This window comes from Nocardia donostiensis (genome assembly GCF_002081715.1).
Taxonomy (GTDB): domain Bacteria; phylum Actinomycetota; class Actinomycetes; order Mycobacteriales; family Mycobacteriaceae; genus Nocardia; species Nocardia donostiensis.
In genome coordinates this window covers 1-56,192 of the sequence record NZ_MUKP01000006.1, presented here as the reverse complement: position 1 = coordinate 56,192, position 56,192 = coordinate 1, and the positions used below count along the sequence as shown (strand labels likewise).

Sequence of the window (56,192 nt, the reverse complement as noted above, 5' to 3'; positions counted from 1 at the left end):
CGGACATCACACGCCGTGGGCCCGTCCGGTCCAGTACCCGGCCGACCGGGATGCCGGTGAGTGCGGTGGCGAGCTGTCCCACCGAGAACGCGGCGGTGATCGTCGGCGCCGACCACCCCGTCTCGGCGGTGATCGACACCGACAGCACCGGGAACGCGTAGTAGAGAATGCCCCAGCTGGTGATCTGTGTCAGGCACAACACCGCCAGCACCCGCCGCCGACCGGCCCGCGACAACACCTGGGGGGTGGGTGCGGGAGCGAGGTCGATCTCGGTCATCGGCTACCGGTTACCGGGCGCCGAACCGAGGGCGATCAGCTGCCGTGTCGGCGCCGCACCGCACCCGCCCTCGTCCGTGGTCTCGGGCTCGTCGGACACGCCTGCACCACTACATACTCCGGTCTCGGGAAGCGTGAGTTCGACGCGGGTGGCGGATTCGTGGTCTCCGGCCAGGGCGGCGGCAATAGAACGCACCTGTTCATAGCCGGTCATCGCCAAAAATGTCGGTGCTCGACCGTAGCTTTTCATCCCGGCCAGAAATACACCCGGCTCCGGGTGCGACAGCTCCTTCACCCCGTGCGGGTAGACGGTCCCGCACGAGTGCACGTTCGGGTCGATCAGCGGCGCCAGCTTCACCGGTGCCTGCAACACCGGATCCAACCCGAGCCGAATCTCCGACAACCACGACAACTGCGGTCGGAACCCGGTCACCGCGAGGATCCGGTCGACCCTGGTAATGCTATCGCCGGTCTCCGGCACCAACGTCCAACGGCCCTGCTCGTCGGGTTCGACGGTGGCGGTGCGGAACCCGGTCACCACCTGCAGCAGCCCGTCTTCGACCGCCTGTTTCGCCCGCAACCCGAGCGCGCCTCGCGCGGGCAGCTGATCGGCCTCGCCGCCGCCGAAGGTGTCACCGACCTGCCCGCGGCGCAGCACCCAGGTCAACCGGGTCCCCGGGGTCTGCTTCGCCAGACCGGCCAGCGCTACGATCGCGGTCAACGCCGAATGTCCACTACCCGCGATCACGGTGTGCGCGCCGGCGAACCGCGCCCGCACGGCCTCATCGTCCAGATCCGGCACCCGATACTCGATCACCGACGCCGCAGCGGCCTCCCCGAGAGCGGGCAGCCCGTCACCACCCAGCGGGTTCGGGGAGCCCCAGGTGCCGGAGGCATCGATCACCGCGCGGGCGAGTACCCGCTCCTCACCACCATCGGCCCGCCGCAGACGCACCGTCAGCGGTTCACTGTCCCGCCCGGCATCGACCACCCGGTCGCGGCCCCGCCGCGTCACCCCGATCACCTCGGTCTCGAACCGCACCTGTTCACCGAGGGCGGAGGCCAAGGGAGCCAGGTAACCGGTCACCCACTCTCGGCCGGTCGGATAGGTGTCCTCGTCCGGCGCCACCCAACCGGTCTCGCCCAATAGCTGGCGCGCCGCCGGGGCGATCAGCTCACCCCATCGCGAGAACAGCCGCACATGGTTCCACTCCGACACCGCCGCCCCGGCGGCAGCACCGCGTTCGAACACCCACGGCTCGAGACCCCGCTCACGCAGTTCGGCGGCAGCGGCCAACCCGATAGGGCCCGCCCCGACCACGACAATTGGCAGCTCGGTCATCGCAGTTCTCCTTCCATCGACGGTCATCGATCAATGGAACCGAACTATATCGACAGACGTCGATGAATGCAATCATCGACGTAGATCGATATAGTGGAGGTATGACTTCGCTGGAGACACCAGTCGTCCGCGGCGCCGACAGCCGGTGGGTCGACGCGCTGCCGGTGACCGATGCAACCACCTATGCGAACTGGTTCTCCTGCCTGGCCGACCCGACCCGGGTGCGGCTGTTGCACCAGGTCGCCGCCCGTCCAGCCGGGATAACCGTCGGCGAACTGTCCGACGCGCTCGGGATCGGACAACCGACCGTCTCCCACCATGTCCGCAAACTCGCCGACGTCGGATTCGTCACCGTGCACAAGAACGGCACTGCCACTGTCGTCATGGTCAACCCCGCCTGCTGCACCGGCCTGCCACACGCAGCCGACGCCGTCATGGGTGTGCTCGCCCCTCGACCCTGCTGCCCCGAAGACCTCCCCGACGACGTCACCGTCCGCGCCATGACCGATGCCGATTGGGACGACGTGCGCGCCATCTACGCTGACGGTATCGCCACCGGCACAGCCACCTTCGACACCGACGTTCCCGCCCGCTCCGCCCTCGAGCGGCGCTGGTCACCGGAGCATCGCTGGGTCGCCGAGATCGAGCACCACGTCGTCGGCTGGGCCGTCCTGACACCGACCGCCGAGCACGGCATCGCCGACAGTCAGGTCTTCGTCGCCGATGGCATGCGCGGCCGCGGCGTCGGCAAAGCCCTGATCCGCCACCAGGTCATCGCCGCCGACGAAGCGGGACTGTGGACCCTGCAGGCTTCGGTCTTCCCCGAAAACCGCGCCGCGCTGGCCCTGCACCATTCCGCCGGCTACCGCACCGTCGGCGTCCGCGAGCGTATCGGTCAGCTCAACGGCGCCTGGCACGACACCGTCTTCCTCGAACGCCGCAGCCCCCTCAACTGACCAACCCTCGACATGGGTCCGGTGCGGGTCCAGGGGTTCGCACCTGCCGGTCGGAATGAGAGGGACGTCGGTGGCGAACGGTGAGTCGTTCGGCGCGATGCCTGCTCATCCGGAGTGCGGTTGCCGCATGGTGGCCCGAGTGCGTCCTTTTCTGTCCGCACTCGTCTGTCCAGGTGCCCATCCCCACGAATCAAGGAGGTCACCATGACCAACTCGAAACGATTCGAGCCCCCGGCGACACATCGGACCGACGCACCCCTGCAGCCTGCAGCACCCACCTGTTGCAGCGCCGAACGGCAGACCACATGCTGTGATCACAGCGAAAAGGTGGCGTGCTGCGCCCCGGCGGCGACGGTCGGCGGCGGGTGCGGCTGCCAGTAGCCCCTCACCCGGCATGATGCGGTGCGAGCCTCGAGCGGCTCGTACCGCATCTTTGTCCGGCCGTGGGAACGTGGAGGTGACGGTGGCCGTTGTCGAGCCGGTATGCCGGTCTACTGGTCCGACTGGGATATGGCGCCACAGGCGCAGGTCCGTCCACCACAGCCTCCGTCGCGGGGTTGGTAGTCGTGCACGTGGCCGGTGCGGTCCTGGCTGATCAGACAACAGGCGTGCAGTTGAGCCTGCAGGGCGGCGCGGCCGCGTTGCACGCGGGATTTCATACCGGACACCGAGATACCCGCCTCATCGGCAGCGGCGGCGTGCGTGCGAGCCTCGAAGTCGACCATCTGCACCGCCACGGCCTGCTCTGCGGGCAGCGCGGAGAGCATCGGCACCAGGCACGAGGCGAGTTCTTTCTCCGCCGTTTCGTCGGTGTCGGACTCCCCATCGCCTGCGTACGGGTTGTCCGGGACGGCGTCGACGGGTAGTTCGCGGCGATGGGACGCGGACCGGTAGTAGTCGGTGATGGCGTTGCGGGTGATGGCATACATCCAGCCCAGCAGACGGTCCTGATCGCGCACCTTGTCCAGGCTTTTGGCCATTCGCAGGAAGACGATCGACAGGATGTCGTCGGCGTCTTCCTGGCGCGAGACCCGGCGGGCGATGAAGGCCCGCAGGTCGCTGGAGAAGCGACGCCAGAGCTGGTCGAGATCACCGTGTTGCGGCTGTGGGGTAGTGGCCGTTGTCTCGCTCATGATCCTGACCTCCTCTCCGTTTCCAGCATCCTCGCCCGCCGCCGCGGTGGCGAGCCTTGGTCCGTCCTCATCGGTACCGACGACGGGGACCGTGATCGGACGCATCCTGCGTCCGGATCCGGGGGTGTCACGTCTGTATGGGTGTCGATGTCGGGTTCTCCGATTCGACGGATCAGCGAAGCGCGATGAGGAGGTGAGAGCGATGCTGACGACACATCTGTTGTCGGATCTGACCAGTGAAGAGGTTGATCTGATCGTGGCGGAGGAACTGCATCTGCTCGACGCCGCCACGTGAGCGCCGTCGACGCCCACACCGGGCGTATCCGCTGGAACAGCACCCCTATGGCCTCTACTTCTCGCTGGTAGAGGCCATAGGGGTGCGCGGTTCCGGCGCACGGCGAACCCACAGAACTTGCCCGTCCGTCCCCGTCTGGAAGGGACGGACGGGCGCGTCGTCGTTCAGCGAGCGCGTGTCGGTCGAATCAGGCGGGTGAGGACGGGGACCGCGATGACCGCGGCCCACAGTCCGGTCGCCGAACCCAAGGCGGTGGCGGTGTCGCCGGTGGTGGCGGTGCCGAGTACGTGCCCGCGCAGGGCGTCGGTGGCGTGTGCGACCGGATTCACCGTGGCCAGAGCCTGCATCCAGCCAGGCATGGTCTCGATCGGTGCGAACGCACTCGAGATGAACATCAACGGCATCATCACCATCATCCCGGCGAACTGGACCACGTCCGGCCGGCCTAGCCGGTCCCCGAGCAGCCCGAACAAGGCGCTCATCGCCCCCGCCAGCACCACCAGGATCACGACCGCGGCGCAGGCATCGACGACGCTGCCGTGGAAGTCGAAACCCAGCAGCACTGCGGCGATTCCGAGCAGTGCGGCCCGGGCGAGGGTGAAGACGGCTTCGTTGATGGTGCGAGCCGCTCCGGGCAACGTCGCCCGCATCGGCAGGGCCGCGAAGCGGTCGTGCAGGCCGTTGGTGTGATCGATCGCGGCCGAGACTCCGGCGTTGGTGCCGGCCATCACCGTGGATACGGCGAGCATGGCCGGGGTGAGGAAGTCGATGTAGCCGACCCCGGCCGGGAAGCCGGGGCCGGCGGCGACGCTGCGGAACACATGACTGAACAGTATGAGCATCGCCATCGGCATGGTCAGTGAGAACATCAGCAGCTGCGGGACGCGGGCGCTGGTGCGCAGGTTCCGGACGGTCAGGGCGGCGAGCCGGCTCCCGATCGGGGAACGTTCGATCGTGGTCGTGGTGGTCATCGGGGGACTCCGGTGGTGTGGGCGAGGTGTGTGAAGACGTCATCGAGGCTCGGGGAGGTGACATCCAGATCGGTGACCTCGATGCGGCCGCGATGCAGGTCGGCGACCAACGCGGTCGCGGTGGGGGCGTCGTCGACGGTGACCGATACCCGAACCCTGGTGCCGTCGACCCGGTCGGTGTCCGGGGTGAACGGCAGGTCCGCGATTCGGTGGATGGGCAGGGTGGCGTGCACGACCTTGCCGCCGACGATCCGTTTCAGCTCGGCGGGGGTACCGCGGGCAGCGACCCGGCCGCGGCTCAGGACCACGATGTGGTCGGCGAGCCGGTCGGCTTCCTCGAGATACTGGGTCGTGAGTACAACGGTGGTGCCCGCCGTGGTGAGCTCGTCGACGACGTCCCACACTCCGGCGCGGGCGAGGGGATCCAGACCGGTGGTCGGCTCGTCGAGGAACAACACCGACGGGTCGCCGATGAGACTGGCGGCCAGATCGACGCGGCGGCGGGAACCGCCGGACAGTTCCCCCACCCGTCGGGACGCGTACTCGCCCATCCCGAGCCGGTCGATCAGCGCGTCGGCTCGTATGCGGGCGGTACGGCGCAGCCCGGTCAGGCGGCCGATCAGCTCCACATTCTCCCGGGCGGTGAGGAATTCGTCGAGCCCGGCGTATTGCCCGGTCACCCCGATCCGGCGGCGAACCTCGGTGGCGTCGGCAACCACGTCGAGACCTCCGATCTGCACGCGGCCGACAGTGGGACGCACCAGGGTGGTCAGGGCGCGGATCAGGGTGGTCTTACCCGCACCGTTGTGACCGAGCACCCCGAGTGTCGTCCCCGCAGCAGCTTCCAGATCGATACCGTCGAGGGCCCAGATTTTGCCGTAGGCGACGTGTAGGTCCTCGACCACGACGGCCGGGGCGGTCATCGCGTACTCGCGACGTGGTCGAAGAGGTGGTTTGACAGACGGATGGTCATCGGAGGATTCCTCTCGGAAGAAGGTGTGCCCACATCCGGTGTGGATGAGAGTCCGCTTCCTCAGACGAACCAGCCGCGCGTTGGACGCACCGATTTTCGGTGACGGCCGGTGATCAGTTCGGGCGATGAAATACCGTGCTCGAACCCAGCGGCCGAGAGCGGACCTCGACCGCATTGTCGGGTAGGTGAACCCGCCGGCAGTGGCACCGGTGCGATGCACGGTGCCGATCGACGGACCGATACCTGTCGGTGGGGTCGCCTAAGTTATCGGTGTGATGAGAGACGGGAGGGGATCCCATGAGCTCCGATGATCAAGAGCAGCAACGCTCTTCGGTGGTACAGATGCTGCCGGTGGTGGCGCCGCGAAAGCTCGGCAAGGTGCCGTTCGTGGAGATGGCCGATGGGCGATTGCAGGGAGTGGTGTCGAGCGGATCGGATATCGCACGCGTCTACGTGTCGTCGATCTCCGCGCGCGAGCACGGGCTCAGCTGCAGTACCAACAACAACAGGCCGTGCGGTGGGCACTCCGGTGGCTACGCGTGTAAGCATATTCGGTCACTGTTGGCCGAAGCGGTTCTGCAATACGGCATGGATCGTGTTGCGCGCTTCCTCGGTGTGGACGTACCCGAGGACGGCGATATCTTCGCCCGATTGCACCCAACCCACGCATCAACCCCAGCGGCTGTCGTGTTCAGCAGGTTCCTGCGGCATCTGAGCTATCTGGAAAAACCCGGCTCCACCGCACCGATTCCCGAATTGCACTGGTTCCCGGCGGTGGGAGCACCGGCCTGATGCTCGGAATGCAACTGGCGGCGCTGACCGCCGCCCCGGATACCGGTATCGCCGAGGCACTGGATGTGATCGACGAATTCGATACCGCCCTCCTCGACGGCTTCGGCCGGATCGGTGCGGAAGCCGCGGAAGCGCTTGCGGGCCTGAGCGCCGCCGTGACCGGATCGCCGCTGGCCGCGGCGGTCGCCGCGGCCGTCGACGCACTCGCCGCGGGTTCGGTCGGACCCGAGCAGCTCGGCGCGCTGGCCGCCGGTCGCGCTGCCCTGCTGGGCGCTGTCCACGACGGGTTGCTCTGCCGATTCGATACGGCGGTCGGGCGGGAGCGGGCATCCGGTGGAGCGGCCGCGCCACCGGCGGTGCCGGGCGGTGTGGTCGAGGGTTGCCGGGCCTGGCTGCAGGAACTGGCGATCAACGGCTGGCGCGGGGTCGATCACGACTTGGTTTCCGCCGCCGATCGAACCATCGAAGCGCTGTGGGCCGCGCCCGAACTGCGTCGGCTTGCCGTACTGCTCGACGGATTCACCGCCGAACTGCGCGCCGGTGCGCCGATCGCGACGCTGGACCGGATACCGGTCCGGCGCTGGGCCGACCTGTGGTCGCAGGCATTACTGCTGACCTGGCGCGGCGCGCCGGTTATCGATGCCGAGACGGTATCGGGACGGCTGCTGCCGGTCGGTGTCGATATGCACGAGCACGGAACAGCGGTGCAGGCTCAGGTCCACGCGATCCTGGAAGCCGGAACCGAACCCGCGCGGCTGGTGCGGGTGAGCATCGGTGCGGCCAAGGTCGAGACGATCGTCGGACCGGCCGTCTGGCAGATACTCGGGGAAAACCCGCGCCTGCTGCAGGCCCTGGCCGAACGCCGTACCGTCACGGTGACGAATATGTCGCTCACCATGAGCGGCGATCTGATCTGGGAAGATGCGAACGCCGAACTCGGCGAACCGGCCGACCCGTTCACCACCGCGCGCATCCAGCTTCCGAAGGCCGTCGCGGCCGCGGCAGCGCCGCTGGACCGACATCCAGTGCACCTGGGTGAACCGGTGCTGGTGGAGAACCATCGCTTCGAGGACGGCGCTTTCGTCATCGACGGTCATCGCCTGCCGATCGAACTCGACCGGTTGCCCCGGAGCGGTCCGCTCACCGCGGCCCTCGTCGCCAAATCCACGGCATGCCTGGGCCTGGTGCGCTGGGACGGCGGACAGTGGCGCCTGCGCCCTCTCGCGATCGAATACGTGTTCAAGAAGGCGACCACGTCGGCGCATACCGGCGACTGGGCGCAGGGCCCAACCGATCCGAAGACCGCCAAAGCCCTGGCCCGGTCCGGTGACGCGGTCGTGGTACTGCGCGAGCGGGCGGGACGGTTGCTGCGCTGATGACCACAGCTCACGAACAGGCCGGCCCTGCGCAACCCGATATCCGCGAAACCCAGCGGCAGATCCTGTACTGGCGTCTGCTCGCCGGAATCTTCGACCCCGAACCGCAGCCCACTCTGGACTCGGCCGGCGTCTCGATCCTCGACGACCTCGGATTACCACCTGCATTGCTGGACGCCGGTATCGCCGTCGATACGGTTATTCAGCGATTCCCTGAACTCAGCAATGAATTCGGCAGGCTCGGCATGGAGTTCGGCGAAGCGACGCCGCAGCTTCCGGAATCCGTGGGCGCCGGTACCGAAGCCGGTCCACCGGATCCGGATTCCGAATCCGGTGGAGTGGGCTCCCGATCCGAAACAGACGTACCCGGGACCGGTGACCCGACGCCGGGCCCGGCATCGGCCCGAGACCTCGAAGTCCGCAATGCCGCATTGATATCGAAACTCTTGCTCAACGTGTTCGCCACCGGCTCCGGCACCGTCAGCGCCACTCAGCTCGCGAACTGGCAGGCCGACGCGGGCCACCTGCGTGCTCTGCTGGGCGGTTCGGGCAACAGGGACGGCGATACCCAGGCTGCGCTCGGCAAGATCGAGGGCGAGTTGGTCGCGCGGATGCATCTGCGTGAAGTCCTGGCCGACCCAGTGCTCTCGGCGCGGCTCACCCCTAGCATGTCGCTGATCGAACAGTTGTTGCGCGACAAGGCGAACCTGTCCGGTGTCGCACTCGCCAACGCCAAACGGCTGATCCGCCGTTACGTCGACGAGGTGGCCGAGGTACTGCGCACTCAGGTCCAGCAGAGTTCGGCCGGTACCGTCGACCGGTCGGTGCCGCCGAAACGAATCCTGCGCAATCTCGATGTGGACCGTACGATCTGGAAGAATCTGACCAACTGGAACCCAGAAGACGAACGCCTCTACGTCGACCGGTTGTTCTATCGCCAGACCGCGAAACGAACCGTGCCCGCACGCATGATCGTGGTGGTCGACCAGTCGGGTTCGATGGTCGATTCGATGGTCAACTGCACCATCCTGGCCTCCATTTTCGCCGGGCTCCCGAAGGTCGATGTGCACCTCATCGCCTTCGATACCCGCGCTCTGGACCTCACGCCGTGGATCCACGACCCCTTCGAGGTACTGCTGCGCACAAAACTCGGCGGGGGCAACGACGGGCCGGTCGCCATGGCGATGGCGCAACCCAAGATCGCCGATCCCGCCAACACCGTGATGGTGTGGATCTCGGACTTCTACGAGTTCGACCGTTCCCAGCCGTTGTTCGAGGGCATTCAGGCGGTGCACCGCAGCGGGGTGAAATTCATCCCCGTCGGTTCCGTCAACAGTTCCGGGCACCAGAGCGTGAACCCCTGGTTCCGCGAACGGTTCAAGGCGATGGGCACCCCCGTGATCTCCGGCCGCATCCAGAAACTCGTCAACGAACTCAAGAACTTTCTCGACTAGGAGACCTCCACATCGTGACCGACACCACCCTGCGCGCACCCGCCGAAATCAAATACGCCGAGGAGCTGGACTGGCTGGAATCCATCGATAGCGGCCCGAAACCGTTCGCTTGGCGGCTGAGCCCGAAGATGGTGCGGCTGTTCATCCTCGGCTCCGAACGCTCCGACGGCCTCGACCGCACGATCGATCAGAAATGGTTCGGTGACCGCAGTTTCGTCGAACGCAGCATCGTCACCCTGGCCTCCGATCGTGGCCTGCTGCTGATCGGCGATCCCGGCACCGGAAAGAGTTGGCTGGCCGAACTGCTCTCGGCGGCCATCAGCCGCAACTCCACCCTGGTCGTACAGGGCACCGCGGGCACCACCGAGGACCACATCAAGTACTCATGGAATATCTCGATGGTCATCGCCAAGGGACAGTCACGCGAATCGATGATTCCCTCACCCATCATGACCGCGATGGAGCAGGGCGTTATCGGCCGCTTCGAGGAGCTCACCCGCTCTACCAGCGATGTACAGGATGCGCTCATCTCGATCCTGTCCGAGAAGTACGTGTCCATCCCCGAACTCGATTCCGACAATATCGTGTTCGCCAAACCAGGTTTCTCCATCATCGCCACAGCCAACAGCCGCGACCGCGGCGTGAACGATCTGTCCTCGGCGTTGAAGCGGCGCTTCAACTTCGTGCGGATCCCGGTGGTCACCAATAAACGCAGCGAAGCGGAAATCGTGCGCTTCCGCACCGCGGAATTGTTGCGCCGCCACCAGATCGAGCTGGAATTGCCACCTACCCTGCTCGACATCCTGCTCGACAGTTTCGCCGATCTGCGGGCCGCGGCCGATGCGGCCGGCAGCGACGACGAGAAGCTGGAATCGGCGCTGTCGACCGCCGAGCAGATCGGCGTACTCGAGGACGCCATCCTGCACAGTCAGTTCTTCGGCGAAGCCGTGCTGCGCCCAGAAATCCTGGCCGGTTCGCTGGTGGGTTCGCTGGCACGGCGGGCACCGGAGGATCTGGCCATCCTCAACAAGTTCTGGCACGGAGTGGTCGAGCCGCGCAGCAAAGACCTCGGCGGCGACTGGGAACCCTTCCTGGAGGGCGGCCGTGCAGCCATCGCGAGGCTTTCGTGACTCTGTTCGCGCCGCTGCGTGAGCAGCTGAGGACCGCGGCAGCGGAGTTCGCCGGTGAGCCAGGGGTGGTCGCGGAGATCCTGACCGGAATGGTCGACGATGTGGATCGGGCACTGCGCGAGAAGCTGGAGATTTTCCCGGTCTGTCATCATTCGCCCGCATCCGGTCTGGCGATGGTGCGCCGCCTGCGCGAGAAACAGCCGAAGGTGATCTACCTCGAGCTCTGCGAGGATATGCGTCCGATGCTCGACGAGCTGCGCAACTGCACTCTCCCCGTGGCGGTGCAGGCGTGGGCCGGCGTGGTCGAGAGTTTTCCCGCCGCCTGGGCGCCGCTTTCGGTGGTCGCACCGATCACCGAGGCGTCGGCCGAATACCAGGCCATCTCGTACGCGCTGACCACGCCAGGCGTGGAGTTGGTGTGCGTGGATCGCTCCACCGATCACATCTTCCAATGGATGCCCCGCAACGATGAGCCGGCGTCGGCGGAACCAGGGCCGATGGCGGCGGAACCAGAGTCCGTCGAGCCCACGGTTGGGGAAACGAAGCTGCACGGTGACGCCGTCGGTATCGAGATCGGCGATCTACGCCCGCATTTCGCGGAACTCGAAGCCCACCTGCTACACCACGGCAAGGTGCGGCACTGGTCGGAGTGGTGGGACCAGTACGTGGAACAACCGCTCTCGACTGCCGACTACGACACCTACCGGCAGGTCATGGTGCTCATCGGCAGCCTGTTCCGGCGGCTGCGGACCACCGGAACCGACCGCGACGAGGATCGCGAACGCTATATGTGGACGCGGATGCGCGAACACCTGAACAAGTCCGGCGCGGATCCGGCGTCCTGCCTGTATGTGTGCGGGGCCTTCCACGCCGCGAGCCGGGTCGAGCAGTTCGGCCTGGAATCGCAGGCCACGTTCGAGATCGACCCGCCGACCGGGACCACCTGGCAATACGGCCTGATCCCGTCCAGTCATTCGGCCATCGAAGCCCAGTTCGGGCTGGCCGCCGGATCAGTTTCCATCGCCGCCGCGACCTGGTCCAAAGGAGTGAAACGCAGCCGCGTTCGCCCGTTCGCCCTCGCCGCAGGGTCCGCTTCGGGGATGAAAGCAGCCGCGAAGAAAGCAGTAGCGAAAGCCGCGCCGCCCGATCCGAGCGCCGGGCCCGTGGATGTGGCCGATCAACTGTCGGGCTTCCTGTCCACACCGCCTCGGCTGGACACGGTGGACGAGGCGGAGCTGCTGGAGTGGTCGGTCGATATCGTGCGGTTGGCGCGCCGCAACGGGTACCTTGCCAGTACCGCCGACGCCATCGCGATCTACGAGACTTCGATATTGCTGGCGGGCATGCGTGAGCGGGCCCGGCCCACACCGTACGACTTCCAGGATGCGGCGATCACCTGTATCGAGAAGGATCGGGTGCCGGGTCGCCGGGATGTGCGCCGGCTCTGCGAGATCCTGCTCGGTGGCGACCGTATCGGCCGAGTCGGTTACGACGCCCTGCCGCCGCTCGCGCGGGACGTCTACGACCGGCTGGCCACGCTCGGTATCGACCCGGCCAACACCCGCATCCAGCGCACGCTGCTCGATCTGGATGCCGCCCCGCAGCTGCGCCCCGGTTCGGACCTGCTGTGGATGCTGCGCAGACTGCTGCCGGGTGCCGCGGTGCGCCCGATCATGGGTTCGCGCGGGCTCGGTGAGCGCTCCATTCAGGAAAGCTGGGATGTCGCGATCGGTAAATACCAGCGTGACCTGGTGGAGCTGGGCTATGAGGGTGTCACTGTCGAGCAGGTGCTCGAACAGCGCCTGCGGTCGGAGGTCAACTGTGCGGAGGCCACGGCGGCAAGTGCGCTGGCCGCGGTCGAGGACGCGCTGGTCTACCTGGGTTCGGTGCGGCTGGCCGATGAACTCGGCGGCCGCGCGGTGGAACTGCTCACCGCCGAACGTACCGTCGACGGCGCCCCCGAGGTGCTGCGCCGGATCAGGGCACTGATCGACTACTACCGTGCCACTGATACCGGCCTGCCGGGCTGGTGCGGTCGTTTCGTCACCGCCGGCTACGCCCACTACTGCACCCTGCTGCCCACCGCGTTCATCGACGACGCCACCGGCGTCCGGTCTGTCGCGGCCATGCTTGGTTTCTTATTCGGTATGGAGAACCTGGCGCTATCACTGGGCTGCGATCACAGCCAGCTCGAGCTGGCCGTACAGCAATCGCATCCGGAGCCGGCGGCCAAGGTCGCGCTGCTCTGGGCCACCCGGCTGCAGCTGGGCATGCTGACCCTGCCGGACCTGCGCGAACGCTGCGACGATATGCTCGCCAACCCGCTGGTGGTCCCGGCCTTCCCGCAGTATCTGAGCGGTTTCATCCAGGCCATGGATCCAGTGCCGTCGATCAAATCGTTCGTGGTCGAACAGCTGTCCAAGGCGTTCGGCCGGTTGCCCGACGCGATCCTGCTGCCGTGGCTGCCGAGCCTGATCACCACCCTGCGCAGTCAGGCGGGTGAACTGATTCCGGCGCTGACCAGAGAGGCCGGTCGGACCTTCCCCGGCGACCGGGCAGGTATCGAAGCCTTCATCCCGCCGTGGTCACGTCCGCAGCGTCGGCCTGCCGGTACCGGACCGGCTGCCGCCCCGGGTGGGCCGGCGGCCGAACTGCTGCGCGCGCACCCCGCAGCCTGCGACGCGTACGCGATGTTGCTGGGTCACGAGGGTGAATGGCAGGAGATCCGGACCGGATCGACCCCGGCAGCGAGCGCATTGCTCGCGGCCCACCCGGAAACAGCGTCGGCCCTGGCAGAGCTGTTGTCGGCTCAGCGCTGATTCCTGCCGGGGCAGTTCGGAGTCCATCGGCGAGTCGGCGGTTGGCTTCCGGCAGGGGTCGCGTCTGTCCACGTCTCCCGGCCGACAGGTGAAGATAGCCGCTACAGCTTCCTCATGAACCACGGACCGGTCTGTGCGCGTGACCCCGGTCGCGCCGGCTCGTCAGCGGGCGATCGTATCGTCGTGCCGATCGTTTTCGGGTCGGGAAAGCGGTATTTAGGGCCGGTGGACGGGCAGCATCTACTCGAAACCCCGATACCGTCGTCCAGGGCGACCGGGTGCTGCAATCTGCGGTATCGCGAATCTGCGGTATCGCGTTCGTCGCTGACCGCGGCGGGGCCGCGGCAACCCGGGTCCGGGTTCGGTGCCGCTGTTCGCCGGTACAGCGTGCCGTGCCGAGTAGCGTCGTCTGCTCGCACCACGCACCGATGACCAGCCGAGCCGCAACGGCCGGCCCACGGATCAATGCACGCAGAATTCGTTGCCCTCGACATCGGTCATGGTCACGAAGTACTGACCGCGCTCCCGGCCGGTACGCCGCGCAGTACCCCCGAGGCCGCGCAGTTCGGCCACCAGCGTGTCGACCCGCTCGATCTTGCGGGCCAGCGAGTCGTCCGGAAGGGTCGCCTGAATGTCCAGGTGCAGGCGGTTCTTGACGGTTTTGGATTCCGGCACCCCGAGGAAACACAGCCGCTCCGGCCCTCGCGGGTTGTATACCGCAGCGAAGCGGACCCTTTCGTTCTCCGCGAACCCCTGACCGATCTGATAGTCCATCCAATTGTCATAGCCGCCGGGAACCGGGTCGATCTGGTAGCCCAGGGCCGCCGACCAGAAGGCGGCCATCCGATCTGGATCGTGGCAGTCGATGACAACCTGAAACTGTCGAGACATGATCGAGAGAATGCCCGTCTCACTACCGGCCGTAAACTCGGTCTTCCCAGGCGGATCACCTCACCGCTAGGGGCGTGGATGTAAGCCGAAACCGTTCGCCGGCCCCCTTTTCCGATGCGGGGTGGGCATCGAAAGCTGACGGCATGGTCACGACCCTTGCTGGTAGACGTCGGGAGTACCGTCGTTGTCGTCGTCCCGGGCCTCTTTTTCGGCGATGCGGCGATAGACACTGTTACGCCGCCGCAACAGAATGCTCGCCAGGAACGCCGCTGTGAGGGTGCCGACGAGAACGCCGATCCGGACATGGTCTTCCCACAGTGGCTGGTCGGCGAATGCCAGTTCCCCGATCAGCAGCGAAACCGTGAACCCGATACCGCCGAGCAGGGCTACTCCGATGACATCCATCCAGCTCAGGTCGGTGTCCAATTCGGCACGAGTGAGCTTGGCGGTGATGAAGGTCGTGGCCACAATTCCGAGGGCCTTGCCGGCTACCAGGCCCACGACGATCCCGAGCGTCACCCGATCGGTGAGGGAGTCGACCATCCCGTCGAGCCCGCCGATGGTGACCCCGGCGGCGAAGAACGCGAAAATCGGTACCGCGACCCCGGCCGACAGCGGCCGGATGCGGTGTTCGAACCACTCGGCGAGGCCGGGGTCCCGTTTGGACGGGGTGCTGCGGCCCGATCGGGTGGTGAGCACGGGCACGGTGAAGCCCAGCAATACACCGGCGACCGTGGCGTGCACGCCGGATTCGTGCACCAGCCACCAGGTCGTCAACGCCAGCGGTACCAGTATCCACACCGACCGGATCCCGCGCTGGACGGCGACGGCGAAGGCGGCCAGCGGTATCAGTGCCAAACCGAGGTAGGGCAGCTGGAGTTCGTCGGTGTAGAAGATCGCGATCACCGTCACCGCGAGTAGGTCGTCGACCACGGCGAGTGTGAGCAAGAAGGTACGTAGGGCGGTGGGCAGGTGCGAGCTCACCACCGCCAGTACCGCCAGCGCGAACGCGATATCGGTGGCCGTGGGAATCGCCCACCCCCGTACGGCGTCGCCGTTGCCGGCGTTGAAAGCCAGGAAGATCAATGCCGGTCCGATCATTCCGCCGACCGCGGCCACCACCGGCAGCGCGGCCCGGCGTGGATCATGCAGATCGCCCGCGACGAATTCGCGTTTGAGTTCGAGCCCGACGACGAAGAAGAACACCGCCAACAGCCCGTCAGCGGCCCAGGTCTCCAGTGAAAGGTCCAGATGCAGGCCCGACGGCCCCAACTGGAAGTTGCGAAGCGCCTCGTAGGCGCCCGACCATGGGGTGTTTGCCCAGATCAAACCTGCAGTCGCGGCGATGATCAGCAGCACGCCACCCGCGGTCTCGGTGCGCAGAAGGGCGGTGATCCGCCGTGCTTCGGGCCAGGAACCGCGAGCGAACAGTGCGGGGCGAGGGCGGGGAGAACTCATCAATGTGGGTCGTCTTTCATCGTCGGCGACCCCGGCCCACATCCGGGCCAGGTGTGCCGACCAGACTTCCCGGCTCTCCTGCAGTAAAGATGCCGTATAGACCACGGCGAACGCAAACCGCTGTCCCGCGGCCAGCCGCGCTGCGCCCCTGCTTGCCAGGATGGTTGCCCGCCGCTTTCTCGCGCGGAGGGGCTACGAGCTCAGGTCGGGGATGGGTGGTCGGCGGTGTATTGCTCGCGCCAGCGGTCGATCAGGGGACGAGTTCGTTGAGCATGAAGGTGTAGAAGTCCTGCATCTCGTGCAGGCGCCGCGCGGTGACGGTGTCCGGGCCGGTGGCGTCGATGCCTTCCTGCGCCGAGTCGCGCATGGTGGCCAGCATCGTGTTCTGCTGGGACATCAGCGCCGCCCAGGCTCCGGCTCGGAAACGGTAGTGGTCGCGGCGGCTGCCCGGTGCGGGTACCCGTTCGATAGCCCGACCGGCATCAGATGTTTGATCGCGGTCGATACCGCACCGGAGCTGATCGACAACTCCGCGCACAGGTCGGCGGCGGTCATCGTGGCCTGCTCGGTGTAGAGCAGTGCTGTCAGCGTAGGCGATCATCTGCCGTGACCAGATGCGCCACCCTTTCACCCATATCGTGCTCGGGTAGCACCACGTGATGGGCGCCGACACGCTCGAGGATCTGCCGGTGGCGGCGGCTGGCCGTGCTGCCTATGCCCACGACCGGCTATCCCAGCCACCTGGTGGGCCCAGAAGCGACTTCGCGACCGGACTTGTCCGCGTCGGCCTGGCCTGCCATCTGCCGGGGTGGCGTGCGGTGTGCCGGGAAGTCTCGCCGGTGCCGTTCGGTCAGGGGCTGGCCGTTCCATCCTGGAGGGCGTCTTCGAGCCACCGGGTGAGCCGCTTCGGGTCGGTGCCGCGCCAGGCCAGGTGAGCATCCGGGCGGATGAGTTGTATGTCTCGTCGTCCGGTGGTGTGTTCGGCGACCAGCGTAACGGCGTTGCGGCCCAAATGGCTTCCTGGTGCGGTGAAGGCGGCGGCATCGCCGTGGGAGGGCACCAGCAGTACCCAGTGTCGGCCCAGGTGGTCGTAGAGATGGGTGGGTGTTTCGTCGAGGTGTCGGCAGGGCATGTTCGGGATGCGGTCGCCGGGACGGGGTGAGCGTCCGATGCGAGAGCGTATGCCGCGGTTCAGGGGCCCGCGACGGTAAGTCACCCACAGTTGGGACGCTATCTGGCTGGCTCGGCGCTGTACTGCGGGTATGGCGGCGATCGGTACGAGTAGCCGGCGTCGTAGGAACCGGAAGAACGGGCTGTCACCGACTTGCAGGCGTGTCGCGGTGGTGGTGTTGCGCAACACGTCGGTGGCCAGTGGCCGGCGTTCGGCTTCATAGGTGTCCAATAGGGCGGCCGTGGCATGCCTTTGGACGACGAGCGCGAGCTTCCAAGCGAGGTTTTCCGCGTCGCCGATTCCGGTGACGATCCCTTGCCCGCCCAATGGGCTGTGGATGTGGGCCGCGTCGCCGGCGAGGAAGATCCTGTGGTGCCGGTAGCTGCCTGCCAGTCGTCGGTGAACGTGGAACACCGAGGTCCACGCCGTATCCGTGATGCGGATGTCGGTACGTCCGGTGCGCTCGGGTATCAACTGTCGGAAGCGGTCGACGATCTGTTCTGCGCTCTGCTCGTCGTCGTTGCCGGTGGGGTCGTAGGCCATCAGCCGCCACAGGTTGTCCGGGCGGCCGACTTCGCGCATCGGCACGGCGAACAACGGCCCATCGCGGTGGGGCCAGCCGTGCCCGCCGGAGCGGTCGACCGGCCACTCGGCGTACACGTCGGCCAGAAGGAACCGTTCGGTGAGCCGCACGCCGGGGAACGCGATCCCGGCCAGTTTCCGCACGGTACTGTGCGCCCCGTCGCAGCCGACCAGCCATCGGCACCGCACGGAAGTGCCGTTGCCGAAGGTCGCGGAGACACCGCTGTCGTCCTGCTCGGCGCCGGTTATCGCGGAGTTCCATTCGATATCGGTACCGAGCTCGCGAAGGCGCCGCCGCAATTGTTGTTCGACATCGGCTTGTGACGCATACAGGGCCGGGTGCGGGGTTCCTGCGCCGAGGTCACCGAATCGCACTGTGACGGCTGGCTGTCCGTCGAGGTACTGGGTGATGGTGAGTGCGGTCAGCGAGCGTTGCGGAAGATCACCGAGGGCGCCGATGCGTTCCAGGACTTCGGTACCCCGAGCATGCAGGATGTTCGCCCGAGAGGTGGTCGCCGGTCCTGGTGCGGCATCGACCACCCGGACCGCGATTCCCTGTAATCGAAGCGCGCAGGCCAGCACCAGTCCAGTGGGGCCGCCGCCGACGACCAGTACATCGGTCTCTGCTTCATTCATGACAACCCCGTGAGTCCGGCGGTGAATGCGTCGGAACGGTCCCGTTCCGTATCGATAGCCTAACTGTCGGCGATAATGGAACGCAACCGTATCGTTCCGTTCTATTAGACTGGCTGCGATGACCGACTCGAACCGATCCCGGCCCGTTGCCGGTGCGGCCCTGCTGCGCGGGCATGTCACCGATGCGATTACTGCGGCGGCGTGGGACGAGATCGCCGAATCCGGTTATTCCCGGATGTCGATGGAAGCGGTCGCGCGTCGCGCCGGGGTCGGCAAGGCAGCGATCTACCGGCGATGGGCATCCAAGCAGGCCATGATCGAGCAGATCGTGGCGGACCTGGCGTGGAACGCCGTACCGGTGCCCGATACGGGGTCGCTGCGTGGCGATGTCGCCCGTTATGTCGCGGACGCCACCGACGCCCGAAACGATGAGCGCATGACCCGGATCGTTGCCGACCTGGGGGCCGAAGCCACCCGGAATCCGCGACTGGCCCAAGCCTTCTACTCCGCGCTGCGGCAACCCCGCAGGGACGCCGGCGCGGCCATGCTGCGCAGGGCGATCGAACGCGGCGAGCTCCCGGCCGACCTGGACACCGATCTCGCCTTGGACTGCCTGGTCGGGCTCGCTCACGCGCGACCCCAGACGCTCTCGGTCGCCGGCGATCTCGTCGATCCCTACCCGCAGCAGCGGCTGGTCGACGTCATCCTCACCGCCCTGACTGCTTGCCGGGCAGCGCTTGAACCTTGACGGCCTGCGGGCCACCGCCTCGCATCGACCGAAGGTCGTATCGGCGCCGGCGGCCGGGATTTCTGGGAATCGGTGAACTGGGCCTGGGTAGCCGCTCTGATGAAGGCCAAGGCGATTGTGCGCGATGAGCCGTGGTCAGCGAAGCTGCGGGACTCCGACCTCAAAGCAGAACTGTTGCGCAGGATCGAGCGGGATCATCAGGCCCGCTACGGCAGCGACTTCGATACCTGGTACCTGGGCACGCGCTTACGCGGCTGCATGGACAACGACGTGCAGGCCGAACGGGAACAGTGCTGGTCCGGATTCGATGCGCCGGAGATCGAGCATGCCCTGCTGGCCACGGTTGGTCTGTACCGCAGGCTCGACGAGCGCACAGCCGCGTGCCTCGATTTCGCGGTGTTCGATCACCAGCGCGTCGCAGAGGAATTACACACCATTCTCCGTTCTGGCCCGAATTAGACGGCAAAAGGTTCGCAATCGGTCGCATCTCAGAAGTCAGGCCCAGTCCTCGCACCAGTCGGCATCTACGTCAGCCGTTCTGCGTGTCCTGGCGCGTAGAGACCGAGTTCGTAGCCTGCGGAGTTTGTGGTGCGAGTGATGTTCGCGAGAAAAGCCACGCTAGGTACGGGCTCCAGGCCCCTCCGTGACAGTCGAATTCGGTGGCGTTCCTGCACACAACGAAACAGAGGGTATCCGGGAACAGATCAGGGTTGGTCCTGATGTGGAGACGAGCGACCTTCCATAGCGTCGAGGCATGTTCGATCTACTGCGCGGGAACCGGCTCGGAACAAGCCTGGCAGGCCTGCTGCTGACGGCTTCGGTAGCGACCGGGTGCGGAACGGAAGCTGGTCACGATCCACCGGCTCCCGCTCCCGGCCCGGCGGGTGTAGAGGTGACGGAGCAGCAGCGGGCCGACGATCGGGTGGTCGACCTCACCGTCGCTTCACCGGCGCTCGGCGGCTCCGCGGCGGTCCGTCTGATCACCCCGGACGGCTGGGCGGAGCGTGCGCCAGGCCGCACCTGGCCCGTGCTCTATTTGCTGCCCGGTGGCGACGGGGATCATCTGAGCTGGACGAACGACAGCGACATCGAGGTACTGCCGGAACTGCGGGACGTGTTGGTTGTGGTCCCTGGTATGCCCATGTTCGGCTTCTACAGTGACCGGTACAACGACGGCCGCGGTGGACCGCCCGCGGTGCGCTCCTTCCATCTCGACGAGCTGATTCCGCTGCTCGAACGCGACTACGGGGCGGGTCCGGACCGGGTGATCGCCGGCTTGTCGCAGGGTGGATACGGCGCGCTGATATATGCGGCGCAGCGGCCCGGAATGTTCCGGGCGGCGGCGAGCTACAGCGGGTGGTTGTCCCCGTTGCAGCGTGCCGAGGTGTTGCTGGCGGCAGCCCGGTTCGTCGGCGTCGACGGCCAGGGCTTGTGGGGGGATCCGGTGCGCGACCGAGCGGTCTGGGAAGCGAACGACCTCTACCATCTGGCCGATGCGCTGACCGGGTTACCGGTGTATCTGTCCAGCGGTGACGGCACTATCGGCGACCTGGACCCGCCCGGCACTTCCCGGGAACCGTTGTTTCCCGAAATCGACCGGCTGGCCGCGGAATTCCCACCGGATGTGGTGGACCTGACCGAGGCGGTGATGCACGAGAGCAGCCGTACCGTAGCAGATCGGCTGCGGGCACTGGGCGCCGACCCGGTCACCCATTTCACCGCCGGAACGCACAGCCCGCCGTACTGGGAACGTGAACTGCACCGCTCGCTGCCGATGCTGCTGGAAGCGTTGCGTTCGGACGGCTGACCCGCAGCGAACGCGGATGCGTTCCACCGGGGCTATTGCGTGGGGCTCACGTCATCGAAGATGCGGACCCGGGATTGGACGCACAAGCATTCGACACAAATCATTGCGAGAACCAAGCGGTGTACGTCGAGGACTTGTGCGTCACAGGATTAGCGCGCACCCGTTGGCGAAATCCGTCCACGACGCGGGCTGGGGGGTGTTCACCTGCATGCTGGAGGAGAAAGCCCACCGGTACGGCCGCACCTTCGGCAAGGTGGACCGCTGGTTCTCCTCCACTCAACTGTGTTCGGTGTGCGGGGTGCTGGGTGGGAAGAATCCCTTGCATATCCGGGAATGGGCATGCACCTGTGGCGCCCGGCAGGATAAACAGGTATTTCGAGTCCGGCTTTCGCTGGACCATGGGCGAGAGGCCCAGGCTCCATTGGGATCTCGGTCCGTGCCTGCGCCGGTGGTCATGCGGCCCAGACTGTTCCGCGTGCTTCGTACTCCAGCATCTCCTCGAGTCCGGTCACCACGTCGGCGCCGAGTTCGCGTCGGGCCAGCCATATGGCCAGTTCCAGCCCGGAGGTGATGCCGCCCGCTGTCACCAGGTCGCCGTCGTCGACCACCCGTGCGTTCTTGACGAGGCCACCGTGTTGTTCGAGCGTGTCAAGGGCACGGTGATGGGTGGTGCAGGGGCGTCCCTTTACCAGTCCGGCCGCGCCCAGCAGAATGGCCCCGGTGCACACCGATGTGATGGTGAGACCTTCGCGCGGACATTCCGTCAAGGCTAGAGGCAGGACACCACGGTCGATTTCTGCCCAGATCCCTGGCTTGTCACGTTGTGTGTAGCCACCGCCGGGTACGACCAGGATGTCCGCAGAGTGCGGCGACCACGGTTGGGTGACCTGGATCCCGGTGCCATACGCGGCACGCACCAGACCCGTCGGGCCTGTTGTCACGAAGTCGACGTCGACACCGTGTCCGGCGAGCATGCCCGCAGCCGAGAACACCTCGAAGGGCGCGATGAAATCCAACTCTTCGACACCGTCATACATCACGATATGGACTCGCAATCGCTCCTTTCGAGCGTTCGCGTGGGGTGCTTGGGGGGTCGTGGCTTCTTTCCCGGAGCTCGGTGCGCAGGCCGCCACGAGGGCAGTACTTCCCGCTGCGATCGCCTGCAACACACGCCTTCTTCTCAACTCTGCTCCCTCGCTTCTTACTCGCCCTCGATGGGTTTGCCGCGTGGCGTGTGGCGCGTTCGGTCATGCCCGCCGCGAAGCGGTGAAGCGCACAGACACGGCTCGAAACCGGTGTCGCGGTCTCGCACGGTATCGGCGACACAGCCGAGGGCTCGATGGTTCATGTCGTGTGGGACGTCGTAGGCCCGTCAGAGGTATTCCGCGACTACCTCGTAGAGCCCGGGGTGGGCGGTTGCCGCTTTTCGGGCCTCGTCGACAGAGGACACGACGGTCGGGTTCATTCCGGCTGCCTCACACGCTTCGGCGCTGTCCCAGTGCGCGACGTTGACCAACTGGAAGCGTGCATCGGGCAGCAGAGCACGGTGGAGGCGAACATCCCGGAAACCTGGTGCTGCGCGCATGAGCTCGGCGCGAGCGCGCCATTGTTCGACGAATTCGTCGATCCACTCGGCGGGGATCTCGATGACGTCGATGAACGTGACACCACGATCGGTCATGGGTGGTTGTTCCTTTCCAGGTTGTGATGTCACCGGCGGTGCGGTCGGCACGTAATCGGCTCGGGTCTGGCCGTCGTAGCGTCGATGGCGCCGTTGCTGTGGTCGTTCCGCTCTGCGGAACGCCAGATCGTGCCCCGGCGCTCGTATTCGAGAACCTCTTCGGCGAACAGAGCTGCTGCACTGCCGAAGAACCGATCGACCAGCCACAGCCCTAGATCGATCCCTGCTGTGACACCCCCGGAGGTCACCAGGTCACCATCGTCGACGACTCGGGCGGTGACGACAGTTGCGCCTTGGTGTCGGAGGTCTTCGTGCGCGATGTGATGCGTGGTGCACGGGCGTCCGGTCGTGATGCCGGCCGCGGACAGCAGCAGCGTTCCGGTGCAGGTCGCTGTGATGGTCAACCCGGGGCGCCGGGCCGCGGCCAGCGCCTGGGGCAGCGCTCCCCGGCGAACTTGCGCGTCCACTGCGGATTCGCTGCCGTAGCCTCCGCCGGGGACCATGAGGAGGTCGGCCGACTCCGGTGCCCAGGGGGAGCGCACAGTGACCTCGAGGCCCGAGAAGGTAGTGACGACCCCGGGACCGTCGACCGTAACGTAGGTCAGCCGAACGTCATCCATCAGACCGAGGACCGTCACCGGGCCGACGAAGTCCTGGTCCTCCACGCCGTCGTAGAGCACCGTGTGTACGTGAAGCATGTTCGGCTCCTCCGAAAAATGTTGTGGGCGAACCGAGTATTTCGACAACCGACGCCGGCGAACAGTGGCTCGAATGACAGCCTTACTTAAGATCTGGCCATGCATCGTGTCGCCGTGCTGGCCATTGACGGAGTCGTGGGTTTCGACCTGAGCATCCCGTGTCAGGTCTTTTCCACCGCACCCGGATACGAGGTCCGCGTCTGCGCCGAACGACGTGTGACCGCGACCGCCGCCGGACAGCAGATCTTCCGAATCTCCGCGCAATACGGCCTGGACGACGCTCGTGACGCCGATACGGTGATCGTCCCCGGCGTCGACCCCGACCAGCCGTTGCCCCCGCGGGCCGTACGAGTGGTGCGGCAGGCTGCAGAACGTGGCGCACGGGTTGCCTCGATCTGCACAGGGGCGTTCCTTTTGGCTGCCGCGGGTGTGCTGGACGGCCGCACAGCAACGACCCACTGGGTTCTCGCCGATCGCCTGGCCGCCGAATACCCGGCCGTCACAGTGAATCCGTCGATCTTGTTCGTCGACGATGGAAAGGTACTGACGTCAGCCGGTGTCGCGGCGGGACTCGACCTGTGTCTACACATGGTGCGACGTGACCAGGGCGCAGCTGTGGCGGCTGACACCGCACGGATGATCGTGATGCCGCCGCAACGGGCAGGCGGCCAAGCCCAATTCATCGAACGCTATGAACCCATCGACGACACTGATGCCCTGGGGCCGATTCTGCAGTGGATGCAAGACAACCTCGATACGCCGTTAACCCTCTCCGATATCGCAGCGCAGACCTCGATGAGCACCCGCACCCTGACGCGGCGGTTCCGCGCCTACACAGGTACGACACCGGCACAATGGCTGGTCCACCGCCGACTGCAACGTGCGAGAGAACTACTCGAGACCACCGACCTTCCGGTGGAACGCATAGCCCGGACATCAGGATTCGGATCGATCGAAACCATGCGGCATCACTTCGCCCGACATGTCGGCACCACACCGACCGCCTACCGCGCCGCATTCCAGCAAGAACAGGGCCTGGGGCATGGCACTCGGCTCGAACAAGGGCACAAGGCCGCTGGTCGGCCGCCGAGCTGGACGGCAACAGCCCCGCTCGTCTGAACCACTGTACTGAGGGCAACGGAGCGGCTTCGGGCGTGCAATCGGAAGTCGTTCGATCATGGCGAAACTCGAAGCTGCCCCGTATGGGCCGGCCGGTCAGCTCCTGACCTGGTGGATTGATCGCTCATGCCGCAGAGCACGCGGTCCGAATCTGCCGCCAGGGATGGAGAGCGGGCGATGACCGCTGTGGTCGGCGGGCGAGGACAGCAGGTTTTCGGAAGCGAACTGCTGACCCGCCGGGGGAGGATCGTTGGTGACTTCGACATCGAGGAGAACCATGCGAAGACGCTGCTGGGGTCGGCTGTTGCTGGTCGGCGCTGCGGTAGTGAACCTGTTGCCGACCGTCGCCGTCTTCTCTGTCGACCGGGCGTGCGCCGTGTATGGGCTCGAACCTGCCGAGGGGGATCTGCGGCTCCTATTGCGTCACCGGGGAATGCTGTTCGCGATCCTGGGTGCGGGTTTGTTGCTGGCTGTGTTCCGTCCGCGGTTGCGAACCGCCGCCATCACTGTCAATGCGGTGAGCATGGCCGGGTTCCTTGTGCTGGTTCCATTCGAACAGCCGGTGGGACCGGCGTTGCTACGCGTGGCGAAGGTGGATGCAGTCGGGTTGATCTTGCTGGCCGGTTCAGCGGTCGCATTCTGGAAGCGGAGAGACGGTGATGTCGGATGAGGACGGTCATTCTGGCCTTGGTGGCCTTGTTCTTCGGCGGGATGGGGCTCTATGCGCTTGCTGCTCCCGCTCTGCTGGCTGGACCGTTCCGGCTGACGGTGGCCACACCGGTGAGCCGATACGAGATCCGGGCGGTCTACGGTGGTTTCGGGCTGGCGATGGCAATGGTGCTGGTCTGGTCGGCCGTCGGCGACGGGGCGATGCACAGTGGCGCGGCGCTGACAGTGGGCGTGGCGTTGGCCGGTATGGCGGGCGGGCGCGTGCTATCCCGGTTGTGGGATAGTCCGACAGCATTCTACCCGATCTGGTTCTACTGCCTGGTCGAGGCAGTAGGGGCGGCTGTTGTCTTCGCAGTGGCCTGAGCGGGGTCACACGATCATGACAACAACGGCCAGCCAAGCCATGACAACAACAACCGGAACAGCCGCCGTACAGCGCCGTGTGGTGTGGCTGTGGCCGGGGCAGGTCGCCTATTTCGGTCCATCATTCCACCTCGATACTCATTCGGCCGCGGTCCATACTTTGGCCTTCGGTATCGATACCGCGTTCACCATCACGATGTCGGGTGGATCTGTTCGGCGACTACGCAGCGTGTTGATACCGGCGCGGACACCGCACCGGATCGAAGGCACGGGGCGCATGCTGTTCTTCTACCTGGATGCGCAGAGCGGCTGTATCGAAAGCGTACGCGGCAGGATGCGGGATCGATCGACATCGGCACCCGCCGACCACCGCGCCACGGCGGAGCTGCTCAGCTATCTGTCCGGCCCGGGTCGCCCCGATCCCGCCGAAATCCGCCGAATCGTTCTCGGCGGCAATGCTTTTACCCCCATCGACCATCGGATACGGCGGACGATGGAAACGCTTCTCGCCGATCCCGGGCGAGCGCCCGCCGCGACCGTCGCCGCCGCGGTGGCCGGATTGTCGGAGTCCCGGTTCCTGCACCTGTTCACAGCTCAGGCCGGGACCAGCTATCGCCGCTACCGGTTGTGGGCCCGACTTTTGTATGTCGGGGCCGCCGTCGCCGAGGGCGGGGATCTGACCGCTGCGGCCGCTGACGCCGGGTTTGCCTCCGCAAGCCATTTCAGTGACACCTTCCGGGCCTTGTTCGGGCTCACCGCGACAGCCGTCCTGTCGCAAGGTACCGAGATCATCATCATGGCGCGGTGATGCGAGGAATGAACGGCCGCTCGGCGAATCGGTGGTCCGAGGTGCGCGACTGGCGCCTTCCTGCATCTGGGGTTTGTGGCAGGGCGCTCTGTTGTTGCTATGTCAGCTCAGATCGCCTCGCAGCGGCGGATTTTCGCTCGTTGCGGGCGTGAACAGTAAGGTTTTTCGTCATGTCTTTGGATCTGTCATCCAACCCAGCAGAACACGCTCGCAAGACCAGGGAGGCGTATGACCGATTGGCGCCGGTATGGTCCGCGTCGACCGACGAGGGGCCCTTCAACGGAGAACTGGAAAGACCCGCGCTGCGCGAGCTGGTGCCGGCTTCACTGGACGGAGCTGTGGTACTCGATGCCGGCTGTGGTTCCGGTGCGCAATGCGAATGGTTTCTCGATGCCGGCGCCGAGGTGACTGGAATCGACATCAGTCCGAGAATGGTCGAGGAAGCGAAACACCGCTGCGCCGGGCGTGGTCGGTTCATGGTGGCCGATCTGGCCGAGCCCCTTCCGCTCGAAGCCGGATCCTTCGACGGGATCACCTGCTCGCTTGCTCTGCACTACGTTCACGACTGGGCTGTTCCGCTGCGGTCGTTCGCCGACGCGCTACGTCCGGGCGGCTGGCTCGTGCTCTCCCTGGATCATCCGTTCGGTCCGCCGTTGCCCGATCAGAACGGTGGCTACTTCGCTACCGAACTGGTGAGCGACACCTGGACCAAGAACGGAGTCGAAGTCACCCAACACTTCTGGCGCCGGCCCCTGTCGGCGGTAGTCGCGGCATTCGCCGACGCCGGATTCGTTGTCGATCGGATCGGCGAGCCGCAACCCAGCGCCGAGGCGCTCGAGCGGTGGCCTGATGAACTCGCTGCAGTGGCGGGAGTGCCGATGTTCATCGTGTACCGGTTGTTGAAGCGCTGAATCCCGATCGAGCTGAGCGCGGCGTCATCGCTTCAGCACTGCGTTCCTTCGACAGGGTGAGAATTCACCGACCGATATCGAGTGCTGCAAGCCGAGCGAGCAGGTGCCTGAAGCTAGCTGCTTCTCTCTCGGACAGGGTCGAGTGGAGGAAATCGTCCTCCACCGCCCTGACGCGCTTCTTGACCTTCATGTAGAGAGTGTGCCCACTACTGGTCAACCGGACAGTGCGCTGACGTTGATCACTCGCACGTGCGCGAGCGACGAGCTTGCGCGCGGTGAGATCGTCGAGATTCTTGCCCAATCGAGTGGGGTCGCGGCGGGTGCGGCGCGACAGCTCGACCTGGGACACGACGTCTGCCGATGCCAACTCGGTCACGATCGTGTACTCCCACATCGATAACCCGGCCTCGCGCAGGATCGGTTCCTCCAGCGCCGCAAGCCGCGGTAACACGCGAGCCATCAGCGCACCCAGGTCCTGCTCGTCCCCCGCCTCAGCCTTCTCGGACATGGACACCCTTCCGTATATAGTCTACCGTGGTAGAGGATCTGGCGCGGCTGTACCCGGCGCGTTCAGTCCCGACCCTAGAACGGTCCCCGGAATCTTTGAAATCCCCTCGGTCTCGATCGGGATGCGGAGACCAGCGAAATTGGAAGCGAGGACACGCAGTGGATGTATTGCTACTGCACACCCTGACCGAAGACCTGGCGTCGTTCCTGTCCGAGGTCACCTTGGGCGACCTCGGTTGCCCGGTGCCGTGCTCCGCCCGGGACGTGGGTGATCTGTACCTGCACCTCGTCGACCAGAACGTCAGTGTCGCCACAGCCATCACAGGCGAGGTGGACCCACGCGGACGGCAGGTCGACCCCATGGACCCGACCTCTCTTGGGGCGCTCGACCGCCGGTACCACGGCAGCGCCGGGCTCGAAGTGGGCTATCGATGGACCGCCCGCCTCATGGAGAACGCGTTCGCTTCCGTGACCGATACGAGTCGGCGCTGCCGAGTGGCGGCAGTTGGGGCAGATGTCGATGTTGCGAGGCTGTACGAGGAGCAAATTCGCAACACGGTCATTCATACCTGGGATATAGCTCAGGCGCTGGGCTTGCCCTATCAGCCGGCTCCCGGGGTCATCCGGCGGGTTCTGTGGACAACTGTTCTGAGGACAACACAGACACCGCCTGTCGTTGGCCCGGTGCTCACCGACACCTGGCCCGGAGTAGCCGATGACGCGGATGTCTTCGCCTGTGTACTCACCTTATTGCGACGTGGAGGGCCAGCGCGGGCCGGTGCAGGTCTTCACTCTGCAGGCTCGCAAGGTGGGCGTTGAGGCCAGGCTGGTATGGGCTGCGTTGTTGGCCGGAGAAACCATCGGCGCCCAACAGATCCTCGGCGGCGCAAGTCAACAAGCTCATCGGCTCGCTGCCACTGCTCCGCTGAACCAAGACCGCTGTACGCCATCGGCTCATTCACCCTCACCAGGACCGTTCGATACGCCGGCAGCCAACACCAGGCCCGGTTGTCGCACTATCGCGGCGCGCACATCTCCTCGCCTGAGCTGCACGGTTTCCGCAGATGCCGGCGTTGTCGACACATTCACCCGCTGTAGGGCATGGTGAGGTCCATGAACGCCCCCGACCCTGCCACCTCACCATCTCTGCCCGAGTTCCTCTATCATCCCGACCCAGTGGCTACGGGCTCGGTGGTTCCTTCGGACACGATGTGTGCGTGTTGCGGACAGTCCCGCGGATACGTGTATACCGGCCCGGTATACGCCGTGGCCGATTTGCACCATGCCCTTTGCCCGTGGTGCATCGCCGACGGTAGCGCTGCCGAACGATACGAGGCGCAATTCACTGAGATCGACGGTTCGGTTCCTACGGATGTTGTGATCGCTGTCGAGCAGCGCACCCCTGGTTTTGCCGGTTGGCAGCAGGAACGTTGGCTGACTCACTGCGGCGACGCAGCCGTCTTCCTCGGGCGTGCCGGAGCCCGCGAACTGAAGTCTTATCCAGATGCCCAGCAGCTCCTCGAAGCAGACTTCGGTGAAACCTTCCTCTCCGCACTGGACGCCGAGGGGCAGCCCACGGCCTATCTGTTCCGCTGTCGCCACTGCGTGCGGTACCTGGCCTACGCAGACTGCACATAACCACGCCCTCCAAGGCCGACGATCAGTCGGGCCGACATGGGGACGTAGGTGGAGAAAACTGGCCTCCTCGCCATACAGGAAGGTGCTGTTGCAGTATTAAGAGGCCGCACGAAAATGCCAGCACACTGACCTGCGGAAATGTTATTGGATGTCAGCCGTATGCCGCGCGAGATGCCAGCAGGCTGACCGCGGCGAATGCCACCGGCCAGGGGCGGGATTCAAGTGTTCCACCGACCAGCACACCTGAGCCGACAGACGCAGACGAACAATTGTCCGCTCATGTGGAATGCTGGTCGGGTTCGGGATGTGTCGAGGTATCAGGGGTGAGCCTGGCCATGTCGGCGTCGATGCGGCGTTGCTCGGTATCGCGGAGCTTCCGATAGTGCTCCATTCTGGTCTGGTCGCCGACTTTGTCGGCCGCGTCGGCAGCGATCCGCAACACCACCAGAGGCAAACCGGGCACATCGCGCGCCTGACGGTCCGCCTCGGCGAACACCGTCTCGGCCAACTCATTCTCTGCGGAGCAGACCAGCTGGAACAGTTCCCCCACATACATACGACCCAGCCCACCTCCGTCCACCCGGATACGCCATCGAGAGCTCGGCGACACTCGCGTAGCGCCTCCCAGGCGGCATGGTGGTCGCCGGCTCGGCGTTCCAATCCGGCCAGGGTCTGCCAAGCCGACGCCGAGTCCCAAGGGGTGTCGGCGTACACCAGGCTCTCGCGCTGCACTCGAGCCGCTTCGGCGTAGGCCTCCAGGTCAGCCAACTGGTAGCGGAGCTGGGCCAAGGTGGCCTTGTCCCGCTGACGGCCGGCCGCCCACCGGGCTAGCTCCCTGAGCGCCAGTTCACGGTCGCCTGCCAGTTTGGCGCGCTCGACCCACGTCAGCGGGTCCTCGTCGGCTGGATCGGTGGGGAAGCGCGACCGCTGGCGCTGCGACCACTCCGCCAAGCCCTCCTCGGATACGCACGACCGACCCTCCCCGTCGAGCAGAAGCTCGAGCACAGAGTCCTGGTCGGCATGCCCACTGTCGCGCACAAAGGCAATCGTGGCCCGCACTCCTGCAGCGAACAGGTACTCGAGGTCGTAGCCACACCAGGTGTCGAAGTTGGCCCGCTTGATCTCCCAGTGCAGCCACACATCCTCCACCTGTCGATGCTCGGCGAGCAGGAAACCGGCCAGCTCGGTCTCCTCGCTCAGCCCCTGGAACGGCGCCTCGTGGCGGCACCGCGCCTCCTGCTCGGCCAACCATCGAATCAGCGGGAGGTCGTCGGTCTTGCGGTCGTATTGCAACGCCCACAACGCCTTTGCGCGCCGCACCGCGTTCCGATCGCAGTCATGGCCGTCGGCGCCTGTGGCACGCTCATAACGCAGCTCCTCCCACTCGCCGGACGACCTCCGCATCCGCTCCAACTCACACTGCGCAGCCTCCATCACCCGCCCAGGGTCCCATGACCAGCGAGGCGTCTTATCACGCCGGGTCAGGGAACCGCTTGGACAACGCCACGCCTGTGCCTCGAACGCCGGACCGCGCGAGATGAACCACAGCGTCGAAACCCAGGTGTGGCGCTGGAGGTTCGAACGCTGCGCTGGTCGCCGCGCACCTTCAGCACGGCGATCTCGACACCACCCACGAGGACGGCGTAGGCACCCTCAACCTGCCCCAACGCCCGGCCACTCCAGGCGGTGCGCGAGGTCCACCAGCGGATGGCCCGGGTCGGTGGCCATGACCACCGGGTTATGACGTTGTAGTCGTTGTTTCGGTGTGATGCGGGTGGGTTGTTAGGGTGGCGGGGTGAGTTCTCCGGAGGCGTCCAGACGGTAGCCGCTCGGCCTACGGGCTGGGCGGCGTTGTGAGTGTTGTTCCCGCCGGTCGCTGGGCGACTGGTGGGATTCGGGTATCTCGCAACGCCGGATGATGTCGGTTTCTTGCTGTCGGGTGGTCGCCCGATTCTGCAGCCCATCCCGGGTGCCGTGGATATGACTGTGGCGCCCTGTATCCGGGGAGTTCTGTATATGCCCGCTGTGGTGTTTGTGCTGGCTGTTGCGGTTTTCGCGCAGGGCACGTCTGAGTTCATGGTGTCGGGACTGCTGGAGCAGATCACGGGCGATGTCGGGGTGTCGCTCGGTGCCGCTGGTTTGCTGACCTCGCTGTTCGCGGCAGGCATGGTGTTGGGGGCGCCGGTGATGGCGATAACGGCGGGCCGGTTGCCTGTCAGGTATTCGGTGGCAGCGTTTTTGGGGTTGTTCTGCGCCGCTCATGTCGTCGGTGCCGCGTCATCCGGGTTCGCGGTGCTGCTGGTGACTCGTGTTGTCGCGGCGCTCGCCAATGCGGGGTTCTTGGCGATCGTGCTGGCTGCGTTGCCGCGGTTGGTCGGCCCGGCGAGGCTCGGGCGCGCGAGCTCGGTGGTGGTGTCCGGGGTGACGGTGGCCTGCGTTGCTGGTGTTCCTGCCGGGACGTTGCTGGGGCAGGTCTGGGGGTGGCGTTCGGCATTCTGGGCCGTTGCCGCCCTCAGCGCGGCAGTGCTCGTGCCGGTGTGGGTGATGCTTGGTCGTGACATGCGCGATGGCGATACGTCGGACGGGCAGGCACGGTCGATGCGGAGCGAATGGTCGGTGTTGCGGCAGCGGCCGGTCCTGATCGCCGTCGTGACCGGGGTTCTGGTCAATGCCGCAACCTTCGCCGGGTTCACCTATCTGGGCACCATCACGACCAGCATCGCTGGGGGCGCTCGGTGGGTGCCGGTGGTACTGGCCTTGTTTGGCGTCGGCTCGTTTCTCGGGGTGGTGGTCACCGGTCGTTACAGCGACCGTCATCAGCGGCGGATCATCGTCGCCGGAGCGGTCGTACTTGTCGGTGTCTGGCTGCTGGCCGCTGCTGTGGCTGCGCATTCGATGGTCGGGGTGATGGTGATGTCGGTGGTGGCGGGCGCGGTCGCGTTCGGTGTCGGCTCGACGCTGATCGCGACGATCGTGCAGACCGCTACACCGGTTGCTCCGCGGATCGCCGGCGCGTTGGCGACCACCGCGTTCAACGTCGGTGCTGCTCTCGGTCCTGCCACTGCCGGTTTGGTCGTCGACCGCATCGGTCACCCGTCCACGGCGTTGTGGTGCAGCGCCGCCTTCACCGCCGCGGCGGTGGGTGTTGCTGTGATGGGCTGGCGTCGGCGCGTTACGAGCCCGGTCGAGCAGGTGCGCGTCGATGCACGCTAACGCTGACCCTCGGGAGACCGGCAGAGCGGATCTTCATCGACCGGGGATTCTCCAGCACCACCCGCAAGAACCGGGTCGACTCGGACAATGCACTCGCCGCGGTCACCTCGGCGGCCGCTGTCGTCGCCGAACGGCAGGTGGTGCTGACCACGACGAAGTTCGACCGGTTCGCCCGCAAGATGGCCGAGGCCGGCGACATCCTCACCGGCCTGGGCAACGAATACAGCGTCGGCCGCTCCACCATCCACAGCATCGTCGGCGGCACCGTGCGAGGACGTAACGCCCACGCGGCCGCTTTCTCCGATAGTGCCGGCGGATAGCGGGATTCCTCGAGGATCAACCCGTGAGCCAGCTCTTCGCGTGCCGACATGTGGTCGCACTCGACGAACGCGGACCTGATCGGCGAAGGTTGATGCCACACACCAAGGCTCCTGGGCCTCAGACGCCAGTCGGCCACCCTGGCCAGCCGCCTTGATCTCACCACAACCCCAGCGATGTCATTTTTCGTCTGCATTGATCACCGCTCGAGGCATCTTGTGACGCTCGAACTCACCTGGCATCGACGCCAGAACCCACCTGCCTCGCTAGTCACGACGTTGAGATTCTGAGTATGAGAGGCCGAGTAGCGGAGAAGGTGGAGCGTTGTCGAAGCCGGGTGGCGAGGGCACCGACTGGCGATGGCAACCTCAGAGTTGGCATCGGTCCTGTCCGGTCGGCTACGGTATGAGGCGATGACTACCGGGACGGGCTTGCGCCACACGCGGATGGGTTACCCGGTGCTGTTCTGAGCGTCGCGCGGGCCGGTGTCGGCCCGCTTGTCGACCGAGGATCTTGCGGTATTGCGCGGGCTCCGCCTTCGTCGCGTTGATCACAGGCCATCAACTACGACAGAGGATTCAATATGACTGCAACGTACGCTATGTCGGTCGACGTGCAGACACCCGACGGTGTCGCCGACGCATATGTCACCTACCCCGACGATGGCGCCGCCCATCCAGGAGTGTTGGTGATTCAGGACGGTTTCGGACTGCGGCCCAGCCTGCGGTCGCTGGCCGATCGTATCGCCGCCCACGGCTACACCGTCCTGCTGCCGAACGCCTATTACCGGCACGGGCGTGCGCCAGTGATCGAGTTGCCGGACTTCATCGACCCGGCACAGCGGCCGGAGATATTCCAGCAGGTCTTCCCGATGATCCGCGAGCTGACACCGCAGCTCCTGCGTTCGGATGCCGCCGCTTACCTCGCGTGGCTGGCAGCGTCGCCGCAGGTCGCCGAAGGGCAGGTCGGTCTTACTGGCTACTGCATGGGTGCGCGGCTGGCGGTAATGGCCGCTGCCATGTTCCCCGATCAGGTCGCGGCGGTGGCCGGATTCCATGGCGGACCGCTCGTCACCGATACCCCGGACAGTCCGCACCTGACCGTCGGAAACATCACCGCAGAGCTGTATTTCGCCCATGCCGGTGACGACGACCACATGACTCCGGAACACATCGCGCAGTTCGACAAGGCACTCGATGCCGCTGGCGTCCGCCACCGCACCGAGGTCTACGAGGGGGCCCACCATGGCTACACCCAGGCCGACACCTCCGCCTACGACCCCGAAGCGGCCGAACGGCACTACCGCGAACTGCTGGCCTTGTTCGACCGCAATCTGCGCCAGTAACTGAGGACACCCAACCCGGATCCGGAGTCCGATCACGCACGTCTGCCACGAGCCGGCAGCCGGTCATGCACTCCCTGCAACACTCGCAGTCCGCCAGAACATGCGGTGAGGTGAAAGCGGAGACAGCGGAGCCAGCAAAGAGCACAACAAGTTTCGTGGTGCCTCAGGCCTCGCTTCCCGAGGCGCCGTCCCCAGCCGCAATCCCTCATGCGACTTTTCCCGTCACTGGACTCCATGTGCCGAGCATGAAGTCTCCCGTTGCCCATGGTGGAGCACCCAGGCGGTCGATACTCCTGCTCGCGCTCCCCGGCGGTAACCCACCCGGCGCCAGTCGCGTTGTTGCCACAACCCTACCGATAGGTTGCTACACCACCATCTACGCGCTGATGCGTTGACCGGTTGAGCCCAAGATGCATTTGTGGGCACCGGTCGGCTGCATAAACGCTGCTCATCGGTGTTTGCGTCTCGTGCAGTGTCCAAGGACCGTCAGCACTCCGCCGAATCCTTGACCATGGGCGTCGTCGTCGAGGTAGATGTTTTCGTTGTGGACGACCGTGCGGCCTTGTTCGTCGAAGTAGAAGTCTCGGCGGATGTATCCGACGTCTATGCCTCGGGCGTCGTCGGTAGTGGCGGGGCACTGCTGTTGTGTCTGGTGGTGCTCCATGGAAGCGACGCCGTCGCTGCTGGCAAGAGCCGACTCGCTGTACCGAAGAGCCCTGGCGTGAGGGCTGGCACCGCAGAACGGTGCCGGCCCTCACGTCGCCGCAGCTCTCGGTACGTACTGCGTCAGAGCGTGCCCTGGGCGTGCAGCTTGTTGTACTGATCGATCGCGGTGGCGATGCCGACCGGGGCCCCGACGACAGCTCCACCGACGATTGCGCCCACACCACCGATTGTGCCGGCGCCGATCAGGCATCCGAAGGCAGCGGCCGGCACAGCCAGCGTCGCCAGTGATGTCGGAACGGCTACCAGGCCGCCGGTGACTGCGCCGACCGGGCAACCGATCATGGCACCTCCGACACCGCCGACCATTGCACCTACACCGGTGGCGAGACCGAAGTTGGTAGCAACTACTCCGACCGCGGCGTTGATATCTGCTTGGGGATCGCGTACCGCGTCGTCGCCTACTACGGTCGCATTCGGTGTGGTGGCCGCAGCCGCTCGCTGAGACGAAGCCTCATTCTGCGTTGCTTTGGAACCGGGGGAGATTGTCGACGTCTCTACCGCGGTCCGATCGGTACCGGCTGCCCCGAACACGACATTGCCCTGGCTGTCCGACACTTGGTACTGGCCGTGATCGGTGACAACCGTTCCGAATGGAGTGGCAATCTCCGCAGATTGAGTCGAGGGATTTCCGGAGTACTGAACACCGGGAAGTACTTGAACACGAACGGCCGGGTCCGGGCTCGATGGATCTTCGGCGTGTGCCATTCCAGCAGATGAGGCGATCGCCGCGAAGGCGGTCGCTGTCAGTGCTGTGGTCGCCGCTGCTCGGCTGATGGTTTTCATCTCGTTTCCTTCTACTTTCGGAGGGACATTTCGTAGGTTCGGTTGTCGTTGGCTGTGAACAATCAGCTCGCTGCTACTACAGAGCCTGGGGGACCACGGGCGCCTCCGAGTCAGCTACGTCTTGCTGAGCGCGGTGAGTGCGAAGGATGTCGGCGATGGCGATCTCGTCGCTTTCCGGGGCGTGGGAACGCTGATACGGCTTCGCGATCCACATACAGGCCAGTCCGGCGGCCGCGACGATCAGGAAACCGATCAGGGCGATCCATACGGCGGTGGCAATAACCAGTTCCTCGATCGGGGTGGACGCGATATCGGAGTGCGAACGAGTCAGCGCGACAACGAAGTCCGTGCTGAACATGACGGTGGTGGTGCACCCCACCACGACTCCGGAGAGGTAGATCCACGACAGGATCCAGGCATACTGCCCTTTCCAGAGCCGCCGCGCCCCTTGGTACAGGCCGCCGACCAGCGGTGATAGATACAGAAACCGAGCGCGAAATTTGACCACATGCTGTTTTTCGGTCGAAGCTCTCTCGGGAGCCGAGGACTCGCAGATGTGATCGTCGCCGGAAATTGGGCTACCCCCGGTGCTTTTGGTTGTCATTCATGCCCTCTGGATTTATGCAATATGGCCGGTGATTCGAAACGCATATGGAAAATTCCTCGCAGGAATTCGCTCGCGCGGAGATGTCGACTCGTGTACGCCGTCCCGGTAGGATCGGGTCCGCAAGCGCAAAGCATTCCACAGTCGTTGACCTGCCCCGGTATCTGATTCAGACGATGCAAATCGTGGAGCGATGTGACGGTTGCCACGTAGAAATACTCTCCGATTACGTAGCGGTGAGGCATACACAAACCGTGCAATTCTTCATGAGCAGGTTTCACGCCTCCGGCCGGCGCCCTATGCGCGCACCATAAGAATGCATCCTGGATCCGCTGAATTTCACATTCCGGATACCGGATTTCGAGCTACGGAGATCAGCGTCGAACGGAACGATCAGATCGATGTGAAGCGTTGGGTTCGGTGCTTCGCAGCACATCCGAAGTGAGCCGTGCGCGTCAGGGGAAGGCTTCGATGAAGATCGGTGATATCAACCAGCTCGGTCGCTCGGACGTCATGGTGAGTGCCGTAGGTTTCGATGGCGCGCCGATCAGCAACTTTCTGCGACCGTTCACAGACCGCCAAGCGGATCAGATGGTTGAACAGGCACGGGATACGGGTGTTCGCTTCTTCGACACCGCCCCGTTCTACGGCAACGGACCGAAGTGAGTACCGGCTCGGCCATGCGCTGCGGGAGCGTCCCCGCTCCGGATATGTGCGGCAACGAAAGACGGCCGGATAGTCGGTCCCCGCGGTAATGGTCGCACCGACGCCATTGCCCCGAGTGACTCATATGTCGATAGTTCGTCGTTCGAAGCAGAGTACGACCACAGCTACGACGGCGTGATGCGCAGTGTGGACGTGAGGCGCAGTGTGGGACAGAGTACGCAGCGCATGCTCACCGATAAGTTCGATATATTGTTCATTCACGACTGCGGCCGATACACACACGGCGATCGACAGCCGGAAATCTTCGCCCAGGCACTGCGATCAGCGTATCCGGCGCTCGAGATGCTACATGATCAGGGCGTCGTGACGGCCATCGGATTCGGGGTCAACGAGGCCGATGCATGCAGTGCGGCCTTGAAGAACACCGATGCGGACTGTCTCCTCCTGGTCGGCCGCTACACACTGCTGGAACAGGAACCGCTCGATGACCTGTTGCTCGCATGTGCGGAACGCGGTGTCGGGTTGGTGCTGGGCAGTGTGTACAACAGTGGAATCCCGGCCATCGGGCCGATCGACTGTGCAAAGTTCAATTACACCCGCGCACCGGAAGCGGTGAAATCGCGAACGGGCGCAATCGAGCAGACCTGCTCCCAGCACGGGTGCCGCTGGCAGCGGCCGCGATGCAGTTCGCCTACGCCCCCGGCTGTCGCGAGTGTATGCCTGGGCCACCCGCCGTAGAGGTACAACACTTTGGTCATCTCGCGGCCTCCTTCGCTTGGGATAGTTGGGTTTTCGGCATCGACATCGGTTCTCGCGGCGCGACCAAGGCTTCGGGTCGCAGCAGGGCAGTCACCTCCTCCGCGGTGAGCAACCCTTCCTCGACGATCAGATCGGGAACCGTTTGCCCCGACGCCATGGCGCGCTTTGCTATTCGTGCCGAAACGCCGTAGCCGATATACGGATTCAGCGCGGTGATGATTCCGATGGAGTTCGTCACCGATTCCTGAAGGCGGTCACGATTGGCACTGATACCCGTGACGCACTTGGTGATCAGCGACCGGCAGGCAGCGTCGAGATGGGTTACCGATTGGAACAGGCTGTGCGCGATGATCGGTTCGAAAGCGTTGAGCTGCAGCTGCCCGGCCTCGGCAGCCATCGCGATGGTCACGTCGTTGCCCGCCACTTCGAACGCGACCTGATTGACCGCTTCCGGTATGACCGGGTTGACCTTTCCTGGCATGATGCTCGAGCCGGCCTGTACCGGGGGCAGGTTGATCTCGTTGAATCCCGCTTGTGGACCGGAGGACAGCAAACGCAGATCGTTGCAAATCTTCGACAGCTTCATCGCGGTGCGTTTGAGCACACCCGACACCTGCATGAAGACGCCGACATCTTGGGTCGCTTCGACCAGATCGGTGGCAGTGACGAGCCGCAAGCGCGTGAGTTCCGACAATTTCTCGCATACCGTTGCGGTGTAGCGCGGATGGGCATTGAGACCCGTGCCGATCGCCGTACCACCGAGGTTGATCTCGCTGATCAGTTCCCGGGTCTCGAGCAACCGCTGCGCATCCTCAGCGACCATCACCGCGTATGTGCCGAATTCTTGGCCGAGGGTCATCGGGACGGCGTCCTGTAGCTGCGTGCGACCCATCTTCAGTACGTCGGCGAACTCTTCGGCCTTGTCCTGGAACGCTTCCGACAGCTCCTGCAGGGTGCCGTGTAGCCGGAGGATCTGGACGTGCAGCGCAATCTTGATCGCCGTCGGGTAGACGTCGTTGGTGCTTTGGCTGCGGTTGACATGTTCGAGAGGGTGAACCCTACTGTAGTCGCCGCGGGGATGCCCAAGAAGTTCGAGGGCGCGGTTCGCGACGACTTCATTGGTATTCATGTTCGTCGAGGTGCCGGCACCTCCCTGGATGACGTCAACGACGAAGCTGTCGTGCCAATGACCGTTCCGGATCTCTTCGCACGCGCCAACGATTGCGGCCGCGGTCGCGTTGTCGAGTATCCCGAGTTCTCGGTTGGTCAGCGCTGCGGCCTGTTTCACGGCGGCCAGGGCGTCGATGAAGTCCGGATGGGCCGACAACGGGATACCGCTGATCGGGAAGTTCTCGACTGCCCGGGCGGTGTGAATTCCGTAGTAGGCGTCGGCCGGCACGGACTTCGGTCCCAACGAATCGCGCTCGACGCGTACCACAGCACCGGGGACGGGTAGCGAGCTCGTCATGGAGTCTCGCGCGCTCATCGCCAGCGTCGACTCGGCGGAGCCATACGCGCCCCGGGAAGTCCCTCGTAGAATCCCTCTCCAGCACAAGAAGTGAGCTCGAGTTGCATCCCCCATGGCGTGAGGAAGTAGAACCACCGTTGACCGGCAACCGGGGCGTGCGCGTCGACACCGTTCGGCCCCTCCATCACGACCACGCCCGGAATCGACCGCACATACTCGTATCCGGCGTCGATGTCATCGACGTAGAAGCCGATGTGGTGCCCGCCTATGTCGCTGTTTCGCGGCTCCGTTGTCGAACGGTCCGGCGCTTCGTATTCGAACAGTTCCAGGTTGGTGTGCAGTCCGAGCCGGACCATCGCCAATCGGCACGTTGCCGTCGGGTCGACGTTGAGTCGACGGCGCATGCCGTCGCCGTCCGGGTCCGCGAAGGGGCCGTCATAGAAAATCAATTCACCGCCGAAATGGTCGACGAAGAACGCGACCGCCGCATCGAGGTCAGGCACTGTGACGGCGACATGATCGACCGACCGCAACGTAGGCACACCCGGCTGGTTTACACTTCCCAATTTCTTACTCCAATCAATCAGCGATACGTTCGCGCCGGTGAGCGGCGACCGAGGAATGTCGTCGTGTGTGAGAGGACGGGCGACATCCGGCAGATATTGATGCTGTTTCCAGCCTAGGTTCGACGGCTCCGTGCGCCGATGAACGAAACGTGCATGCCTGCTCCGATGCTGTGCACATCGTGAACGGGATCGGAGTGATCGGCGCCGATGTGGGGGCGGCTGACCTGTGGATCCGTCCGTACCCGGGTGGCTGCGACGCTCACGGCGGCGATTGTGCCGATCGCCGCCCACTGAACGAGGCTCAGGGTTTCTCCCAGGGGCAGCACCCCGCTCAACCCGGCAATTGCGGGACAAACCGCCATCAGGGCGCCGTACGTACTGGAGATCAGTCGCCGAATCGCGAACCATTCCAGGAGCGGGGATACAACCGATGCCAATACTGCCGTCCCGGTCCCGGGCAACAGAACAGAGACAGAGAACAGGCCATCTCCCGCGGACGCGAACCTCACTGGCGCAAAGCAGAGCAGCGCCACCGTCATCGTGGCGGCCGGAACCTGGGCACCGGGGACGGTGGCGCTCACCGGGGCATTCAGCATGAGCGTGGATGCCCACGCGCCGGCGGCGAGACGTCACGAGGGCGACGGTCAACGGCCCCAAGAACTCGATAGTCACCGCGATGCCGAGACCGACGTGCTGAACCGAGGAGTAGAGGCTGAGGTTCAGGGTGCCCATGACCACGCGGAGCCCCGCGACCATGCACACGTCGCGGCGGCTGAAGCTACGCACCTTCGGCCGCCCGATTATCAACAGGGTCGGCGCTGCGACGAGCAGCCGCAGCGCGACCACACCGACCGAGCTCACGACCGGGAACAATAGCGCTCCGAACGCCGCGTCGATTTGGAACGAAGCCCCGCTCAACACGACGGCGGTCAGGGCGGTGTAGCGACCGGTCTGTATCGCGTCAGAGTTTGCCATCTGCCGGGGCCGGAGACCCGTCGAATCGATGCTCGGACCACGGCAGCCAATCGCCGCCGTATTTGGCTGCACGCACGTCGGCCGAGCGAGCGTGGCCCTCGAAGTTCTCCAGCCGTGCCGCGCGCCCGCAGACACGCCCCAACTCCGCGCTGGCCTCCGCATCCAGAATCTCTTGATAAGTAGCGGTTTTCAAGAATTTTCCGACCCAGAGGCCGCCGGTATACCGGGCAGCGCCGAGCGTAGGCAGAACATGATTGGTGCCAATTACCTTGTCGCCGAACGATACACAGGTCTTCTCTCCGAGGAACAGCGCCCCATAATCGTGCATCTCCAACAACGCCCGGCGTGGTTCCGCGGTGAGGATCTGCACATGTTCGCTGGCGAAGGTGTCAGCGAGAGCGAAAGCGTCCTCGATCGTGTCGACCAGGTGCACTTCGCCGTGGTCCCGCCAGGCGGCGGCCGCAATGGCGCGGGTCGGCAGGTTCTGCAACTGTCGTTCGACCTCGCTGATCGTCTCCCGTCCCAGCTGCTCCGATGTCGTCACCAGCACCACGGGCGAATCGGGGCCGTGCTCGGCCTGACTCAGCAGATCCGCGGCCACGACAAACGGATCGGCCGTGTCGTCCGCGACGATGAGAACCTCGGTCGGTCCGGCGAACAGATCGATGCCGACCTCACCGAACAGCTGTCGTTTCGCCTCGGCGACATAAGCATTTCCGGGTCCGGTCAACAGGTTGACCGGCGCGATGGATTCAGTTCCCAGTGCGAGGGCGCCGATGGCCTGCACCCCACCGAGCACGTAGATCTCGTCGGCTCCTGCCAGATGCATCGCCGCCACACTGATCGCCGGCACCGCGCCTTGGTTGGGTGGAGTGGTCGCCGCGACGCGCTCAACGCCCGCGACCTTCGCGGTGACGACGGTCATGTGCGCCGAAGCGGTCAGCGGGTACCGACCCCCTGGTACATAGGCGCCAGAGGCCGTGATCGGCACATGACGGTGGCCCAGAAAGACGCCGGGCAGCGTCTCGACTTCAATATCGAGCAACGAGTCACGTTGTGCCTGCGCGAAATTGCGCACCTGCTTTTGCACGAAGGACAGATCCTCGACCACCGTCGTCGGCAGGCCTGTGACGATCTCGGCGATCTCTGCCTCACTCAGCCGGAACGAGTCGGGACTCCAGGAATCGAACTGCTCGGAATAGCGGCGGACCGCGCTGTCACCGTTTTCGCGAATGTCGTCGATGACGCGTCCTACCGTCTCGACCACCTGTGGGTTGCTCTTGTTCGCTGTTCCGGCTTCGGCGGCCGGCGCCTTCAGGATGACCGACACGTACTTCTCCCTCACGGTGGATTTCGGATTGGACAATGGATGTCGACTGAGCGGAGGATCCGCGCGACATACGTTCCAGTCTTGTGCCCGGTAGACCCGCTCGGCATACACACGATGTGAAGTAGGTGGCGTGAAACATGCGCACACTGAAAGGGATTTCATCTGGTACTCGAGACTCGACGATGCCGGCAGCGCACGCGCGCACTGTGACAGCTCACAACACAACGACCAGCGCGTGGTGCAGCGATGTCGCCTCGGCCAGCCATCCGATGAGCGCCGGACCGGCCAACATCGGGACGTAGCCGCAGCCGATCACGCGGGAGAAATCCGTCGCCGTCATCCCAGCGGTATTGCCGGCAGCCGACAACACTTGCGGCACACCGCTGGCGTTTCCGAGACCGAACAGTTCCCGACTCAGCACCGTCACAGCCAGCACCGGCGAACACAGAATTACAGTCATGCCGTTTGCAGTGAGGAAGCAACCGAATCGGACAACCCATACCGAACCCATTCGAGCGGCGTCGCGATCGATGGTGAAGCGGCCGAGCGTCATTGTGGCGACGAAGCTGGACAATGCCAGTGTCGCTGCCGGCTACGACTGTGGCCCAGCGTCGGCATCATCGAGGCATGTTCGTCGCTGGTGGAACGCACTGGCGCGGATGTCGCCACGGACCGCTCATCGGGTTGCGCCGCAGCCGGTCGATCGGCTGCGCGCCGTGGAACGGTATGAGCAGGGCTAGTCGGTGAGCTGGCCGGAGTGGCCCAGTCGCAGCGCGAGGGCAGCGACGGTGAGCGCGGGATTGACCGCAGCCGATGACGGGAACGGTGAACTGTCAGCGATCCACAGGTTATCCAGGTCGTGCGCTTTGAGGTTTGCGTCCACCACGCTGGTCGCGGGGTCGTCGCCCATTCGTGCCGTTCCGCATTGGTGCGAGGTCGCCTCGACACCGAGACTCTGGGTCATCACCACCGGGAAACCGGCCCGCCGAACTACCTTCTTCATTCGCCTGACCAATTCGCGATGCGACGACAGATTGGTCTCCCGGCGTTCCACGGTGATCTTTCCGGTGCTGTCGAGGGCGATCCGGTTCTGTGGCAACGGCAGATCCTCGCTCTGAATGAACAGGTCGAGGGTGTATTTGGTGGCTTCATCCAAGATCGGCGTCGGTACCCACGGCTTACCAAGTTTCGCCTGCGGTGCGCGCAACTTTCCCAGGCCCTGGACGTTGCCCAGGGGGTATTTGTTGTCCGGACCGGCCGCGTACCAGTCGTTGATGCCGATGGTCTTCTGATAAACGGCGTCATTCTTCTGTCGCGGATCGATCGCGACGAAGAAGGTCGTGACGTGCGCCATGTAGTTGCGGCCGACTTGATCGGACGAGTTGGCCAACCCGCCGGGGTGGGCCGAGGAGGCCGAGCGCAGCAGCAGCGCCGCGGTGTTGGCCGCACCGCAGGCGACGACGAAACGCGCAGCGCGCACAGAGATTTCGCGTCCCTGGTGACTGACCCGTGCCGCGGTCACATTTCGACCCGTGGGGTCGGTGTCCAAGCGCGTCACCTCGGCGTTGGTCAACAGCTGGACATTGGCCGATTGCAACGCCGGTCGCACAGCAGCGACATCGGCATCACCCTTGGCATCGATCATGCACGCGAACGAATCACAGGTCTCGCACAGCACACAGCCACCGCCTGGGCGCCAGTCGATCGACTGTGGCGCGGCGAATGGATGCAGGCCCTGCTTTTTCGCACTTGCGACCAGGCGCGCCATCGCCCCTTCGTGAGGTATGCCGGGGAACGGATAGTCTGTGGACCGCCAGGGGTCGGTGGGATCCTCTCCCTTGTTGCTGTGCACCCAGAACATCTGCTCTGCCGCGGCGTAGTGGGGCTCCAGGTCCGAATAACCGATCGGCCACGCGGGGGAAAGCCCGTCGGTATGCTCGACTACGTCGAAATCCCATTCACGAAAACGGGGCAGAGTGGCGCCGTAGAGTTTCGTACTGCCACCGACATAGTGGTAGTTGCCCGGAATGAAATCCTTACCCGAAACAGTGTCGAACCAGGGCGCCGAATTTTTGTAGCGCCCCTGAGTGTGGACGGCTTCGACCGACCAGTTCTCGCGCTCCCGTGGCAAGAAGTCGCCCTGTTCGATGATCAGCACCCGAGCACCGGTGTCGCGCAGTGCATAGGCCAGCGATCCACCCCCCATTCCGGAGCCGACGATCGCAATATCACAGTCCAGCACCTCGGGCGGGTCAGTGATGACCCGCTGCTGAATGGCCTGTAGTGAACGCGACATGGTGACTCCCGGGCTGACGTGGACATGTTCCCGTAAATACGGAATACACCTCGAATCTACTGCGCCCCCATCCGGGTTCCATGGCGCACTATGTGCATCGCTTCATCCAGACCTGCACAAAATGTGCAGTCGATATTCTCGAGGTGAGACCACTGCCCCTGACGGTGCGACCGCGGCTCAGCTTCGAGGTTGCCGGTTCCGGCGCTGGAGCAGATCGTGGCCGCGCACGGCGAAAACCAGAGCCTGACGAGTGTCCGGGTCATCAAGAGATCTCCCGAGCAAGGCGGTGATCCGGTCCAGTCGGTAGTACAGGGTCCGGCGTTGCACATACAGCGTCTGCGCGGCCAGTGACTTGTTTCCGTCACAAGTCAAGTAGGTGCGCAGTGTCGGCAGGAGCGGATTGGTGGCTTTCGCGTCGTGCTGCAGGATCGGCCCGAGTTCGTCTTCGATGTAGCGGGCCAGTTCCGGCCCCTGCGCCAAAGATGCCAATAACCGTAGGACGCCGAGTTCATCGAACCGGTAGACAGCCTTTTCCGGCCGGGCAGCTGCCACCGCGGCGGCGCTGCGTGCCTGTTCGACCGCTGTAGTCAGCTGATCGGCACCGACGGGTCGGCTCACACCTGCACTCACATCCAGTGCGCCCAGCCGATCGACGATCCGCTTCTCGTTGCCGGCCCGCGGTAGCCCGATAATCGCCAGAGTGTGATCGCCCAGGTCGGCGACGATCCCGGGAAGGTGCATCGCGCGGCAGAGGTCGTCGAGGGCGTCCTCACTGGTGGGCCCGGGCGGTGTCTGTTTGCATACCAGCACCGCTAGCAAGGCGCGGTTGCGTAAGTCGCGGCCGATCTTCAGAGCCCGGGTGACAAACATGTCACCGGAAATATCACCCAGGAGAAGCCGACTGACCAGCGCGTTCTGCCGCTGCGCTGCCTGGGCGCCGCTCTCTCGCGCGCCGAGCAGCGCGATCGCAATGCCATCGGTAGCACGATCCATCGCGTAAGCAGCGGTACCCGACATCGGCTCAGCGCCGTGCAGGACATGCAACCAACCCCAGCGCTCTCCGCGAAGTACCACCGGCCGCCGGGTACAGGCTTCGGCGTCGTTGGCATTCCCGGACGAGCTGTGGGAGTGCTCGTGCTCGATTCGCGAGTGATGTTCCCAGTCCGACAACATTTCGTCGGACTCGGCGGTGCCGCCCGAATACGCGACAACCTGTCTGGTGGCGTCCTCCAGTACCACCGGCCGGCCGACCTCGGCGGCCAATGCGTCGGTGAAGGGCACGTGATCACGACCGGCCAGCAGCAATTGCATGAAGGTCGCGTTCAGTCGTTCGTATGCCATCAGATCCAGCACCCGCTGATCGACGATCGACTCGTGCACCTGAGCGGATACCTCGACGAACGGCACTTCGTTATCCAGCCCGACCAAAGGTAGCTCATGCTCGCGCGCTGCTTCGATCAAAGCTTCGGGCATGTGGTCGAATGCCCGGCCACTCAGTTCGATAACCAGGACAGCGGCGCCGGCCGCGGCGATCTCATCTATGTAGCGGCGTTGACGCTTTGGGCTGTCCCCGATTCCCAGTCCAGCGGTCAGTAACATTTCCCCGCCGGTGAGAAATCGAGCGATATCGGGCACCTCGGTTGGATGCACCCATCGAATCGGTTGTGACAGGTTCGATTGTCCGGCGTACAACTTCAAACCAGTGCGACTGAACACCTCGAGTTGTAACGCGGCTGCGACGGTCATGGTCATACCTGATGGTCTCTTGCCTTCCACGAGGGTTGCTCCGTCCCATCCTGTGCACAAATTGCAGATTCTTATGCGCAGTGTGAGTATAGGACAAGCGTGCCCCTCTCGGCAGACTCTTCTGTGAAGGCAATCACAGACTGCACGGTGTGCTCTCGCGCTGCCGATTCGAGGCTTGTTGAATCCGCTCAGTAGTGCGGGAGCGCCGGCAGCGACTCACCACGCGAGCCGTCAGTCATATAGTCGAAGGAAGATCATGTCGGACATCAAGGGGCCGCCACCGGCCACGTCCGCGGATGACGCGCATCTGCGAGTTCTGGGATACGAAGAACAATTCGACCGCAAGATCAATCTTTGGTCGAATTTCGCGCTCGGATTCCTCTATCTGTCGCCGCTGGTCGGTGTCATCGCCTTGTTCGCGCAGGGCCTGTCGACAGGCGGGCCGCCGTCGATCTGGTGGATCGCCATCGTCGCCGCGGGACAACTCTTGGTCGCACTGGTGTTCGGCGAGATTGTCTCCCAGTTCCCGATTTCCGGGGGGCTCTACCAGTGGGCACGGCGGCTCTGGAACGGGCGATACGCATGGGGGCTGACCTGGATCTACATCGCGGGCGTGATCATCGGTATCACCACGACCGCGATGTTCAGCGCAGATTTCGTCGCGGCACTGATCTTCGGCTCGGCCTCCGATCCCGGGGCTTCGTCCACGCCCGGGGAGCGGCTGATCATCGCGCTTGTCGTGGTCGCGATCGCGCTGGCGCTCAATGCCACCGGCAGCAAAACACTGGCCACCATCGCGAAGATCGGCCTGGCGGCCGAACTCGCCGGTGTGATTGCGGTGGGACTGTTCCTTCTGCTGTTCCGGCGGCAGAATTCGGTATCGGTGCTGTTCGACACTATGGGAACCGGTCACGGCAGCGGCTATCCCACTGCGTTCCTGGCCGCGTCGTTGACCGGGCTGCTGCTGTTCTACGGCTTCGAAGCCTGCGGTGAGGTCGCCGAGGAAACCCCCAATCCAGGCCGGACCATTCCACGATCGATGGCACTGACCGTCGTCGTCGGCGGTGCGTCGGCGTTCCTGGCCTATGCTGGGTACATACTGGCCGCACCGAATCTTCCGGAGATCGTCACCGGCAAAGCTACGAACCCGGTTCCCGAGATCCTGCAGAACAGCCTCGGCACAGTCGGCACCAAGGCGTTCCTCGTCGTGGCCCTGACCTCGTTCCTCGCATGTGTGATGGGCCAGCAGGCCGCGGCGAGCCGGCTGATCTTCTCCTTCGCCCGTGACGGGATGTTCCCCGGAAGCACTCTGTTCTCCCGCGTGACGCGCTGGGCGAAAGTCCCGTTGACTTCGCTACTCGCGGTCAATGTGATACCCATCGGGCTGTTCGTGTTCCTGTATTTTGTGCCCGATGCCCTGTTCAGGGTGGCGGCGTTCCAGATGCTTGCTGGATACGTAGCATTCCAGATGGTGGTACTCGCGTCGATCCGAGCGCGTGCTCGCGGATGGATCCCGGCCGGGCGTTGGTCGTTGGGGAGATGGGGCTGGCCAGTTTCCGTCGCAGCAATCACCTATGGCATCTTCTCGATCGTGCTGCTGGCAAAACCCGCAGCTGACACCCAGTTGGCGTTCTACGATCGCTGGGTCGCCCTGATCGGATTCTTGATCGTCGCCGCGGTTGGTGTCTGCTACATGTGGTTCGCGAAGCCGTACAGGCACTCCGCCGCACCCGAAGGCGACGCGATCGAAATCGCAAACCGCCTACGTGAACTGCGAACCACCGCCGCACGTGAACATCCCTCTACTGACGACGATCAATACGACATCGAAATCGAAAGGACCCTCAATGCCTAGGCTCAACGGCGGACAGGTCATCGCCCGGATACTCAAACAATATGGCGTCCCCTACGTAGCCGGCATCCCCGGACACGGCATCTGGGGGTTGATGGACGCATTCCTCGAAGAAGAATCCAACATTCCGTTCATCCAGACCTACCATGAGCAGAGCGCGGTCCACCTCGCCGACGGATACTATCGAGTCTCCGGTAAACCCATGGCCGCTGTAACCTCGATCGGCGCCGGCGCCTCGAATACCGTGCTCGGTTTGGCAACCGCATACAGCGATTCTACGAGCGTTCTGGTCATCACCGGCGGCCCCCCGCGGCACATGCGCGGCCGCGGCATCCTGCAGGAACTGGACCGACAGAAGGACAACGGCTTCCCACAGGTCGCCGAAGCCGTATCCAAGCGCAGCTGGGTCGCGAACAGCATCGAGGAATTGCCGTTCATCATGCACCGCGCCTTCAGCACCATGCTCACCGGACGGCGCGGTCCGGCCCATATCGAGGTCCCCTACGACCTGCATGCCGAGACGGCCGAGGTGTCCCTGCACGACCTGGCGCACCGGCTGCCCGTAGGTTTGCAATATCCCGACCCCCAAGCGGTGGAGCGCGCCACCCGGCTGCTGGCCTGCGCCGAACGTCCGATCATCGTCGTCGGTGGTGGAGCGATCAGCGCGAACGCTACCGACGAAGTCCTCGCTCTCGCCGAAGCGTTGAGCATTCCCGTGGTGACCACATGGAACGGCAAGAGCGCCTTCCCCGAGGACCATGAACTATTCGTAGGCAGCGTCGGGCAAACCGGCACGATACACGGCAACTATCTCGCCGCCAACGCCGACGTGGTCCTGTCGGTCGGCTGCCGATTCACCGACTGGTCCGCCTCGAGTTACACACGCGGGAAGTCATTCTCCTTCCCCCCGGCCAAACTCATTCACATCGATATCGACCCGCACGAGATCGGAAAGAACTACCCGACCGAGGTCGGTATTGTCGCCGATGCCAAACCTACGGTCGCCGCCATCGTCGACTCGCTGCCACCGGCGCGTCCAGACAGGTCGGCGTACCTGGCCGAGATCGCCGAGCGCAAGGCCGACTGGGAAGAGCAGTTGTCGGCCCGGCGCGATACCGACCGGTTCCCCTTCACTCTGCAGCGCCCACTCGGCGCGCTACGGAGTGTGATGGATCGCAGCGGCATCGTCCTGGTCGGTTCCGGCAACACGCAGGGGGCGGTGAAACAGACCTTCCCGGTTTACGAGCCACGCACCCATCTGACCACCGGCGGGTTCTCGTCCATGGGCTGGCCGGTACCTGCCGCTATCGGCGCCAAGCTCGCCGCCCCGGACCGGCAGGTCGCATGCATTGTCGGCGACGGCGACTTCTTGATGACAGCGCAGGAAATCGGTGTAGCCGTCCAGCACGAGATTCCGGTTGTCTTCGTCGTTCAGGACAATTCCGGCTACATCTCCATCCGGGGTGGTCAGAAGCAAGCCACGGATCGTCATATCGGCACCGAGTTCAATCGCACCGACGGCAGCCCGTACAGCCCGAGCTTCAAAGATCTCGGGAAATCATTCGGGTTGGAATCATTCCGCGTCGACTCACCGGCGGAGCTCGAATCCACGTTTCGCAAGGCCTTCGATTCCAAGGGGCCGGCGTTGGTGGAAGTCCCCACCGACCGCGACCTTGCGAGTCCGTTCGTTCCCGGCTGGCTGGACTTTCCGCCACTGCCGCACATCACCGACGAGCGGCAAGACGAGTACCGCCGCCTCCGCGGCAACGAGCAACACATATGAGTAATGCCGATCAGCCATCGCACTCCGGTCGTGCGGTGGCTGATCACGGTCTCCGAAGGCAGACGGTTTGTCACCGAGAAGTCTCAGCAACCCCGCCGAGGAAGTCGGGTGAGGTACTTGTCCACCAGTTCCGGTTGCTCGAGATGCGGAAAATGACCGCCCTGTTGGTGATCAGCGAGTCCGTGACGAGTTCGGCTGCGTAGAGCCCTCCGATCAATCCATACGCAGACGGCTTGCTCGAGGTCGGTGGCGGAAACCAAGTGTGCTGGTGCGCCAGCGGCAATCCTGCGGGTCGGGCGGTGCTGGTGGTGCACGGTGGGCCGGGCAGTGGGAGCAGCCCGGGGCCGCGTCTTCGCCGCGCTGGCCGAGTTCATCCGTGAACTCATCGGCGACGGGATTCACGAGGGCCTGACTGCTGCCCGAGCTCGCGGGCAACGGCTCGACCGGCCATCGGCCACGTCCGCCAAGCAGATTCCGCAGACGCGTGCGCTGCTCACCAGCCTCATCGGCCCCGGCAACAGACCGACGTCACTGAGCCAGCCTGTCATCCCTGACCCGAGGTAACGTCATATCCGTTCCTTTTCCGCGCGAGTTCTACCGGAACCCCAACGTCTGCTTCGGGCTTTGCACCGCGTCGTGGCGATGTCGGGTGACGCCTCACATTTGCCCGGACTACATCGTCGGATTACTGCAAGCGCAGGGTCGGCTGCCAGGTAGCTGGCTGCAGCCGAGAAATCTCGAACGGAGACACAATGATCTCGCATGAAGTCCAGATCAGGGAGTTCCTGGAGAGCCGCACCAACGCACAGCGGTCCAAGGACATCGATCGCCTCATGTCTTTCTATTCACCAGACATCGTCTATTACGATGCCGTTGCGCCCCTGCGGTTCACGGGTCCCGACGAAGTGCGCCGCAACTTTGTGCGATGGTTCGACGGGTACATCGGCCCCATCGGCTTGGAGACCCACGATTTGACCATCGTCACAGCTGAAGACACAGCTTGTGCTCACATGCTTCACTTGGACTCGGGAAAGCGCCGGGGCGGGATCGAACTGCCGATATGGGTGCGCGAGACAGTCTGCCTGCGACGGACGAACGACGCCTGGGCGATAACGCACGAGCACATCTCGCTTCCGGTCAACCCGGCGAATTTTCAAGTCTGGTTCGCGTCCGAAAAAGACTCGCCCGCCCGAAGGGGTGGACGAACCATATTCGGGCTGGTCACAACCAGCTTGCTCACGCGTTTCGGCCTGCGGCGGAAAGCGTTTGAAAGATTGGAGTGACAAACCCGCCCTGAGCCCGTCTTGCCTCCAGGGGATCGGAATCCTGCTCGGGCCAGGTGGGCGGCGGTTCGTCGGATGCCATCGGGATCGCTAGGCCGATCATCGATCGAGTCGATCATGCGCGCGGCCGAGACCTCGCCGAGGCGGTCGAATGCGAGCAGACGCTCCATGTCAGCGTGTAGAAGCCCGACGGGCGCCCCAGCAGGCCCGTCTCGGCAGAGTCGGACTCGCCAAGCTAGCGAGGCGTGCGCAGGAGCGGGTCTACCTCGTGCGCATGGTCGTCTCACCTCCACAAGGACACGCGAGTGGGAGCGGGGAACGGTCGATGGCGTTAGCTGTGCCGCCATGCGGGGTTCAGTCGGATTTCGATGTTGCCGGATGTCGTCTCCGGCGCCGGGTCGGCGGTCACGCGGACTCTCATGGGACGGCCGGTGTCGGTCTCGACGAACGACAGGGGTGGGTGGCCGTTCGGTTCCTGAAATCGCATCACCAGGCGGGGGGTATCGCGTCGGCGGGGGAGCGCGGTACTGATCCCGACGCAGGGCGAGCCCAGTTTTCGCTGGCTCATCGTTCACGAAACCGAGGTTGCCCCGGGCTGAGTGGTCCCGGCCGTTGCCCGGGTCGCGACGAGCCGGCCGTTTTCAGTCGCTGAGCAACCGCCACATGGCGAGGGCGAGCCTCACGATCACGGCTGCACTGACACAGAGCGCCCGATTTCGCCGATAAACGACACCGGAATTCACTGGCACAACCAGGATCAGCGCTGGTCTGGCCAACCGGCGGTCGGCGCACCGACCAGAGGGGGCCAGATCACGTGGGTCGATTACCGGGTCCCGTCAGTCTGGCCCAGGCGCGCAAAGCAAGAGCGGCTCGGGCATTCGAGCGACTGAGCCGGTCGCTGGTGAGCTCCCATGGGGGCACGTGGCCGTCCTGTACCGCGTCGGCCCATGAGGTCGAGCAGGTCGTCGCAGCTGTCCACTGTGGTTATCGACCCGATGGACCCGTGCGAAGGGTCGTTATCGGCTCCGGCGCGGCGGCCCGATGCGGCGGCGTCACGGCCCGGGGTTGCCGGAAAGTGTGCGGACCGCGTCGGTGATGCGAGCGGCGCCGGCCGCGGCGACGGGGTCGAGCAGCCACTGCAGCACGGCGCCGTTGATGAGGGACAGCGATACCGAGCCGACTGTCGCCGCCTGTTCGTCGGTCACCTCCTCATGGGGAATGCCGAGTACGAGCGCGGATAGGTCTACGCGTCCCCTGGTGTAGGTGTTCTGCAGCTGGTCGCGTATCTCGGGAATGAACTCGGCCTGCGCGAAGGCCTGCACGCTCGCGAGGATGATCTTGCGTTCGTCAGGGCCGGCGGCCAGGATCCCGCGGACGAATTCTTCGAGGCGTTCGGTCGGTGTAGGAGCGTCGATCTCTTCGACCGCGCCGGTGATCCGATCGCCCCATTCCTCCACCAGTTCCACCACGGCTGCATTGAGCAGGGCATCTTTCGAGCCGAAGTGGTACCCGATCGAGGCGAGATTCGCGCCGGAGGCGGCAGCGATATCACGTGCCGTCGTATGTGCGTACCCGCGCTCGATCAGGCAGGCCCGTGCTCCCGCGAGCAGTTGCTCCTTCTGGCTCATGCGGAGAGGGTATCCCGCCGGTAGCCATGCTAAACATACGTATGTATTGTACGTATGTATGAAAACCGAGATCGGAGCCCATTCATGACAGATGCACCAGCCCTGCTCGCTCCGCCGCCCCATGCGCCGGCGATCCCCGTGACGGTCGACTGGGACCACGTCGGTCGCCCGGTCGAGACGGTGCTCACGACCCATCTCTGGACAGCACCACCGCTCGCGCGTGGCGCTGCCGCGCACGACCGCGCCTTCGAAGCGCTGCGCGACCTGCGCGTCGACTACGCCCGATTCCTGCCGTGGTTCTCGAACCCACTCGTCTCGGTACCCGCGCTCACCGCCCCGACCGATACGGCCACCTCATGGGATTTCGGGCGGCTCGACCCGTACGTGGAGGACTTTGTCGCCGCCGCCGAGGGGCGTCCGGTCGTCGCCAACTTCGCGACCATTCCGCACTGGATGTTCGTCGGCGGCGACGAGGTCGAGATCGGGGACGACCCCGACGTCGACCACTGGGACTACGAGCGCGGCACCGAGTTCCGCGACGAGACCCTCGCGGAGGTGGCCGACTACTTCTATCGCATCGCCAGTTGGTATATCGCCGGCGGTTTCCACGACGAGCACGGCGTGTGGCACGAGTCGGGCCATCGCTACCGCTTCGCGTATTGGGAAGTGCTCTGTGAGCCCGATCTGAACCGGGGGATGAGCCCGCAGACCTACACGCGCCTGTACGACGCCGTTGTCGAGCGATTGCGCCCGTTGGATCCCCAGATGCGTTTCATCGGCCTGTCGCTCAGCCACGTACACCACAACCCGGAGTATTTCTGGTACTTCCTCGACCCGGCCAATCACGCCCCGGGTATCCCGCTCGACGCCTTCTCGATCCACTACTACGCCTCGCCCGATATCGTGAACCCGTTCGGCCCAGAGGGGAATCCGGCGCCGCAGACATGGGAGTCGACGTTCTTCGCGCAGGCCGAGGGATTCCTCGAGCAGGTGCGGTACATTCGGTCGATCGCGAAGCGGTTGTCGCCGGACACCAAGATGCTGCTCAACGAGATCGGCACCTATCCGTCCGACATAATGAATCCGGTCACGCAGTTGCCGGCGGAGTATTGGGCGTTGAGCGCGACCGTGCACACCTATCTCTGGGCCCGCTGTCTCGATCTGGACATCGCGCTGTTCGGCGTGGCCGAATTCAACGGCTACCCCGGCATGATCCCCGGAACCTCTCTGGTGGACTGGGAGACCGGGGAGCCCAACGCCAGGTACCACGCGACGAAACTCATGGTCGACCATGTCCGGATCGGTGACCGCCTGCTGCCGACCGACACCGGACATCCGGGCTTCCCGGACCCCCGCGTGCACGCTCGGGCGGTCGTGGCCGCCGACGGAACCCGCATGATCGTGTTGGTCAATAAACGGGGCGTGCCGGTGGAGCTCGAAGTGACCGACTGGCCGGATCGCTCCGTATTGCGCTCGGTGGACGCCGAATCGCCGACGGGCGCTCCGCGGGTACTCGACGTGCACGGTGGCCGGCCGACGCTGCCGCCGTACGCCTGCGCGGTACTCATCGCCCCACCCGCCTGACGGGTGATGCCGCCGGCGGTTGCGCGGAAGGGCCGGGAATGTCTCCCGATCCGGTCGGCCGCGTCCGCACCGCCCGGACCTCGGCTCGATCGGATGGTCTCGTCCTCGATCGAGGGGCGACCGGTCGAGTCGGGTTTGGCGTCGGCGCCGGTGGTAGGTGCGTCCGATCCAGGTCACGATCGACCGGTGACCAGCGGTATCCCGTTCGCATCGGCCGAGAGAGCCCAACTTGGCGCGGTCGACCGGGCTGCGGCCGGTCAGTGAGCCCCTTCTTGCATGCACGCTCGCCGCGTCCAGGATCGCCGCACTCCAGTCGAGGTTGCCGGCTCGGGTTCGCCTTTTCGGGCCGGGCACAGCGACTGGATCCCGTACCCGGCCAGTTCGGCCTCGAAACCGGCACCAAATAGTTCTTGTCGCAGATCAGGGGTCTGGCCCGGCTGGTCATAGGCCAGAGTGGGATCGGTTTCGAGGATCGCCGGCAGAGTCTTGCGTTCGTCATGCCCGTAACAGAGCCTGTCCGTTCCGGGTGAACCCTGCAGAATGGGAGTCGCTTTGCCTGCGGCCCCGCAAGGTTGACCCGGAATTCTGTGTCTGCGTACAGGAGCACACGCTTGCGCTGGCCGAGATCACCTGGCATGACTATTTCCCATGCTGGCGAGGGAAGGATCTGTCGGGGAGTACCGGCTGATGCGTCAGGGTGGTGGTCGGGGTGGTTTCGCACATGTCCGGGTGGTTCTCGCTCACGCCGATCCAGCGGATGGCTGCGCTGTCGTCTGGGCGGTCGATGCAGCCGACACTACGTCCGCGCAACCAGAACGGGACGCGAAAGAAGCAGCCGCGGCGCTCGCAGGAGCCGCTGATGCTATCGATGCGCTCGGCAGGCTCGGTGTCGACGCTTCCGGCTGGACGGTGCGGTTGATCTGGGCCGGCATGAACTTGGTTGATACCGAGCCGACGGCCATGCGAGCGGCGGCTTGCGCTGCCACCGCAGCCGCTTTCGGTGCGGCTGACCAGTTCCAGGTGACATACGACAACGGTTGGCAGTGCCATCCCTTGACCTGACCGCTGCCGCAGGACCTGCCGGACGAGAGCAGCAAGCTACCACGCTGCCAACCCACAGCCCGTAAGTTGGCTGAACCCATCCCACCGCGGGCTGAGTAGCGGCCCTTCCCGCTGGACCGTTCTACGTCCTGAGAACCCGCGACCTATGTCCAACCTCCGCAAACCCACCCCTCGGAATCAATCACCTAGGGCAAGCATGGACAGCACGGTCCAGCGGTGCCAGGAGGTTCAGCGGCGGACTTGGTGCTGGTCGAGGCCGGCCAGTCCCTTTCCGGATTGGAAATCTTCCTCCACGCCCCAGCTGGCACGAGACAGCAAGTGCTCTATGGCATACGGAGTGGCATGCTCGGAGTGTTCCGAACCGAAGCTCTAGAGAAGATGCAGGCCGAGACAGGCCGAACAACGCACCCAGTGCTCGGGAATCGGGTGGGGCCAAGGGAACCCATGAGGAAGGACCTTCTCCATGGCACCGCACTCGGGTCGGCTGCTTCCGGCGGCTACGGCGTGGGCTACAGGTGGCCCGCTCGAAACAATGTTGAAATTCGAGTACGGATTGCCGGGGTCTGGTGGAAGTGGTGGGTCCGCGACCGCCACCCGAACGTTCCCCCAGAACCACGTTTCGTAGACCACCGCTTGATCGTACCCAGTACTCCAGCCGTCGATCATGATCGACGGCTGGAGTACTGGTTGCCAACCCTCGTAGAGACGGTAAGCACCCCAGAGTAAAACCGCTGGTAGTCGTGGTGGTATTGGTGGGTTTGGTCGGCCGCTGGTCCAGTCGGGCGGCCGGAGGCTCATCGGCTTTCCGGGATTCCTGTCTGTGAGCTCATTTCCCGGGTGAAGACGACTATGACGTCGTCGGTGCCCAACCGGAAGCTTGTTGCCGGTCCTGTGTCTACTGAGCATCCGGCGGCGATCCAGACCGCTGTTCCTCGGAAGCCGAGTCGGATGGCCGATGGCACTCGGATCGCGCCGCTGGGATCGTGGTCCCAGCAGATATC

56 protein-coding genes, 3 pseudogenes and 1 riboswitch (1 of these 60 running past the window's edge) are annotated in these 56,192 nt (G+C 64.8%); of the genes and pseudogenes, 28 read left to right on the top strand and 31 right to left on the bottom strand.

Features of this window, described 5'->3' with window-relative positions:
- Together B0T44_RS05805 and B0T44_RS05800 are read right to left on the bottom strand one after the other, a co-directional pair.
- Positions 1-277, bottom strand: partial view of an MFS transporter gene (locus B0T44_RS05805; RefSeq protein WP_081511671.1) — the 5' end (the start) only. It extends 953 nt beyond the left edge of the window; 277 of the gene's 1,230 nt are visible here — the first part of the coding sequence; the start codon lies at positions 275-277; the stop codon falls past the left edge of the window.
- Positions 278-280: 3 nt separating this feature from the next.
- Positions 281-1,618, bottom strand: a complete 1,338-nt coding sequence (locus B0T44_RS05800) for an FAD-dependent oxidoreductase (RefSeq protein ID WP_077115389.1) — start codon at positions 1,616-1,618, stop codon at positions 281-283.
- Between the two features lie 101 nt (positions 1,619-1,719).
- Between B0T44_RS05800 and B0T44_RS05795 the strand changes: the two genes are divergently transcribed.
- Positions 1,720-2,574, top strand: a complete 855-nt coding sequence (locus tag B0T44_RS05795) for a helix-turn-helix domain-containing GNAT family N-acetyltransferase (RefSeq protein ID WP_077115390.1) — start codon at positions 1,720-1,722, stop codon at positions 2,572-2,574.
- A gap of 491 nt (positions 2,575-3,065) precedes the next feature.
- Here B0T44_RS05795 and B0T44_RS05790 read toward each other — a convergent pair whose 3' ends face one another.
- The 3 genes from B0T44_RS05790 to B0T44_RS05780 all read right to left on the bottom strand — a co-directional run bounded on the left by B0T44_RS05790 (position 3,066) and on the right by B0T44_RS05780 (position 5,896).
- Positions 3,066-3,707, bottom strand: coding sequence for a sigma-70 family RNA polymerase sigma factor (locus B0T44_RS05790; protein ID WP_077115391.1), 642 nt, complete (start codon positions 3,705-3,707; stop codon positions 3,066-3,068).
- A gap of 459 nt (positions 3,708-4,166) precedes the next feature.
- On the bottom strand, positions 4,167-4,973 hold the full coding sequence (locus tag B0T44_RS05785) for an ABC transporter permease (RefSeq protein WP_077115392.1): 807 nt from the start codon (positions 4,971-4,973) through the stop codon (positions 4,167-4,169).
- On the bottom strand, positions 4,970-5,896 hold the full coding sequence (locus B0T44_RS05780; protein WP_077115393.1) for an ATP-binding cassette domain-containing protein: 927 nt from the start codon (positions 5,894-5,896) through the stop codon (positions 4,970-4,972). Before B0T44_RS05780 ends, B0T44_RS05785 begins: the two co-directional genes overlap by 4 nt.
- Before the next feature lie 347 nt (positions 5,897-6,243).
- On the opposite strand from B0T44_RS05780, the gene B0T44_RS05775 reads away from it, so the two are divergent.
- The 6 genes and pseudogenes from B0T44_RS05775 to B0T44_RS28665 form a co-directional block, all read left to right on the top strand.
- Positions 6,244-6,738: a hypothetical protein gene (locus tag B0T44_RS05775; protein ID WP_077115394.1), complete on the top strand. Its 495-nt coding sequence runs from the start codon at positions 6,244-6,246 to the stop codon at positions 6,736-6,738.
- Complete coding sequence (locus B0T44_RS05770; protein ID WP_077115395.1) at positions 6,738-8,114, top strand: hypothetical protein; 1,377 nt, start codon at positions 6,738-6,740, stop codon at positions 8,112-8,114. The genes B0T44_RS05775 and B0T44_RS05770 overlap by 1 nt, the downstream gene beginning before the upstream one ends.
- Positions 8,114-9,568 (top strand): vWA domain-containing protein, encoded by a 1,455-nt coding sequence (locus tag B0T44_RS05765; protein ID WP_077115396.1) that lies wholly within the window; start codon positions 8,114-8,116, stop codon positions 9,566-9,568. The genes B0T44_RS05770 and B0T44_RS05765 overlap by 1 nt, the downstream gene beginning before the upstream one ends.
- A 14-nt stretch (positions 9,569-9,582) precedes the next feature.
- Positions 9,583-10,698: an ATP-binding protein gene (locus B0T44_RS05760; protein ID WP_077115397.1), complete on the top strand. Its 1,116-nt coding sequence runs from the start codon at positions 9,583-9,585 to the stop codon at positions 10,696-10,698.
- Positions 10,695-13,517 carry a DUF5682 family protein gene (locus B0T44_RS05755; protein ID WP_077115398.1) on the top strand — a complete coding sequence of 941 codons (2,823 nt, stop codon included), beginning with the start codon at positions 10,695-10,697 and terminating at the stop codon, positions 13,515-13,517. The genes B0T44_RS05760 and B0T44_RS05755 overlap by 4 nt, the downstream gene beginning before the upstream one ends.
- Positions 13,518-13,646: 129 nt before the next feature.
- Positions 13,647-13,801 (top strand): annotated as a pseudogene (locus tag B0T44_RS28665) (dihydrofolate reductase); the annotation flags it as partial.
- A gap of 178 nt (positions 13,802-13,979) precedes the next feature.
- Here the strand turns inward: B0T44_RS28665 and B0T44_RS05745 are convergent.
- The 6 genes and pseudogenes from B0T44_RS05745 to B0T44_RS05735 form a co-directional block, all read right to left on the bottom strand.
- The gene (locus tag B0T44_RS05745) at positions 13,980-14,408 is read right to left on the bottom strand and encodes a VOC family protein (protein ID WP_077115400.1); all 429 of its coding nucleotides are present in this window, start codon (positions 14,406-14,408) and stop codon (positions 13,980-13,982) included.
- 147 nt (positions 14,409-14,555) lie between these two features.
- Entirely contained in the window at positions 14,556-15,866 is a 1,311-nt protein-coding gene (nhaA, locus tag B0T44_RS05740) for a Na+/H+ antiporter NhaA (RefSeq protein ID WP_077115401.1), read from the bottom strand.
- A gap of 250 nt (positions 15,867-16,116) precedes the next feature.
- Positions 16,117-16,263, bottom strand: coding sequence for a hypothetical protein (locus B0T44_RS26975; RefSeq protein ID WP_175647953.1), 147 nt, complete (start codon positions 16,261-16,263; stop codon positions 16,117-16,119).
- Positions 16,263-16,421: a hypothetical protein gene (locus B0T44_RS26970; protein WP_175647954.1), complete on the bottom strand. Its 159-nt coding sequence runs from the start codon at positions 16,419-16,421 to the stop codon at positions 16,263-16,265. The genes B0T44_RS26975 and B0T44_RS26970 overlap by 1 nt, the downstream gene beginning before the upstream one ends.
- A gap of 53 nt (positions 16,422-16,474) precedes the next feature.
- Positions 16,475-16,567 (bottom strand): annotated as a pseudogene (locus B0T44_RS26315) (TrkA family potassium uptake protein); the annotation flags it as partial.
- Positions 16,568-16,716: 149 nt separating this feature from the next.
- Positions 16,717-18,255 (bottom strand): FAD-dependent monooxygenase, encoded by a 1,539-nt coding sequence (locus B0T44_RS05735; RefSeq protein ID WP_077115402.1) that lies wholly within the window; start codon positions 18,253-18,255, stop codon positions 16,717-16,719.
- A gap of 118 nt (positions 18,256-18,373) precedes the next feature.
- Here B0T44_RS05735 and B0T44_RS05730 point away from each other — a divergent pair, with 118 nt between their 5' ends.
- The 4 genes from B0T44_RS05730 to B0T44_RS27845 all read left to right on the top strand — a co-directional run bounded on the left by B0T44_RS05730 (position 18,374) and on the right by B0T44_RS27845 (position 21,381).
- Positions 18,374-19,003 carry a TetR/AcrR family transcriptional regulator gene (locus tag B0T44_RS05730; protein ID WP_077115403.1) on the top strand — a complete coding sequence of 210 codons (630 nt, stop codon included), beginning with the start codon at positions 18,374-18,376 and terminating at the stop codon, positions 19,001-19,003.
- Positions 19,004-19,042: 39 nt separating this feature from the next.
- Positions 19,043-19,462, top strand: coding sequence for an aminoglycoside 6-adenylyltransferase (locus tag B0T44_RS05725; protein ID WP_254893657.1), 420 nt, complete (start codon positions 19,043-19,045; stop codon positions 19,460-19,462).
- Between the two features lie 295 nt (positions 19,463-19,757).
- Entirely contained in the window at positions 19,758-20,810 is a 1,053-nt protein-coding gene (locus B0T44_RS05720; RefSeq protein WP_077115405.1) for an alpha/beta hydrolase, read from the top strand.
- A 16-nt stretch (positions 20,811-20,826) separates the two neighbouring features.
- Positions 20,827-21,381 carry a zinc ribbon domain-containing protein gene (locus B0T44_RS27845; protein WP_342749232.1) on the top strand — a complete coding sequence of 185 codons (555 nt, stop codon included), beginning with the start codon at positions 20,827-20,829 and terminating at the stop codon, positions 21,379-21,381.
- Here the strand turns inward: B0T44_RS27845 and B0T44_RS05710 are convergent.
- The 3 genes from B0T44_RS05710 to B0T44_RS05700 all read right to left on the bottom strand — a co-directional run bounded on the left by B0T44_RS05710 (position 21,263) and on the right by B0T44_RS05700 (position 23,189).
- Positions 21,263-21,865, bottom strand: coding sequence for a DJ-1/PfpI family protein (locus B0T44_RS05710; RefSeq protein WP_217697445.1), 603 nt, complete (start codon positions 21,863-21,865; stop codon positions 21,263-21,265). The two genes, B0T44_RS27845 and B0T44_RS05710, sit on opposite strands and share 119 nt — an antisense overlap.
- A 317-nt stretch (positions 21,866-22,182) precedes the next feature.
- Positions 22,183-22,491: an antibiotic biosynthesis monooxygenase family protein gene (locus B0T44_RS05705; RefSeq protein ID WP_081511665.1), complete on the bottom strand. Its 309-nt coding sequence runs from the start codon at positions 22,489-22,491 to the stop codon at positions 22,183-22,185.
- Positions 22,492-22,520: 29 nt separating this feature from the next.
- Positions 22,521-23,189, bottom strand: a complete 669-nt coding sequence (locus tag B0T44_RS05700) for a DJ-1/PfpI family protein (protein ID WP_077115407.1) — start codon at positions 23,187-23,189, stop codon at positions 22,521-22,523.
- Between the two features lie 99 nt (positions 23,190-23,288).
- Between B0T44_RS05700 and B0T44_RS05695 the strand changes: the two genes are divergently transcribed.
- The 5 genes from B0T44_RS05695 (at position 23,289) to B0T44_RS05670 (ending at position 27,059) form a co-directional block, all read left to right on the top strand.
- Positions 23,289-24,308, top strand: coding sequence for a GlxA family transcriptional regulator (locus B0T44_RS05695; protein ID WP_081511661.1), 1,020 nt, complete (start codon positions 23,289-23,291; stop codon positions 24,306-24,308).
- A 277-nt stretch (positions 24,309-24,585) separates the two neighbouring features.
- On the top strand, positions 24,586-24,978 hold the full coding sequence (locus B0T44_RS05685; RefSeq protein ID WP_077115409.1) for a hypothetical protein: 393 nt from the start codon (positions 24,586-24,588) through the stop codon (positions 24,976-24,978).
- On the top strand, positions 24,975-25,340 hold the full coding sequence (locus B0T44_RS05680) for a DUF4345 family protein (RefSeq protein ID WP_077115410.1): 366 nt from the start codon (positions 24,975-24,977) through the stop codon (positions 25,338-25,340). The genes B0T44_RS05685 and B0T44_RS05680 overlap by 4 nt, the downstream gene beginning before the upstream one ends.
- 16 nt (positions 25,341-25,356) lie before the next feature.
- On the top strand, positions 25,357-26,148 hold the full coding sequence (locus B0T44_RS05675; protein ID WP_081511657.1) for a helix-turn-helix domain-containing protein: 792 nt from the start codon (positions 25,357-25,359) through the stop codon (positions 26,146-26,148).
- A 170-nt stretch (positions 26,149-26,318) separates the two neighbouring features.
- On the top strand, positions 26,319-27,059 hold the full coding sequence (locus B0T44_RS05670) for a class I SAM-dependent methyltransferase (RefSeq protein WP_081511655.1): 741 nt from the start codon (positions 26,319-26,321) through the stop codon (positions 27,057-27,059).
- 64 nt (positions 27,060-27,123) lie between these two features.
- Here B0T44_RS05670 and B0T44_RS05665 read toward each other — a convergent pair whose 3' ends face one another.
- A complete protein-coding gene (locus B0T44_RS05665; protein WP_139347699.1) occupies positions 27,124-27,573 on the bottom strand; it encodes a MarR family winged helix-turn-helix transcriptional regulator in 450 nt (149 codons plus the stop codon).
- A gap of 20 nt (positions 27,574-27,593) precedes the next feature.
- On the opposite strand from B0T44_RS05665, the gene B0T44_RS28475 reads away from it, so the two are divergent.
- Complete coding sequence (locus B0T44_RS28475) at positions 27,594-28,385, top strand: maleylpyruvate isomerase N-terminal domain-containing protein (protein WP_081511653.1); 792 nt, start codon at positions 27,594-27,596, stop codon at positions 28,383-28,385.
- On the opposite strand, the gene B0T44_RS26965 is transcribed toward B0T44_RS28475, so the two are convergent.
- Positions 28,309-28,470 (bottom strand): hypothetical protein, encoded by a 162-nt coding sequence (locus B0T44_RS26965; protein WP_175647939.1) that lies wholly within the window; start codon positions 28,468-28,470, stop codon positions 28,309-28,311. The two genes, B0T44_RS28475 and B0T44_RS26965, sit on opposite strands and share 77 nt — an antisense overlap.
- A gap of 197 nt (positions 28,471-28,667) precedes the next feature.
- Here B0T44_RS26965 and B0T44_RS05655 point away from each other — a divergent pair, with 197 nt between their 5' ends.
- Complete coding sequence (locus B0T44_RS05655; protein WP_368025928.1) at positions 28,668-29,204, top strand: CbrC family protein; 537 nt, start codon at positions 28,668-28,670, stop codon at positions 29,202-29,204.
- Positions 29,205-29,481: 277 nt separating this feature from the next.
- On the opposite strand, the gene B0T44_RS27495 is transcribed toward B0T44_RS05655, so the two are convergent.
- Positions 29,482-29,760, bottom strand: a complete 279-nt coding sequence (locus B0T44_RS27495; RefSeq protein ID WP_217697446.1) for a hypothetical protein — start codon at positions 29,758-29,760, stop codon at positions 29,482-29,484.
- A 1,460-nt stretch (positions 29,761-31,220) separates the two neighbouring features.
- Here B0T44_RS27495 and B0T44_RS05645 point away from each other — a divergent pair.
- The 3 genes from B0T44_RS05645 (at position 31,221) to B0T44_RS05635 (ending at position 34,080) form a co-directional block, all read left to right on the top strand.
- Positions 31,221-32,417, top strand: a complete 1,197-nt coding sequence (locus B0T44_RS05645) for a Cmx/CmrA family chloramphenicol efflux MFS transporter (RefSeq protein WP_077115485.1) — start codon at positions 31,221-31,223, stop codon at positions 32,415-32,417.
- A 140-nt stretch (positions 32,418-32,557) separates the two neighbouring features.
- Positions 32,558-32,737, top strand: a complete 180-nt coding sequence (locus tag B0T44_RS27840; protein ID WP_245839552.1) for a hypothetical protein — start codon at positions 32,558-32,560, stop codon at positions 32,735-32,737.
- A 581-nt stretch (positions 32,738-33,318) separates the two neighbouring features.
- The gene (locus B0T44_RS05635) at positions 33,319-34,080 is read left to right on the top strand and encodes a dienelactone hydrolase family protein (RefSeq protein ID WP_077115415.1); all 762 of its coding nucleotides are present in this window, start codon (positions 33,319-33,321) and stop codon (positions 34,078-34,080) included.
- Between the two features lie 267 nt (positions 34,081-34,347).
- A riboswitch (ZMP/ZTP riboswitch) is annotated at positions 34,348-34,425 on the bottom strand.
- Between the two features lie 103 nt (positions 34,426-34,528).
- On the opposite strand, the gene B0T44_RS05630 is transcribed toward B0T44_RS05635, so the two are convergent.
- The 3 genes from B0T44_RS05630 to B0T44_RS05620 form a co-directional block, all read right to left on the bottom strand.
- On the bottom strand, positions 34,529-34,744 hold the full coding sequence (locus B0T44_RS05630; protein ID WP_077115416.1) for a hypothetical protein: 216 nt from the start codon (positions 34,742-34,744) through the stop codon (positions 34,529-34,531).
- A 122-nt stretch (positions 34,745-34,866) separates the two neighbouring features.
- Entirely contained in the window at positions 34,867-35,589 is a 723-nt protein-coding gene (locus B0T44_RS05625) for a hypothetical protein (RefSeq protein ID WP_077115417.1), read from the bottom strand.
- 76 nt (positions 35,590-35,665) lie between these two features.
- On the bottom strand, positions 35,666-36,097 hold the full coding sequence (locus B0T44_RS05620; RefSeq protein WP_077115418.1) for a hypothetical protein: 432 nt from the start codon (positions 36,095-36,097) through the stop codon (positions 35,666-35,668).
- Between the two features lie 567 nt (positions 36,098-36,664).
- Between B0T44_RS05620 and B0T44_RS05615 the strand changes: the two genes are divergently transcribed.
- Both B0T44_RS05615 and B0T44_RS05610 read left to right on the top strand, forming a co-directional pair.
- Positions 36,665-36,859 carry an aldo/keto reductase gene (locus B0T44_RS05615; RefSeq protein ID WP_077115419.1) on the top strand — a complete coding sequence of 65 codons (195 nt, stop codon included), beginning with the start codon at positions 36,665-36,667 and terminating at the stop codon, positions 36,857-36,859.
- Positions 36,860-37,036: 177 nt separating this feature from the next.
- Positions 37,037-37,597, top strand: coding sequence for an aldo/keto reductase (locus B0T44_RS05610; protein WP_077115420.1), 561 nt, complete (start codon positions 37,037-37,039; stop codon positions 37,595-37,597).
- Positions 37,598-37,613: 16 nt separating this feature from the next.
- Here the strand turns inward: B0T44_RS05610 and aspA are convergent, their stop codons facing one another.
- From aspA to B0T44_RS05575, 7 genes are all read right to left on the bottom strand, one after another.
- Positions 37,614-39,104, bottom strand: a complete 1,491-nt coding sequence (aspA, locus tag B0T44_RS05605) for an aspartate ammonia-lyase (RefSeq protein ID WP_081511651.1) — start codon at positions 39,102-39,104, stop codon at positions 37,614-37,616.
- Complete coding sequence (locus B0T44_RS27490) at positions 39,101-39,628, bottom strand: VOC family protein (protein WP_217697447.1); 528 nt, start codon at positions 39,626-39,628, stop codon at positions 39,101-39,103. Before B0T44_RS27490 ends, aspA begins: the two co-directional genes overlap by 4 nt.
- Positions 39,629-39,765: 137 nt before the next feature.
- Positions 39,766-40,233, bottom strand: a complete 468-nt coding sequence (locus B0T44_RS27485) for a DMT family transporter (protein WP_217697448.1) — start codon at positions 40,231-40,233, stop codon at positions 39,766-39,768.
- A 380-nt stretch (positions 40,234-40,613) separates the two neighbouring features.
- The gene (hisD, locus tag B0T44_RS05595) at positions 40,614-41,957 is read right to left on the bottom strand and encodes a histidinol dehydrogenase (RefSeq protein WP_077115423.1); all 1,344 of its coding nucleotides are present in this window, start codon (positions 41,955-41,957) and stop codon (positions 40,614-40,616) included.
- Between the two features lie 214 nt (positions 41,958-42,171).
- The gene (locus tag B0T44_RS05590) at positions 42,172-42,417 is read right to left on the bottom strand and encodes an MFS transporter (protein WP_139347702.1); all 246 of its coding nucleotides are present in this window, start codon (positions 42,415-42,417) and stop codon (positions 42,172-42,174) included.
- A 276-nt stretch (positions 42,418-42,693) separates the two neighbouring features.
- Positions 42,694-44,253 carry an FAD-dependent oxidoreductase gene (locus B0T44_RS05580; RefSeq protein ID WP_077115426.1) on the bottom strand — a complete coding sequence of 520 codons (1,560 nt, stop codon included), beginning with the start codon at positions 44,251-44,253 and terminating at the stop codon, positions 42,694-42,696.
- 177 nt (positions 44,254-44,430) lie between these two features.
- Entirely contained in the window at positions 44,431-45,999 is a 1,569-nt protein-coding gene (locus B0T44_RS05575; RefSeq protein ID WP_217697449.1) for a PucR family transcriptional regulator, read from the bottom strand.
- Positions 46,000-46,255: 256 nt separating this feature from the next.
- On the opposite strand from B0T44_RS05575, the gene B0T44_RS05570 reads away from it, so the two are divergent.
- The 4 genes from B0T44_RS05570 (at position 46,256) to B0T44_RS05555 (ending at position 50,917) form a co-directional block, all read left to right on the top strand.
- Entirely contained in the window at positions 46,256-47,854 is a 1,599-nt protein-coding gene (locus tag B0T44_RS05570; RefSeq protein ID WP_077115428.1) for an APC family permease, read from the top strand.
- A complete protein-coding gene (locus tag B0T44_RS05565; protein ID WP_077115429.1) occupies positions 47,847-49,634 on the top strand; it encodes a thiamine pyrophosphate-binding protein in 1,788 nt (595 codons plus the stop codon). Before B0T44_RS05570 ends, B0T44_RS05565 begins: the two co-directional genes overlap by 8 nt.
- Before the next feature lie 327 nt (positions 49,635-49,961).
- On the top strand, positions 49,962-50,198 hold the full coding sequence (locus B0T44_RS27480) for a recombinase family protein (protein WP_217697450.1): 237 nt from the start codon (positions 49,962-49,964) through the stop codon (positions 50,196-50,198).
- A gap of 188 nt (positions 50,199-50,386) precedes the next feature.
- A complete protein-coding gene (locus tag B0T44_RS05555; RefSeq protein WP_077115430.1) occupies positions 50,387-50,917 on the top strand; it encodes a YybH family protein in 531 nt (176 codons plus the stop codon).
- Positions 50,918-51,969: 1,052 nt separating this feature from the next.
- Here the strand turns inward: B0T44_RS05555 and B0T44_RS05545 are convergent.
- Complete coding sequence (locus B0T44_RS05545) at positions 51,970-52,545, bottom strand: TetR/AcrR family transcriptional regulator (RefSeq protein ID WP_077115431.1); 576 nt, start codon at positions 52,543-52,545, stop codon at positions 51,970-51,972.
- An 84-nt stretch (positions 52,546-52,629) separates the two neighbouring features.
- Between B0T44_RS05545 and B0T44_RS05540 the strand changes: the two genes are divergently transcribed.
- A complete protein-coding gene (locus B0T44_RS05540) occupies positions 52,630-54,129 on the top strand; it encodes a hypothetical protein (protein WP_077115432.1) in 1,500 nt (499 codons plus the stop codon).
- A gap of 218 nt (positions 54,130-54,347) precedes the next feature.
- Here the strand turns inward: B0T44_RS05540 and B0T44_RS26305 are convergent.
- The 3 genes and pseudogenes from B0T44_RS26305 to B0T44_RS27475 all read right to left on the bottom strand — a co-directional run.
- Positions 54,348-54,456 (bottom strand): annotated as a pseudogene (locus B0T44_RS26305) (IS5/IS1182 family transposase); the annotation flags it as partial.
- Between the two features lie 312 nt (positions 54,457-54,768).
- On the bottom strand, positions 54,769-55,179 hold the full coding sequence (locus B0T44_RS26960; RefSeq protein ID WP_139347703.1) for a hypothetical protein: 411 nt from the start codon (positions 55,177-55,179) through the stop codon (positions 54,769-54,771).
- An 806-nt stretch (positions 55,180-55,985) separates the two neighbouring features.
- Positions 55,986-56,192, bottom strand: a 207-nt coding sequence (locus B0T44_RS27475; protein ID WP_217808764.1) for a hypothetical protein, incomplete at its 5' end; no start/stop codon positions are given.

Excerpts from the sequence above, each read along its gene's own strand:
- B0T44_RS05590 (WP_139347702.1), bottom strand. The coding sequence starts at position 42,417 with ATGACTGTAATTCTGTGTTCGCCGGTGCTGGCTGTGACGGTGCTGAGT.
- B0T44_RS27845 (WP_342749232.1), top strand. The coding sequence starts at position 20,827 with ATGCGTTCCACCGGGGCTATTGCGTGGGGCTCACGTCATCGAAGATGC.
- B0T44_RS05615 (WP_077115419.1), top strand. The coding sequence starts at position 36,665 with ATGAAGATCGGTGATATCAACCAGCTCGGTCGCTCGGACGTCATGGTG.
- B0T44_RS05735 (WP_077115402.1), bottom strand. The coding sequence starts at position 18,255 with ATGAATGAAGCAGAGACCGATGTACTGGTCGTCGGCGGCGGCCCCACT.
- B0T44_RS05695 (WP_081511661.1), top strand. The coding sequence starts at position 23,289 with ATGCATCGTGTCGCCGTGCTGGCCATTGACGGAGTCGTGGGTTTCGAC.
- B0T44_RS05745 (WP_077115400.1), bottom strand. The coding sequence starts at position 14,408 with ATGTCTCGACAGTTTCAGGTTGTCATCGACTGCCACGATCCAGATCGG.
- B0T44_RS05565 (WP_077115429.1), top strand. The coding sequence starts at position 47,847 with ATGCCTAGGCTCAACGGCGGACAGGTCATCGCCCGGATACTCAAACAA.
- B0T44_RS27495 (WP_217697446.1), bottom strand. The coding sequence starts at position 29,760 with ATGTATGTGGGGGAACTGTTCCAGCTGGTCTGCTCCGCAGAGAATGAG.
- B0T44_RS05670 (WP_081511655.1), top strand. The coding sequence starts at position 26,319 with ATGTCTTTGGATCTGTCATCCAACCCAGCAGAACACGCTCGCAAGACC.
- B0T44_RS26975 (WP_175647953.1), bottom strand. The coding sequence starts at position 16,263 with ATGTCCCAGCAGAACACGATGCTGGCCACCATGCGCGACTCGGCGCAG.
- B0T44_RS26960 (WP_139347703.1), bottom strand. The coding sequence starts at position 55,179 with ATGGCACTGCCAACCGTTGTCGTATGTCACCTGGAACTGGTCAGCCGC.
- B0T44_RS05655 (WP_368025928.1), top strand. The coding sequence starts at position 28,668 with ATGGTGAGGTCCATGAACGCCCCCGACCCTGCCACCTCACCATCTCTG.
- B0T44_RS05765 (WP_077115396.1), top strand. The coding sequence starts at position 8,114 with ATGACCACAGCTCACGAACAGGCCGGCCCTGCGCAACCCGATATCCGC.
- B0T44_RS05540 (WP_077115432.1), top strand. The coding sequence starts at position 52,630 with ATGACAGATGCACCAGCCCTGCTCGCTCCGCCGCCCCATGCGCCGGCG.
- B0T44_RS05685 (WP_077115409.1), top strand. The coding sequence starts at position 24,586 with ATGCGAAGACGCTGCTGGGGTCGGCTGTTGCTGGTCGGCGCTGCGGTA.
- B0T44_RS05575 (WP_217697449.1), bottom strand. The coding sequence starts at position 45,999 with ATGACCGTCGCAGCCGCGTTACAACTCGAGGTGTTCAGTCGCACTGGT.
- B0T44_RS05570 (WP_077115428.1), top strand. The coding sequence starts at position 46,256 with ATGTCGGACATCAAGGGGCCGCCACCGGCCACGTCCGCGGATGACGCG.
- B0T44_RS05795 (WP_077115390.1), top strand. The coding sequence starts at position 1,720 with ATGACTTCGCTGGAGACACCAGTCGTCCGCGGCGCCGACAGCCGGTGG.
- B0T44_RS05545 (WP_077115431.1), bottom strand. The coding sequence starts at position 52,545 with ATGAGCCAGAAGGAGCAACTGCTCGCGGGAGCACGGGCCTGCCTGATC.
- B0T44_RS26970 (WP_175647954.1), bottom strand. The coding sequence starts at position 16,421 with ATGACCGCCGCCGACCTGTGCGCGGAGTTGTCGATCAGCTCCGGTGCG.
- B0T44_RS05780 (WP_077115393.1), bottom strand. The coding sequence starts at position 5,896 with ATGACCGCCCCGGCCGTCGTGGTCGAGGACCTACACGTCGCCTACGGC.
- B0T44_RS05610 (WP_077115420.1), top strand. The coding sequence starts at position 37,037 with ATGCGCAGTGTGGACGTGAGGCGCAGTGTGGGACAGAGTACGCAGCGC.
- B0T44_RS05790 (WP_077115391.1), bottom strand. The coding sequence starts at position 3,707 with ATGAGCGAGACAACGGCCACTACCCCACAGCCGCAACACGGTGATCTC.
- B0T44_RS05625 (WP_077115417.1), bottom strand. The coding sequence starts at position 35,589 with ATGAAAACCATCAGCCGAGCAGCGGCGACCACAGCACTGACAGCGACC.
- B0T44_RS05705 (WP_081511665.1), bottom strand. The coding sequence starts at position 22,491 with ATGACCGATCGTGGTGTCACGTTCATCGACGTCATCGAGATCCCCGCC.
- B0T44_RS05580 (WP_077115426.1), bottom strand. The coding sequence starts at position 44,253 with ATGTCGCGTTCACTACAGGCCATTCAGCAGCGGGTCATCACTGACCCG.
- B0T44_RS05700 (WP_077115407.1), bottom strand. The coding sequence starts at position 23,189 with ATGCTTCACGTACACACGGTGCTCTACGACGGCGTGGAGGACCAGGAC.
- B0T44_RS05645 (WP_077115485.1), top strand. The coding sequence starts at position 31,221 with ATGCCCGCTGTGGTGTTTGTGCTGGCTGTTGCGGTTTTCGCGCAGGGC.
- nhaA (WP_077115401.1), bottom strand. The coding sequence starts at position 15,866 with ATGAGTTCTCCCCGCCCTCGCCCCGCACTGTTCGCTCGCGGTTCCTGG.
- B0T44_RS05720 (WP_077115405.1), top strand. The coding sequence starts at position 19,758 with ATGTTCGATCTACTGCGCGGGAACCGGCTCGGAACAAGCCTGGCAGGC.
- B0T44_RS05775 (WP_077115394.1), top strand. The coding sequence starts at position 6,244 with ATGAGCTCCGATGATCAAGAGCAGCAACGCTCTTCGGTGGTACAGATG.
- aspA (WP_081511651.1), bottom strand. The coding sequence starts at position 39,104 with ATGAGCGCGCGAGACTCCATGACGAGCTCGCTACCCGTCCCCGGTGCT.
- B0T44_RS05785 (WP_077115392.1), bottom strand. The coding sequence starts at position 4,973 with ATGACCACCACGACCACGATCGAACGTTCCCCGATCGGGAGCCGGCTC.
- B0T44_RS05675 (WP_081511657.1), top strand. The coding sequence starts at position 25,357 with ATGACAACAACGGCCAGCCAAGCCATGACAACAACAACCGGAACAGCC.
- B0T44_RS05680 (WP_077115410.1), top strand. The coding sequence starts at position 24,975 with ATGAGGACGGTCATTCTGGCCTTGGTGGCCTTGTTCTTCGGCGGGATG.
- B0T44_RS05730 (WP_077115403.1), top strand. The coding sequence starts at position 18,374 with ATGACCGACTCGAACCGATCCCGGCCCGTTGCCGGTGCGGCCCTGCTG.
- B0T44_RS05770 (WP_077115395.1), top strand. The coding sequence starts at position 6,738 with ATGCTCGGAATGCAACTGGCGGCGCTGACCGCCGCCCCGGATACCGGT.
- B0T44_RS05635 (WP_077115415.1), top strand. The coding sequence starts at position 33,319 with ATGACTGCAACGTACGCTATGTCGGTCGACGTGCAGACACCCGACGGT.
- B0T44_RS05630 (WP_077115416.1), bottom strand. The coding sequence starts at position 34,744 with ATGGAGCACCACCAGACACAACAGCAGTGCCCCGCCACTACCGACGAC.
- B0T44_RS05555 (WP_077115430.1), top strand. The coding sequence starts at position 50,387 with ATGATCTCGCATGAAGTCCAGATCAGGGAGTTCCTGGAGAGCCGCACC.
- B0T44_RS26965 (WP_175647939.1), bottom strand. The coding sequence starts at position 28,470 with ATGAGCTTGTTGACTTGCGCCGCCGAGGATCTGTTGGGCGCCGATGGT.
- B0T44_RS05800 (WP_077115389.1), bottom strand. The coding sequence starts at position 1,618 with ATGACCGAGCTGCCAATTGTCGTGGTCGGGGCGGGCCCTATCGGGTTG.